General features: G+C 73.8%; 54 protein-coding genes, 1 pseudogene and 1 riboswitch (2 of these 56 cut by a window edge). Of the genes and pseudogenes, 34 read left to right on the forward strand and 21 right to left on the reverse strand.

Features of this window, described 5'->3' with window-relative positions:
- The 7 genes and pseudogenes from cobM to cobA all read left to right on the forward strand — a co-directional run.
- Nucleotides 1-222: the end of a precorrin-4 C(11)-methyltransferase gene (cobM, locus tag ABZV00_RS21390; protein ID WP_355608844.1), read on the forward strand. Its footprint begins 645 nt before the window's first position; only the last 222 of its 867 coding nucleotides appear in the window; its start codon lies beyond the left edge, outside the window; its stop codon occupies nt 220-222.
- On the forward strand, nt 219-1,370 hold the full coding sequence (locus ABZV00_RS21395) for a cobalt-precorrin-5B (C(1))-methyltransferase (protein WP_355608846.1): 1,152 nt from the start codon (nt 219-221) through the stop codon (nt 1,368-1,370). The genes cobM and ABZV00_RS21395 overlap by 4 nt, the downstream gene beginning before the upstream one ends.
- Nucleotides 1,361-2,590, forward strand: a pseudogene (cbiE, locus tag ABZV00_RS21400) (precorrin-6y C5,15-methyltransferase (decarboxylating) subunit CbiE); the annotation flags it as partial. The gene ABZV00_RS21395 and the pseudogene cbiE, both read left to right, overlap by 10 nt.
- Nucleotides 2,578-4,335 carry a precorrin-3B C(17)-methyltransferase gene (gene cobJ / locus ABZV00_RS21405; RefSeq protein ID WP_355608849.1) on the forward strand — a complete coding sequence of 586 codons (1,758 nt, stop codon included), beginning with the start codon at nt 2,578-2,580 and terminating at the stop codon, nt 4,333-4,335. The pseudogene cbiE and the gene cobJ, both read left to right, overlap by 13 nt.
- Nucleotides 4,323-4,520: a 4Fe-4S binding protein gene (locus ABZV00_RS21410; RefSeq protein WP_328416320.1), complete on the forward strand. Its 198-nt coding sequence runs from the start codon at nt 4,323-4,325 to the stop codon at nt 4,518-4,520. The genes cobJ and ABZV00_RS21410 overlap by 13 nt, the downstream gene beginning before the upstream one ends.
- A gap of 88 nt (nt 4,521-4,608) precedes the next feature.
- A complete protein-coding gene (locus ABZV00_RS21415) occupies nt 4,609-5,205 on the forward strand; it encodes a precorrin-8X methylmutase (protein WP_355608852.1) in 597 nt (198 codons plus the stop codon).
- Nucleotides 5,202-6,872 (forward strand): uroporphyrinogen-III C-methyltransferase, encoded by a 1,671-nt coding sequence (gene cobA / locus ABZV00_RS21420; RefSeq protein ID WP_355608854.1) that lies wholly within the window; start codon nt 5,202-5,204, stop codon nt 6,870-6,872. The genes ABZV00_RS21415 and cobA overlap by 4 nt, the downstream gene beginning before the upstream one ends.
- 3 nt (nt 6,873-6,875) lie before the next feature.
- Here cobA and ABZV00_RS21425 read toward each other — a convergent pair whose 3' ends face one another.
- The 6 genes from ABZV00_RS21425 to ABZV00_RS21450 form a co-directional block, all read right to left on the reverse strand.
- On the reverse strand, nt 6,876-9,032 hold the full coding sequence (locus tag ABZV00_RS21425; RefSeq protein WP_355608856.1) for an FtsX-like permease family protein: 2,157 nt from the start codon (nt 9,030-9,032) through the stop codon (nt 6,876-6,878).
- On the reverse strand, nt 9,029-9,709 hold the full coding sequence (locus ABZV00_RS21430) for an ABC transporter ATP-binding protein (protein WP_328416327.1): 681 nt from the start codon (nt 9,707-9,709) through the stop codon (nt 9,029-9,031). The genes ABZV00_RS21425 and ABZV00_RS21430 overlap by 4 nt, the downstream gene beginning before the upstream one ends.
- Nucleotides 9,706-10,230, reverse strand: a complete 525-nt coding sequence (locus ABZV00_RS21435) for a PadR family transcriptional regulator (protein ID WP_355608859.1) — start codon at nt 10,228-10,230, stop codon at nt 9,706-9,708. Before ABZV00_RS21435 ends, ABZV00_RS21430 begins: the two co-directional genes overlap by 4 nt.
- A 129-nt stretch (nt 10,231-10,359) precedes the next feature.
- The gene (gene crcB, locus ABZV00_RS21440; RefSeq protein ID WP_355608862.1) at nt 10,360-10,722 is read right to left on the reverse strand and encodes a fluoride efflux transporter CrcB; all 363 of its coding nucleotides are present in this window, start codon (nt 10,720-10,722) and stop codon (nt 10,360-10,362) included.
- Complete coding sequence (locus ABZV00_RS21445) at nt 10,719-11,204, reverse strand: CrcB family protein (RefSeq protein ID WP_355608865.1); 486 nt, start codon at nt 11,202-11,204, stop codon at nt 10,719-10,721. Before ABZV00_RS21445 ends, crcB begins: the two co-directional genes overlap by 4 nt.
- A 163-nt stretch (nt 11,205-11,367) precedes the next feature.
- Nucleotides 11,368-12,126, reverse strand: a complete 759-nt coding sequence (locus tag ABZV00_RS21450; protein WP_355608868.1) for a class I SAM-dependent methyltransferase — start codon at nt 12,124-12,126, stop codon at nt 11,368-11,370.
- 337 nt (nt 12,127-12,463) lie between these two features.
- On the opposite strand from ABZV00_RS21450, the gene paaK reads away from it, so the two are divergent.
- From paaK to ABZV00_RS21475, 5 genes are all read left to right on the forward strand, one after another.
- The gene (gene paaK, locus ABZV00_RS21455; protein WP_355608870.1) at nt 12,464-13,771 is read left to right on the forward strand and encodes a phenylacetate--CoA ligase PaaK; all 1,308 of its coding nucleotides are present in this window, start codon (nt 12,464-12,466) and stop codon (nt 13,769-13,771) included.
- Between the two features lie 31 nt (nt 13,772-13,802).
- Nucleotides 13,803-14,186: a hydroxyphenylacetyl-CoA thioesterase PaaI gene (gene paaI / locus ABZV00_RS21460; protein ID WP_355609000.1), complete on the forward strand. Its 384-nt coding sequence runs from the start codon at nt 13,803-13,805 to the stop codon at nt 14,184-14,186.
- A gap of 10 nt (nt 14,187-14,196) precedes the next feature.
- A complete protein-coding gene (locus tag ABZV00_RS21465) occupies nt 14,197-15,303 on the forward strand; it encodes a nucleotide disphospho-sugar-binding domain-containing protein (protein WP_355608873.1) in 1,107 nt (368 codons plus the stop codon).
- Nucleotides 15,304-15,358: 55 nt separating this feature from the next.
- Entirely contained in the window at nt 15,359-15,925 is a 567-nt protein-coding gene (locus ABZV00_RS21470) for a dienelactone hydrolase family protein (protein ID WP_355608875.1), read from the forward strand.
- Nucleotides 15,926-16,016: 91 nt separating this feature from the next.
- A complete protein-coding gene (locus tag ABZV00_RS21475) occupies nt 16,017-16,631 on the forward strand; it encodes a hypothetical protein (protein WP_355608878.1) in 615 nt (204 codons plus the stop codon).
- Between the two features lie 94 nt (nt 16,632-16,725).
- Here the strand turns inward: ABZV00_RS21475 and ABZV00_RS21480 are convergent, their stop codons facing one another.
- Nucleotides 16,726-19,188, reverse strand: coding sequence for an adenylate/guanylate cyclase domain-containing protein (locus tag ABZV00_RS21480; protein ID WP_355608881.1), 2,463 nt, complete (start codon nt 19,186-19,188; stop codon nt 16,726-16,728).
- A 193-nt stretch (nt 19,189-19,381) separates the two neighbouring features.
- Between ABZV00_RS21480 and ABZV00_RS21485 the strand changes: the two genes are divergently transcribed.
- The 5 genes from ABZV00_RS21485 to ABZV00_RS21505 all read left to right on the forward strand — a co-directional run bounded on the left by ABZV00_RS21485 (nt 19,382) and on the right by ABZV00_RS21505 (nt 27,848).
- Entirely contained in the window at nt 19,382-22,279 is a 2,898-nt protein-coding gene (locus ABZV00_RS21485) for an AAA family ATPase (RefSeq protein ID WP_355608883.1), read from the forward strand.
- 134 nt (nt 22,280-22,413) lie between these two features.
- Nucleotides 22,414-23,184: a DUF5995 family protein gene (locus ABZV00_RS21490; RefSeq protein WP_355608885.1), complete on the forward strand. Its 771-nt coding sequence runs from the start codon at nt 22,414-22,416 to the stop codon at nt 23,182-23,184.
- Between the two features lie 390 nt (nt 23,185-23,574).
- Nucleotides 23,575-23,964: a hypothetical protein gene (locus tag ABZV00_RS21495; protein WP_355608888.1), complete on the forward strand. Its 390-nt coding sequence runs from the start codon at nt 23,575-23,577 to the stop codon at nt 23,962-23,964.
- A 219-nt stretch (nt 23,965-24,183) separates the two neighbouring features.
- Complete coding sequence (locus ABZV00_RS21500; RefSeq protein WP_355609003.1) at nt 24,184-26,148, forward strand: amino acid transporter; 1,965 nt, start codon at nt 24,184-24,186, stop codon at nt 26,146-26,148.
- A 185-nt stretch (nt 26,149-26,333) separates the two neighbouring features.
- Nucleotides 26,334-27,848, forward strand: a complete 1,515-nt coding sequence (locus ABZV00_RS21505) for a hypothetical protein (RefSeq protein WP_355608890.1) — start codon at nt 26,334-26,336, stop codon at nt 27,846-27,848.
- A 117-nt stretch (nt 27,849-27,965) separates the two neighbouring features.
- Here the strand turns inward: ABZV00_RS21505 and ABZV00_RS21510 are convergent, their stop codons facing one another.
- A complete protein-coding gene (locus ABZV00_RS21510) occupies nt 27,966-28,925 on the reverse strand; it encodes a TIGR03557 family F420-dependent LLM class oxidoreductase (RefSeq protein ID WP_355608893.1) in 960 nt (319 codons plus the stop codon).
- 262 nt (nt 28,926-29,187) lie between these two features.
- Entirely contained in the window at nt 29,188-29,394 is a 207-nt protein-coding gene (locus ABZV00_RS21515; protein WP_252415601.1) for a hypothetical protein, read from the reverse strand.
- Nucleotides 29,395-29,640: 246 nt separating this feature from the next.
- Here ABZV00_RS21515 and ABZV00_RS21520 point away from each other — a divergent pair, with 246 nt between their 5' ends.
- Both ABZV00_RS21520 and ABZV00_RS21525 read left to right on the forward strand, forming a co-directional pair.
- Complete coding sequence (locus ABZV00_RS21520) at nt 29,641-30,468, forward strand: hypothetical protein (RefSeq protein ID WP_355608896.1); 828 nt, start codon at nt 29,641-29,643, stop codon at nt 30,466-30,468.
- Nucleotides 30,465-31,223, forward strand: a complete 759-nt coding sequence (locus tag ABZV00_RS21525) for an Asp/Glu racemase (protein WP_355608899.1) — start codon at nt 30,465-30,467, stop codon at nt 31,221-31,223. The genes ABZV00_RS21520 and ABZV00_RS21525 overlap by 4 nt, the downstream gene beginning before the upstream one ends.
- A 25-nt stretch (nt 31,224-31,248) precedes the next feature.
- On the opposite strand, the gene ABZV00_RS21530 is transcribed toward ABZV00_RS21525, so the two are convergent.
- The 5 genes from ABZV00_RS21530 to ABZV00_RS21550 form a co-directional block, all read right to left on the reverse strand.
- Nucleotides 31,249-32,442 (reverse strand): low temperature requirement protein A, encoded by a 1,194-nt coding sequence (locus tag ABZV00_RS21530; protein ID WP_355608902.1) that lies wholly within the window; start codon nt 32,440-32,442, stop codon nt 31,249-31,251.
- 221 nt (nt 32,443-32,663) lie between these two features.
- Nucleotides 32,664-33,599 carry a hypothetical protein gene (locus tag ABZV00_RS21535; RefSeq protein ID WP_355608904.1) on the reverse strand — a complete coding sequence of 312 codons (936 nt, stop codon included), beginning with the start codon at nt 33,597-33,599 and terminating at the stop codon, nt 32,664-32,666.
- A gap of 243 nt (nt 33,600-33,842) precedes the next feature.
- Complete coding sequence (locus ABZV00_RS21540; RefSeq protein ID WP_355608907.1) at nt 33,843-35,192, reverse strand: NAD(P)/FAD-dependent oxidoreductase; 1,350 nt, start codon at nt 35,190-35,192, stop codon at nt 33,843-33,845.
- A 13-nt stretch (nt 35,193-35,205) separates the two neighbouring features.
- On the reverse strand, nt 35,206-35,553 hold the full coding sequence (locus tag ABZV00_RS21545) for a TcmI family type II polyketide cyclase (RefSeq protein ID WP_355608910.1): 348 nt from the start codon (nt 35,551-35,553) through the stop codon (nt 35,206-35,208).
- Between the two features lie 95 nt (nt 35,554-35,648).
- Nucleotides 35,649-36,443, reverse strand: a complete 795-nt coding sequence (locus ABZV00_RS21550; protein WP_355608913.1) for a BTAD domain-containing putative transcriptional regulator — start codon at nt 36,441-36,443, stop codon at nt 35,649-35,651.
- A gap of 446 nt (nt 36,444-36,889) precedes the next feature.
- On the opposite strand from ABZV00_RS21550, the gene ABZV00_RS21555 reads away from it, so the two are divergent.
- The 10 genes from ABZV00_RS21555 to ABZV00_RS21600 all read left to right on the forward strand — a co-directional run bounded on the left by ABZV00_RS21555 (nt 36,890) and on the right by ABZV00_RS21600 (nt 45,715).
- The gene (locus ABZV00_RS21555; RefSeq protein ID WP_355608916.1) at nt 36,890-37,228 is read left to right on the forward strand and encodes a TcmI family type II polyketide cyclase; all 339 of its coding nucleotides are present in this window, start codon (nt 36,890-36,892) and stop codon (nt 37,226-37,228) included.
- The gene (locus tag ABZV00_RS21560) at nt 37,225-39,009 is read left to right on the forward strand and encodes an acetyl-CoA carboxylase carboxyltransferase subunit alpha (protein ID WP_355608918.1); all 1,785 of its coding nucleotides are present in this window, start codon (nt 37,225-37,227) and stop codon (nt 39,007-39,009) included. The genes ABZV00_RS21555 and ABZV00_RS21560 overlap by 4 nt, the downstream gene beginning before the upstream one ends.
- A gap of 17 nt (nt 39,010-39,026) precedes the next feature.
- Complete coding sequence (locus ABZV00_RS21565) at nt 39,027-39,695, forward strand: biotin/lipoyl-containing protein (RefSeq protein ID WP_355608921.1); 669 nt, start codon at nt 39,027-39,029, stop codon at nt 39,693-39,695.
- A gap of 20 nt (nt 39,696-39,715) precedes the next feature.
- Nucleotides 39,716-41,158, forward strand: coding sequence for an acetyl-CoA carboxylase biotin carboxylase subunit (locus ABZV00_RS21570; protein ID WP_355608924.1), 1,443 nt, complete (start codon nt 39,716-39,718; stop codon nt 41,156-41,158).
- Nucleotides 41,155-41,907, forward strand: a complete 753-nt coding sequence (locus ABZV00_RS21575; protein WP_355608927.1) for an SRPBCC family protein — start codon at nt 41,155-41,157, stop codon at nt 41,905-41,907. Before ABZV00_RS21570 ends, ABZV00_RS21575 begins: the two co-directional genes overlap by 4 nt.
- Complete coding sequence (locus ABZV00_RS21580) at nt 41,900-42,304, forward strand: cupin domain-containing protein (protein ID WP_328416379.1); 405 nt, start codon at nt 41,900-41,902, stop codon at nt 42,302-42,304. The genes ABZV00_RS21575 and ABZV00_RS21580 overlap by 8 nt, the downstream gene beginning before the upstream one ends.
- Nucleotides 42,305-42,359: 55 nt before the next feature.
- Nucleotides 42,360-43,637, forward strand: coding sequence for a beta-ketoacyl-[acyl-carrier-protein] synthase family protein (locus ABZV00_RS21585; protein WP_355608930.1), 1,278 nt, complete (start codon nt 42,360-42,362; stop codon nt 43,635-43,637).
- Nucleotides 43,634-44,881, forward strand: a complete 1,248-nt coding sequence (locus ABZV00_RS21590; RefSeq protein WP_355608933.1) for a beta-ketoacyl synthase N-terminal-like domain-containing protein — start codon at nt 43,634-43,636, stop codon at nt 44,879-44,881. Before ABZV00_RS21585 ends, ABZV00_RS21590 begins: the two co-directional genes overlap by 4 nt.
- Entirely contained in the window at nt 44,878-45,216 is a 339-nt protein-coding gene (locus tag ABZV00_RS21595; protein WP_355608936.1) for an antibiotic biosynthesis monooxygenase family protein, read from the forward strand. The genes ABZV00_RS21590 and ABZV00_RS21595 overlap by 4 nt, the downstream gene beginning before the upstream one ends.
- A 349-nt stretch (nt 45,217-45,565) precedes the next feature.
- Nucleotides 45,566-45,715 (forward strand): hypothetical protein, encoded by a 150-nt coding sequence (locus tag ABZV00_RS21600; protein WP_355609009.1) that lies wholly within the window; start codon nt 45,566-45,568, stop codon nt 45,713-45,715.
- 74 nt (nt 45,716-45,789) lie between these two features.
- On the opposite strand, the gene ABZV00_RS21605 is transcribed toward ABZV00_RS21600, so the two are convergent.
- The gene (locus ABZV00_RS21605; RefSeq protein ID WP_355608939.1) at nt 45,790-46,734 is read right to left on the reverse strand and encodes an exo-alpha-sialidase; all 945 of its coding nucleotides are present in this window, start codon (nt 46,732-46,734) and stop codon (nt 45,790-45,792) included.
- 268 nt (nt 46,735-47,002) lie between these two features.
- Between ABZV00_RS21605 and ABZV00_RS21610 the strand changes: the two genes are divergently transcribed.
- Nucleotides 47,003-47,602 carry a hypothetical protein gene (locus tag ABZV00_RS21610; protein WP_355608942.1) on the forward strand — a complete coding sequence of 200 codons (600 nt, stop codon included), beginning with the start codon at nt 47,003-47,005 and terminating at the stop codon, nt 47,600-47,602.
- Nucleotides 47,603-47,640: 38 nt separating this feature from the next.
- On the opposite strand, the gene ABZV00_RS21615 is transcribed toward ABZV00_RS21610, so the two are convergent.
- Genes ABZV00_RS21615 through ABZV00_RS21625 form a run of 3 tightly spaced genes read right to left on the reverse strand, consistent with a single transcriptional unit; the run spans nt 47,641 to nt 49,627 of the window.
- Nucleotides 47,641-48,270, reverse strand: a complete 630-nt coding sequence (locus ABZV00_RS21615; protein ID WP_355608944.1) for an HAD family hydrolase — start codon at nt 48,268-48,270, stop codon at nt 47,641-47,643.
- A gap of 9 nt (nt 48,271-48,279) precedes the next feature.
- On the reverse strand, nt 48,280-48,684 hold the full coding sequence (locus ABZV00_RS21620; protein WP_355608946.1) for an MmcQ/YjbR family DNA-binding protein: 405 nt from the start codon (nt 48,682-48,684) through the stop codon (nt 48,280-48,282).
- Between the two features lie 19 nt (nt 48,685-48,703).
- Nucleotides 48,704-49,627 (reverse strand): aminoglycoside phosphotransferase family protein, encoded by a 924-nt coding sequence (locus tag ABZV00_RS21625; protein WP_355608949.1) that lies wholly within the window; start codon nt 49,625-49,627, stop codon nt 48,704-48,706.
- A gap of 209 nt (nt 49,628-49,836) precedes the next feature.
- On the opposite strand from ABZV00_RS21625, the gene ABZV00_RS21630 reads away from it, so the two are divergent.
- The gene (locus ABZV00_RS21630) at nt 49,837-50,952 is read left to right on the forward strand and encodes an alpha-hydroxy acid oxidase (protein WP_355608952.1); all 1,116 of its coding nucleotides are present in this window, start codon (nt 49,837-49,839) and stop codon (nt 50,950-50,952) included.
- Nucleotides 50,953-51,059: 107 nt separating this feature from the next.
- On the forward strand, nt 51,060-51,320 hold the full coding sequence (locus tag ABZV00_RS21635; RefSeq protein WP_328416394.1) for a hypothetical protein: 261 nt from the start codon (nt 51,060-51,062) through the stop codon (nt 51,318-51,320).
- Between the two features lie 157 nt (nt 51,321-51,477).
- Here ABZV00_RS21635 and ABZV00_RS21640 read toward each other — a convergent pair whose 3' ends face one another.
- Both ABZV00_RS21640 and ABZV00_RS21645 read right to left on the reverse strand, forming a co-directional pair.
- Nucleotides 51,478-52,914: a glycine hydroxymethyltransferase gene (locus ABZV00_RS21640; RefSeq protein ID WP_355608954.1), complete on the reverse strand. Its 1,437-nt coding sequence runs from the start codon at nt 52,912-52,914 to the stop codon at nt 51,478-51,480.
- An 18-nt stretch (nt 52,915-52,932) separates the two neighbouring features.
- Nucleotides 52,933-53,023: riboswitch (ZMP/ZTP riboswitch) on the reverse strand.
- Nucleotides 53,024-53,084: 61 nt separating this feature from the next.
- Nucleotides 53,085-53,816 carry a histidine phosphatase family protein gene (locus tag ABZV00_RS21645; protein ID WP_355608957.1) on the reverse strand — a complete coding sequence of 244 codons (732 nt, stop codon included), beginning with the start codon at nt 53,814-53,816 and terminating at the stop codon, nt 53,085-53,087.
- A gap of 197 nt (nt 53,817-54,013) precedes the next feature.
- On the opposite strand from ABZV00_RS21645, the gene ABZV00_RS21650 reads away from it, so the two are divergent.
- Together ABZV00_RS21650 and ABZV00_RS21655 are read left to right on the forward strand one after the other, a co-directional pair.
- Nucleotides 54,014-54,340, forward strand: a complete 327-nt coding sequence (locus ABZV00_RS21650) for a hypothetical protein (protein ID WP_355608960.1) — start codon at nt 54,014-54,016, stop codon at nt 54,338-54,340.
- Nucleotides 54,341-54,362: 22 nt separating this feature from the next.
- A complete protein-coding gene (locus ABZV00_RS21655) occupies nt 54,363-55,334 on the forward strand; it encodes a DNA primase small subunit domain-containing protein (RefSeq protein ID WP_328416402.1) in 972 nt (323 codons plus the stop codon).
- A 28-nt stretch (nt 55,335-55,362) separates the two neighbouring features.
- Here ABZV00_RS21655 and ABZV00_RS21660 read toward each other — a convergent pair whose 3' ends face one another.
- Nucleotides 55,363-56,148: the 3' end of an acyltransferase family protein gene (locus ABZV00_RS21660; RefSeq protein WP_355608963.1), read on the reverse strand. 1,257 nt of this gene lie beyond the right edge of the window; only the last 786 of its 2,043 coding nucleotides appear in the window; its start codon lies beyond the right edge, outside the window; it ends in the stop codon at nt 55,363-55,365.

Genomic DNA, 56,148 nt, shown 5'->3' on the forward strand with positions numbered 1-56,148 from the left:
ACGGTCAAGCAGCACCGGCTGTGGAAGCACACGCTCTTTCTGGTCGGCCCGGCGTTGGCCGCCGAGGGCACCCGGTCGCACCTGTACCACCCCGGGCACTTCCACACCTTCCGTCGGGCCGAACCGGCCGCCCGCGCCGAACTCCGCCGCCAGGCGGGCGCCCGTACCGGCGGGGCGGTCCAGGATGGCGGCGAGCCGGCCACACCGGGCCACCCACTGTGACGTACGCCGAGCCGCCGCTGCGCGAGCCGGACCTGCCGCGGACCGCGAAGGTCCGGCCCACCGCGCTGCGCACCGGCTGGACCACCGGCGCCTGCGCGACGGCGGCGGCCAAGGCCGCGGTCACCGCGCTGGTCACCGGCGCGGCCCAGCCGGAGGTGGAGATCGGCCTGCCCGCCGGGCGGCGGGTGCGCTTCCCGGTGGCCCGCTGCGAGGTGACCGGCACCCCGCCGGCCCGGGCCGAGGCGGTGGTGGTCAAGGACGCCGGCGACGACCCGGACGTCACCCATGGCGCCGAGCTGACCGCCACCGTGGACTGGGCTGACGCACCCGGGCTGCTACTGGCCGGCGGCTCCGGCGTCGGCACGGTCACCAAGCCGGGTCTCGGGCTCGCGGTCGGCGGCCCGGCGATCAACGACACCCCACGCCGGATGATCAGCGAGGCGGTGGCCGAGGTGGTCGACCTCACCGAGGTCGGCGTCCGCGTGGTGATCAGCGTGCCCCGGGGCGAGATCTTGGCTCGCAAGACCACCAACCGGCGGCTCGGCATCCTCGGCGGCATCTCGATTCTCGGCACCACCGGGATCGTCCGACCCTTCTCCACCGCCTCCTGGCGGGCCAGCGTCGTGCAGGCCGTGCACGTGATGGCCGCGCAGGGCGAGCGGACCGTGGTGCTCTGCACCGGCGGGCGTACCGAACGGGCCGCCCGCGCGCTGCTGCCCGAACTGCCCGAGGTGTGCTTCGTCGAGGTCGGCGACTTCACCGGCGCCGCGGTCACCGCCGCCGTGGGCGACGCGATGACCGGGGTGGTCTTCGTCGGCATGGCCGGCAAGCTGGCCAAACTCGCCGCCGGCATCCTGATGACCCACTACACCCGCTCCAAAGTGGACCTCTCGCTGCTCGGCGCGGTGACCGCCGAGGCCGGCGGTGACCCGGCACTGGTCGACGAGGTGACCCAGGCGAACACCGGCCGGCACGCGTACGAGCTGTGGGAAGCCGCCGGGCTGCTCGCCCCGGCCGGCGACCTGCTCTGCCAGCGGGTCGGCCAGGTGCTGCAGCGCTTCGCCGGGCCGACGGTCACCGTGGACGTGGCGATGGTCGACTTCGCCGGCGCGCGGGTGGTCGCCTCGTCGGGCCGGTGGGACCGGTGACCCCGGTGACCGTGATCGGTCTGGACGCGGCCGGCGCCCCGCCGCACCCCGCGCTCGCGCCGGCGCTGGCCGCCGCCGCTCTGGTGGTCGGGGCCGCCCGGCACCTGGCGGCGGTGCCCGTACCGTCCGGCGCGGCCACCGTAGCCCTCGGCCCGCTCGCCCCGGCCGTGCGGCGACTGGCCGATGCCGTCGCCGCCGGGGTGCCGGCCGTGGTGCTGGCCAGCGGGGATCCCGGCCTGTTCGGCATCGTCCGGCGGCTGCGCGCGGCCGGGCTGCCGCTGCGGGTGGTGCCGGCGGTGTCCAGTGTGGCCGCCGCGTTCGCCCGCGCCGGACTGCCCTGGGACGGCGCTGCCGTCGTCACCGCGCACGGCCGTGACCCGCGACCGGCGCTGAACGCCTGCCGGGCGCTGCCGCTGGTCGCCGTGCTCACCGCGCCGGGTGCCGGCGCCGCCGAGCTGGGCGCCGCGCTGGCCGGCTGGTCGCGCCGCCTGGTGGTCGCCGAACACCTGGGCACCGACGCCGAACGAATCCGCGAGGTGACCCCCGAGCAGGCCGCCGCCGAGACGTTTTCCGACCCGCACGTGCTGCTCAGCCTCGCCACCACCGCCCCGGCCGACCTCGGCGGGATGCGGTGGGACAACCAGCCCGCCGCCACGCCGGGCGGCGGCTGGGCACTGCCGGAGACGCGGTACGCCCACCGCGACTCGATGATCACCAAGTCGGAGGTACGCGCCCTCGTCATCGCCCGGCTGCGCCCCCGGCTGGGCCGGCTGGTCTGGGACATCGGCGCGGGCAGCGGCTCGGTGGGCATCGAGTGTGCGCTGCTCGGCGCGGCCGTGCTCGCCGTCGAGCAGGACCCCCGGGCCGGCGAGACGATCCGGGCCAACGCCGCCGCGCACGCCGTCGACGTCCGGTTGGTCGTCGGGCGTGCCCCGACGGTGCTGGCCGGCCTGCCCGAGCCCGACGCGGTCTTCGTCGGTGGCGGCGGCGCCGACGTCCTCGCCGCCGTGGCGGCCCGCCGACCCGACCGGGTGGTGCTCACCCTGGCCGCCCTGGACCGGGTCGCGCCGGCCGTCGGCCTGCTGCGCACCGCCGGCTACACGGTCGAGGGCAGTCAGCTCTCCGCCGCCCGCCTCGCCGACCTGCCCGGCGGGTCGATCCGCCTCGCGGCCACCAACCCGGTGGTCGTCCTCACCGGGGAGCGCCCGTGCACAACCTGACCTCGCACACCCGGATCGGGCTGGTCGCGGCCACCGCCGCCGGCCAACGGCACGCCCAGACCGTCGCCACCGCCTGGCCACACGCCCGGCTGGTCGAGGGGGAGAGCGTCGCCGACGCGCTGCGTACCGCGTGGGGGCGGTGCGACGCCGTGGTCGCCTTCCTGGCCACCGGCGCGGTGGTGCGGATCCTCGCCCCGCTGCTCGGCGACAAGCGCACCGACCCGGCCGTGGTGGTCGTCGACGAGGCGGCCCGGCACGCGGTGGCGCTGCTGGGCGGGCACGCCGGTGGCGGCAACGACCTCGCCGAGCAGGTCGGCGCGCTGCTGGACGCCCGGCCGGTGGTCACCACCGCCACCGACGCGGTCGGGCTGCCGGGGCTGGACACCCTCGGCTGGCCGGTGCAGGGCGCCGTCGCCGCCGTGTCCCGGGCCATCCTGGACGGCGAGCCGGTCCGGCTGATCGCCGACGCCGCCTGGCCGCTGCCCGCCCTGCCACCGAACGTCCAACCACAGCCCGCCACCGCCGAGAGCGGCGAGGGCGGCACCGCCGACGCGGCGGATGACGGGTACCGGCTGCTGGTCACCGACCGGGTGGTGCCGCTTGACGAGCGGACCGCGGTGCTGCGCCCCCCGTCACTGGTCGCCGGGGTCGGCGCCAGCCGGGGCGTACCGGCCGCCGAAGTGGCGGAGCTGTTGCACCGGGTGCTGGCCGAGGCCGGCCTCAGCCCGGCCAGCCTGCGCTGCCTGGCCAGCGCCGACGTCAAGGCCGACGAGGCGGGCATCCGGAGCACCGCCGACGCGCTGGGCGTACCCCTGGTGACCTGGCCGGCGGCGCGGCTGGCGGCGGTTGAAGTGCCGCACCCCAGCGAGGTGGTCCGCGCCGCGGTCGGCACGCCGAGCGTGGCGGAGGCCGCCGCGCTGCTCGGCACTTCCGGCCGCCCGGGAGACGCCGCGCTGCTGGTGCCGAAGACCGCGACGGCGATGGCCACCGTGGCGGTGACCCGGCACGCGCCGCGTGGCCGGCTGGCCGTCGTCGGGCTCGGCCCCGGCGCCGCCGACCTGCGCACCCCGCGTGCGGTAGCCGAGCTGCGCCGGGCCGCCGTGGTGGTCGGCCTCGACCAGTACCTCGACCAGGTCCGCGACCTGCTCCGCCCGGGCACCCGCGTGCTGTCCAGCGGGCTCGGCGCGGAGGAGGCACGGGCCCGCGCCGCCGTCGCCGAGGCCGCCGCCGGCCACGCGGTCGCGCTGGTCGGGTCCGGCGACGCCGGGGTGTACGCGATGGCCAGCCCCGCCCTGGAGTACGCCGACGAGCGGATCGACGTGGTCGGCGTCCCCGGGGTGACCGCCGCACTGGCCGCCGGCGCGCTGCTCGGCGCCCCGCTCGGCCACGATCACGCCTACCTGAGCCTGTCGGACCTGCACACCCCATGGGAGGTCATCGAGCGGCGGGTGACCGCGGCGGCCGAGGGTGACTTCGTGACGCTGTTCTACAACCCGCGCAGCCGCAACCGGGACTGGCAGCTCGGCGCGGCGCTCACGATCCTCGGCAAACACCGCCCCCCGGACACGCCGGTCGGGGTGGTGCGCAACGCCAGCCGCCCCGGCGAACGCGTGCACCTGGCCACCCTGGCCACCCTCGACCCGGCCGTGGTCGACATGTACAGCGTCGTGGTCGTCGGCAGCAGCGACACCCGGCTGGTCGCCGGCCGCATGGTCACGCCCCGGGGGTACCGATGGCGATCGTGACCATCGGCGCGTGCCAGGGCTGCGGCGCCTGCCTGCTCACCTGCCCCACGCACGCGATCCGGCCGGTCGCCGGCGGTCTGACGGTCCGCGCCGACCGCTGCACCGGCTGCCTGGAGTGCCTGGAGATCTGCCCGGTGGACGCGATCCGCGTCGCCGATCCCGACGAACGTGGAGGAGTCCGATGAGTTCGACCGTGGTCAGCACCGCGCCCCCGGTTGGCTGGGGGAACCGGTTCGGTGTCGTCCGGTCGGCTGCCGGTGTGGGGGAGCGGCGGTGAGCCGGGTGGTGCACCCCATCGAGGCGGAGTCGTACCGCATCCTGCGCGACCGGGTCGACCTGTCCCACCTGCCGCCGCTGAGCCGGGCGGTGACCGAGCGGGTGGTGCACGCCAGCGCCGACCTGGCGTACGTCGACGAGCTGGTCTGCGACGAGCCGGCCCTGGAGTCGGGGCTGGCCGCGCTGCGCGCCGGCGTGCCGGTGGTCACCGACGTGGCGATGGTCGCCGCCGGCATCACCCGAGCCGGCCTGGAGCTGGTCTGCCCGGTCGCCGAGCCGGCCGCTGCCGAGCTGGGCCGGACGGCCGGGATCACCCGCTCGGCGGCGGCCGTGCGGATCGCACTCGACCGGGTCGGGCCCGGCGCGGTCTGGGTGGTCGGCTGCGCGCCCACCGCACTGGTCGAACTGCTCATCCTGGACGCCGCGCCGGCGCTGGTCGTCGGCCTGCCGGTCGGGTTCGTGGGGGCAGCCGAGTCCAAGGCCGCGCTGCGGGCCAGCGGCCTGCCCGGGGTGTCCAACGTGGGGGAGAAGGGCGGTTCGGCGGTCGCCGCCGCCGCCCTCAACGCCCTGCTCTATGTCGAGGAGATGCCATGACCGGGTTGGTCATCGTCGGGCACGGCACGCGCAGCGTGGCCGGGGTCGACCAGTTCGCCGCGTTGGTCGAGCGGGTCCGTCGGCGCGGCGTCGTCGGTGATGTGGAGGGCGGCTTCATCGAGCTGTCCCGCCCGCCGCTGACCGACGCGGTCGGCGCGCTCGTCGCGCGCGGACACCGGGCGTTGGTGGCGCTGCCGCTGGTGCTCACCGCCGCCGGGCACGGCAAGGGCGACATCCCCGCCGCGATGGGACGCGAGCAGGAGCGTCATCCCGGGCTGAGCTACCGCTACGGCCGTCCGCTCGGGCCGCACCCGCTGCTGCACGACGCCCTCGAACAGCGGATCGACGCGGCGCTGGCCGGAGCGGATCGGGCCGGCACGGCGCTGACTGGTGCGGACCGGGCCGACACGTGGGTCGCGCTGATCGGCCGGGGTTCCACCGATCCGGACGCCAACGCCGAGGTGGCCAAGGTGGCCCGGCTGCTCTGGGAGGGGCGTGGCTACGCCGGCGTGGAGCCAGGGTTCATCTCGCTGGCCGAGCCGTCGGTGCCGGGGGTGCTGGACCGGCTGCGTCGGCTCGGCGCGCGGCGGATCGTGGTCGCGCCGTACTTCCTGTTCGCCGGGGTGCTGCCGGCCCGGATCGTCGCCCAGTCCGCGGAGTTCGCCGCCGCTCACCCCGAGCTGGACGTGCGGGTCGCCGACCTGATCGGCGACTGCGACGCGCTGGCCGACCTGGTGCTGGAGCGGTACACCGAGGCGCTGGGCGGAGACATCCGGATGAACTGTGACACCTGCGCGTACCGGGTACTGATGCCCGGCTTCGCCGACAAGGTGGGCCGCCCGCAACGCCCGCACGACCACCCCGACGACCCGGTCGGCGGCCACCACCACCACGGGCACGGGCACGGGCACGGGCACGACCAGCACGACCACGGATCGGTCGCGGTGGTTGGCGGCGGCCCGGGACCCGACGACCTGATCACGGTACGCGGCAAGGCGCTGCTCGACGCGGCGGACGTGGTGGTGGTCGACCGCCTGGCCCCGCAGGGGCTGCTCGCCGGGCTGCGCCCCGACGTGCTGGTCGTCGACGCCGCCAAGGTGCCCCGTGGACCGTCGATGGACCAGGAGGCGATCAACGCGGCTCTGGTGACGCACGCCCGCGCCGGCCGGCGGGTGGTCCGGCTCAAGGGCGGCGACCCGTACGTGTTCGGTCGCGGCCACGAGGAGGTGCAGGCCTGCGCGGCGGCCGGCGTGCCGGTGACCGTCGTCCCCGGGGTGAGCAGCGCGTTCGCCGCGGCGGCGCTGGCCGGTGTGCCGGTGACCCATCGCGGGGTCGCGCACGACGTCACGGTGGTCTCCGGGCATCTGCCGCCCGGGCACCCCGATTCGCTGGTGGACTGGGCGGCGCTGGGCCGGGCCCGCGGCACGCTGGTGCTGCTGATGGCGGTGGACACCATCGCCAAGATCGCCGCCGCGCTGGTCGAACACGGCCGTGCCCCGGACACGTCGGTGCTCGCCGTGCAGGACGCCGGCCAGCCTGACCAGCGTGCGGTGCCGGCCCGACTCGACGAGATCGGCGCTGTCGCCGCCCGGGAGGGCATCGGCCCGCCCGCCGTCTTCGTCCTCGGCCCGGTGGTCGACGTCGCGACCACCGGGCCGACGGCCTGACGACTATTCGCTGCGGGCGGTCTCCGGTCCGGTGATGCGTTCCAGCAGCGGCAGGGTGGAGGCGATGACGCCGAGGCAGGTGGCCAACCCGACGACGACGATCACGTAGAAGCGCGGCTCGGGCACGATGAGCGTGTAGTCCATCTGGGCCCGAAGGAACAGGTGGGCAGCGAGGAGGCCCATCCCGATGGCCACTGCGGCGACGGCGAGCATCGGTACGGCGCTTTCCAGCGCGACCACCCTGCGCAGGACCTGTACCGGTGCGCCGCTGAGGCGCAGCAGGCTGAACGGGCGCCTGCGCTCGGTGAGACCGCCGATCACACTGACCGCGAGGCTGCAACCGGCGAGCGCGAGGCTGGCGATGATGATGACGTTGGCCAGTTGTTCCCAGCCGCGCAGCGTGTTGGCAAAGCCCGACTCGAAGTCGCCGGGCACGTTCGGTGCCACCCGGAAGGTCGGGAAGGCGGCCTCGAGGACGGTGCGCGAGCGCTCGACGGCGGCGGCGGAACCGTCCGTGCCGACGACGATCGACAGCACCGGCAGCCTCTGGAGATCGCCGAGCGGGACCGACGCGGTCTGCCAGACCCTCGTGGGCGACGCCGATTCCCGGAAGGGGATGAAGCCCATCGCGACCTCGGCGACGCCTGCGCCGTCGGCGCACCGGCCGTACGCGCTCGGGAGGTCGGTGCACGCGATCAGCCCGGGCTCGCTGGCGCTCAGCCTGTCCGGGTTCTCGCGTACCGTGGCCGCGAACCGTACGCCGCTGGTCGAACGCAGTTCGGAGAACAGCGCGTCGGGCACCGATGGTGCCTCCCTGCCGAAGTCCATGGACACGGTGCCCGCCTCGGTCGAGCCGATCGGCGCCGGCCCGCGGTTGGCGACGATCGTGGTGATCACGCCGACGGCCACGCTCGTGACGAAGAGCGCGACCATGATGCCGCTGATCGCCCGGAAGCCGGCCTTCGGGTTGTCGGCGAGGCGTCGCGCGGCGATGAGAGTGGCGGGGCGGCCGGCGTACCGGGCCATGACCCGGGCGCCGACCATCGTCAACCACGGGCCGGCGAGGACCAGGCCGGCCATGATGAGCAGCAGGCCGGGCAGGAACACCGCGGTCTGGCCGTCGGAGGTCTCGGGCCGGTAGCCGATGGCGAAGAACAGCACAGCGACGCCGAAGAGGATCGGGATCAGCCGGTATGCACGCGGTGCGCGTGGGGTGACCCGACGGGTGACGCCGAGCGGCGAGATTCGCACGCGGCGCAGCGAGACCTGGGCTGCCACCGCCGCGCCGGCCGGGACGCCGAGCGCCACGAGCAGCACGTCCAGCACGCCCAGCGACATGTCGCTGGGAAAGAACGGCATGCCGGTGAACGGGATGCCCGCCATCGGGCCGCGCAACGCGTAGAACAGCACGAAGCCGAGGGCGGTGCCGGCGACGGCCGCGGCGGTCGCCTCCACCGCGGCGACCATCGAGATCTGTTTCGGTGTCGCGCCGACCAGGCGCATCGCGGCGAAGCGCTGCTCCCGGCGGGCTGCGCTGAGCCGGGTGGCGGTGCCGATGAAGATCAGCACCGGAAACAGCAGCCCACCGGCGATCACGCCCAGGATGAGGTTCACCGTCGTCTCGGGGATTGCGGGAGTGTCGCCGACGCTGGTGACCTGCCTGGCGAGGGGCAGCCCGGCGACCTCGTCCTGGGTGCCACCCATGATGACGAGCAGGGTGTCCGGTGAGGTCAGTGCGGCCGGGCCGACGGTGCCGAGGTCACGTCCCGGGTAGCGGTCGTCCAGTTGGTCGGCCGGCTGAGCGGCCAGCAGTTCGCGCAACGCGGGCGAGACGTAGTACTCCCCGGGGCCAGGGGTGGCAGGGATGCCGAGCGGGGTGGGCGCACTGTGTCCGCTGGCTGCCACGTCGATTCGGATGATCTGCTTGCCGTGGAAGTAGTCCTCCCGGGTCGACCACCACAGGGGATCGACGTCGCCGCCCGTCGAGGCGCTGGGATACACCGATGCGGACCGGGTGAGCTGCGCATTGACGGCGTTGACCCCGGCCAGGGTGGTCAGCAGCAGTCCGCTGCCGACCGCGACGGCGGCGGCGATGAGGGCCAGGCGGGTGAGCGCCTCGCGGCCGCCGGCCACGGCGAGGCGGAGCCCGAAGCCGATCATGAGGCGATCCTGTCCGGCGCGTTCACGCGCCCGTCGCGGACCATGACCTCACGGTCGGCGTACGCGGCGATCCTGGGCTCGTGGGTGACCAGGATGACCGTGGTGCCCTGCTCGCGGGCGGCGCTGACCAGCAGGTCCATGACCTGCTCGCCGGTGAGCGAGTCGAGCGCGCCGGTCGGCTCGTCGGCGAAGAGCACCTGCGGCTCGGCGACCAGGCCGCGGGCGAGGGCGACGCGTTGCGCCTGCCCACCGGACAGCTCACCCGACCGCCGCTGCTCCAGGCCGTCCAGGCCGAGGCGCTCGAACCAGGTGTGCGCCCTGCGCAGCGCCTGCGTCCGGCGCACGCCGCTGAGCAGCAGCGGCAGGGCGACGTTCTCCACGGCGGTCAGCTCGGGGACGAGCTGGCCGAACTGGAACACGAAGCCGAAGCGGTCCCGGCGCAGGCTGCTGCGCTCGGTCTCGGCCATGGCGTCGACCCGGGCACCGTCGAAGAGGATCTCGCCGGAGTCGGGCACGAGGATGCCGGCCAGGCAGTGCAACAGGGTGGACTTGCCCGAGCCGCTGGGCCCCATGACGGCGAGGATCTCGCCCGCGTCCACGGCGACGCTGGCGCCGCGCAGTGCGGGGGTCTGACCGAAGGAGAACTCCACGTTGCGTGCTTCGATCACGACGCTCACGGCCGCACCTCCTTCTTCAGGGCGTCCAGTCGGGCGCCGGTCATCTCGATCCACCGGAGGTCCGCCTCCAAGTGGTACAGGCCGTGGTCGGCGAGCAGCGCGTCGACCAGGTTGCCGGTGCGCTTGACCTCGGTGAGCTCGCGCATCCGCCGCAGGTGCGCGCTGCGCTGCGTGTCGAGGTATTCGTCGGCCGGACGATCCAGCATCAGCGCGAGCACGACCTTCGCGAAGAGCACGGTCTGCAGGTGTGGCTCCGGCTCGACCGGCTGGGTCAGCCACTGCTCGACCTCGGTCGCGCCGACGTCGGTGATGATGTAGCGCTTGCGGTCGGGGCCCGAGCCGGGGGCGACGTCGCTGATCACCACCTTCCCGTCCCGGGCCAGGCGGCTGAGGGTGGAGTAGACCTGGCCGAATGGCAGCGGTTTGCCCCGCCCGAAGAAGGCGTCGTAGTCGCGCTTCAGGTCGTAGCCGTGGCTGGGCTCCCGTTCGAGGAGGCCGAGAAGTGTCAGTGGCACGCTCATGCCAGGACAATACACCGGGGGTATACCTCGCGTATATATCCTCGGTATCTTGTGAGCGGCCAGCCGATCAGGGCGTGGGCGCTGACGGGTGTCGGGGTGGGGCGGGGTTTCCCGCGCGTCTCCGCGCGGTCAGCCGGTCAGGGCGCGGGCCAGGGCGTAGCCGGCGGTGACCGCGGCGAGCCCGGCGGCGACGCTGGTCAGCACGTTGGCCAGCGCGAGGAGCCGTTTGCCGGTCTGGGCCAGGCGCAGCGTCTCATAGCTGAAGGTGGAGTAGGTGGTCAGCGCGCCGCAGAACCCGGTGCCGAGCAGCGCGCTGACCGCCGGGCCGGCCGGCAGCCCGACGAGCACGCCGAGCAGCAGCGACCCGACCACATTGACGGTCAGCGTGCCCCAGGGGAACGCCGAGTCGTGCCGGGACTGCACGGCCCGGTCGGTGAGGTAGCGCAGCGGTGCGCCGACGGCCGCGCCCAGGGCGATGAGCAGCACCGTCATCGGCTGACCCGCTGTGCTCGGCGACGCAGCAACCCGGCGGTGGCGGCGTCGCCCAGCCCGACCGCGACCAGTGCCCCGACCACGGTCGCGGCCAGGTAGGCCAGCGCGGTGCCCGGAGAACCCGCGACCAGCGCCTGCTGGATGTCCACCGCGTACGTGGAGAACGTGGTGAACCCGCCGAGCACCCCGACCCCGAGGAACGGGCGGACCAGCGGACGCCCACCGCCGAGGTGCGCGAGTGCCGCCATCAGCACGCCGATCAGCAGGCAGCCGGACAGGTTGACGCCGAACGTCGCCCACGGGAAGTCGGTCGGCGCGTGGGGGGCGGCGTGTTGCAGGCCGGCCCGGGCCAGCGCGCCGAGCACCCCGCCGGCCGCGACCGCAGCGAGAACCGTGGCTGGACGGGTGCTCAGCTCGTCGCGGTCGGCGGGGACGCGAAGGTCGACGTCCGGGTCGGTACGCGGCTCGAATGATCCGGACACGGGCCCTCCCACCAGCACGGGTGTCACTGGCAGGGACCGTTGGCGTGGTGTCGCGGTTTCCCCGGCGCGAGCCGGGGCGGCGGGCCCCACCGCCGGGGAGCCCGGTGGCTCCGGCGCCAGCATATCGCCGGACGAGCCGCGTGTTCGCGCTCCCGGCCGGCTGTCAGCGAACCGCCCCCACGACGGCGTCGGGGCCGCCCCGCCACACCGTGCCGACCTCGGTGAACCCGGCCGTGGTGAGCGCGGCCAGGTGCCAGGAGACCGGCGGGTTCCACTCCGGGCTGTGCCCGGTCGGGTAGATGGCGTGCCGCTGGGTGACCAGTGGACCGAGCACCGGGTCGGCGCCGGCCCGCTCCCACCACTCCGACCAGGAGGGGACCGCACCGGCGGCGTACCGGGCGGCGCGCCGGTCCCGCGCCCGGTCGAGCAGCCGCTTGGTCAACTCGGGCAGGGAGTCGTCGGGCATGTGGTCGGCGTTGACGAAGATCCCGCCCGGTCGCAGCATGTCGCGGATCTCGCCGTAGAGCGCACCGAGCCGGTCGGCCGGCAGCCAGTGCAGCGCGGTGGCGGTGAGCACGCCGTCGTACTCCTGATGGGGGAGCGCGGAGCGCCACTCGGGGGCACCGAGGTCGGCGGTGACGATGGTGGCGCGATCCGTCAGTGAGGCGCCGGCGATGGCCAGCAGCGCCGGGTCGAGGTCCACCAGGGTCACCTCGGCGGTGGGGAAGCGCGCCAGCACTCGCAGCGAGATGGTGCCGGTGCCGCCGGCCAGGTCAAGCAGGCGCGGCGGTCGGCCGTCGAGGACCGCGTCGACGGCGTCGAGCATGGCGGTGAACCGGTGTTCCCGGTCCGGCAGGTACGCCTCCTGCTGGCGGTCCCAGCTCTCCTGCCACGCCGACGCATTCGTGATGTAAGGAGTCATGGCGATCAGGCTAGTTACGACTCAACGTGTCTGTCCAGACCTTGTTGCACATAACTTGCAATTGCTAGACAATGGCAACGCGATGATCGCAGTGGCGCCGGGTCGGGTCATCCGCCCGCCCCCGGCGCCACCTTCGCGAGCGGCGCGGCAGGGGTCGCGCTCGCTGGCGGACGCGTCGGCCCAGGCGGAGGCCACCCCGAGCTGGCGCCCCCGGTCGACGCGCTGCCGCGACTACCAAGCGCCCAGCCCTGCTCCGGGGGCGGCGGTGGTGAGCCCTCCGGGCCGGGCGTACGGTACCGGCAGCCGTGCCGGGACCGTCGTTCGAAGGAGGCAGGCGATGCAGGACCGCACCCCTCGTCGCGAGGAGTTGGAGCCCATCGAGCGGGCCGGCGTCGACGAGCTGCGAGCCCTGCAACACGAGCGGCTGCGCTGGTCGTTGCGGCACGCGTACGACAACGTGCCGCACTACCGCCGGGCGTTCGACGAGGCCGGCGTGCACCCCGACGACTGCCGGGACCTCGCAGACCTGGCCCGCTTCCCGTTCACCGGCAAGGCGGAGCTGCGGGAGAACTACCCGTTCGGCATGTTCGCCGTACCCCGGGAACGGGTCGCCCGGCTGCACGCCTCCTCCGGCACCACCGGCCGGCCGACGGTGGTCGGCTACACCCGCGACGACCTGCGGACCTGGGCCCGGCTGATGGCCCGGTCGATCCGCGCCTCCGGCGGCCGTCCCGGTGATCGGGTGCACGTGGCGTACGGCTACGGGCTGTTCACCGGCGGACTCGGCGCGCACTACGGCGCCGAGGAACTGGGCTGCACGGTCATCCCGGTCTCCGGCGGTATGACCGAACGACAGGTCATGCTGATCCGCGACTTCGAACCCGAGGTCATCATGGTCACGCCCAGCTACATGCTGGCCATCGTGGACGAGATGCAGCGCCAGGGCGTCGACCCGCGGGCCACCTCGCTGCGGGTGGGCATCTTCGGCGCGGAACCGTGGACCGAGGACATGCGCCGCGAGATGGAGGACCGGCTGGACATCCACGCGGTCGACATCTACGGGCTCTCCGAGGTGATGGGGCCGGGCGTGGCCACCGAGTGCGTCGAGACCAAGGACGGTCTGCACCTCTGGGAGGACCACTTCTACCCGGAGATCATCGACCCGCTGACCGGCGCGGTGCTGCCTGACGGCGAGCAGGGCGAGCTGGTGCTCACCTCGCTGACCAAGGAGGCGATGCCGGTCGTCCGCTACCGCACCCGGGACCTGACCCGGCTGCTGCCCGGCACCGCCCGCCCGATGCGCCGGATCGAGAAGATCACCGGCCGGACGGACGACATGATGATCGTGCGCGGGGTGAACATCTTCCCCACCCAGATCGAGGAGCTGATCCTGCGCACCCCGCAGCTGTCGCCGCACTTCCAGTGCGTGCTCGACCGGCAGGGCCGGCTGGACACCCTGACGGTGCGGGTGGAGCGGCGGGCCGGAGTCGGCGTGGACGCCGCCGAGCGGGCCGGCGTGACCCTCGTCGAGCTGGTGAAGAACACCATCGGGGTGAGCGTGGCGGTCGACGTGCTCGCGCCGGACGGCGTGGAGCGCTCGGTGGGCAAGATGCGGCGCATCGTCGACCAGCGCCGGGCAAGCTGAGGTGACCGAACAGCGCAATCCGGCGTACGACATGTTCGACGCCGACGCGGCCTCGCGTGGCCTCGGCATCGAGCTGGTCGAGGCTGGCGACGGTGCGGCGGTGGCCCGGATGCGGGTGACCGAGCGGATGCTCAACGGCCACGCGATCGCCCACGGTGGGTTCGTCTTCCTGCTCGCCGACACCGCCTTCGCGCTGGCCTGCAACAGCCGTGGCCCGGTCACCGTCGCCGCTGGCGGCGAGATCACCTTCGTCCGGCCGGCCGGTGCCGGTGACCTGCTCACCGCCCGTGCCACCGAGCGCACCCGGTACGGCCGCAGCGGCATCTACGACGTCACCGTCACCCGGGACGACGGCGCGGTGGTCGCGGAGTTCCGGGGGCGCAGCCGGACCCCGGCGTCGCTTCCGTCGACATAGGATCCCGGCCATGCGCGTGTTGGTGGTGTCCGCGCCGCTGGTCGGCCACGTCTTCCCGCTGGTGCCGCTCGCCGTGGCGTTGCGTGACGCCGGCCACGACGTGCTGCTGGCCACCGGTGGCGGTGGGATTGCCGCCGCCGGGGCTGGCCTGTCGGTGCACGACGTCGCGCCGGGCTTCGACTTCGGTCGGATCGCGCTGCGGGTCTTTCCCCGCCATCCGCTGATCGCCCGGGCCGAGCTGGCCGGCACCGCCGGCACCCGGGGCGCCGGCCTGCTCTTCGGCGCGCTCAACGACCAGCTCACCGACCCGGTCGTCGAGCTGGCCACCGAGTGGCGGCCGGACCTGGTGGTGTACGAGCCGTTCGCGGTGGCCGGCGCGGTGGCCGCCGCCCGGCTGGGTGTGCCGGCCATCCGGCAGGAGAACGCCCTCTTCGACGGGCGCGACCTGGTCCAGGCCACCTCAGCCCGGCTCGGCCCCGCGCTGCGCCGGCACGGCCTGAGCGAGCTGCCGCCACCGGCCGCCGCCCTCGCCGTGGCACCGCCGAGCGTGGCGACGCAGGAGGGCTGGCCGATGCGGTACACCTCCTACGTGGGCGGCGGCGAGCTGCCGCCCTGGCTGCGGGAACCTGGTGAACGACCCCGGATCCTGGTCACCCGCAGCACCCTGACCGGCCCCGGCGACAAGGGGCCGATGCCCGCTGTGGTGGCGGCCGCCGCCCAGGTGGATGCCGAGTTCGTGCTGGTCCGGCCGGACCAGCGGTCGGCCCGTACGCTGCCCGACAACGTTCGGACGGTGGACTGGATCCCGCTCGACGAGGCGTTGCCGGCGAGCGCGGCGCTGGTCCACCACGGCGGGGCGGGCAGCGTCTTCGGCGCCCTCGCCGCCGGCCTGCCCCAGATGGCCACGGTCGGCCCGGGAGACCGCCGGCACAACGCCGAGCTGGTGGCCCGCTGCGGCGCCGGCCTGGCGCTGCGTCCTCGCGACATCACCCCGGAGACGCTGACCCGGCTGCTCACCGACGACCGCCTGCGGACCGCCGCCGGGCAGGTCAGCCGGGAGATCGCCGCCATGCCGCCGCCGTCCGACCTGGTGGCCAGGCTGGCCGCGCTGGTCTGACGGCCGGCCCGCGTGGCCACACCGGATCGACGCCCAGCTGGGGCAGGATGGCCAGATGCGACACGTCGTGCTGTTCCACTCCGTGTACGGGCTGCGGCCCGCCGTGCGCGCCGCCGCGGACCGGCTGCGCGCCGCCGGACACCGGGTCGTCACCCCCGACCTGTACGGCGTTCCGGCCACCGACACCGTCGAGGAGGGCTTCGCGCTGCTCGACAAGATCGGCCAGGACGTGGTGCTCGACCGGGCTCGGGCGGCGCTGCGGGAACTGCCGGCGGAGGCGGTGCTCGCCGGCTTCTCGATGGGTGCCGGCGTGGCCGGGGCGCTGCTGGCCGAGCGTCCCGACAGCGCCGGTCTGCTCCTGCTGCACGGCACCGGTGGGGCGCCGGAGTCGGTCCGGCCCGGCCTGCCGGTGCAACTGCACCTCGCCGACCCGGACCCGTACGACACGCCGGACGAGGTCGACGAGTGGCAGCGGGCGATGACCGAGGCCGGCACCGACCTGACGGTCTTCCGCTATCCGGGCGTGGGGCACCTGTTCACCGATCCGGACGTCGCCGAGTACGCCCCGGAGGCCGACGCGGCGACCTGGCCACGGGTGCTGTCCTTCCTCGCCGCCCCTTGAGGGCCGGGCCTGTCCGGGCCCAACGAGTGTCGATGGTTGCGGCACTTTTCTAGCGTGAGGACAGACTCCCGTTCTCGAAGGGCACGTAGCCGTGAATGAGACAGTCCTCAGTGTCGTCGGTCTGGTGCTGGTCGCGGTATCGCTCGGCTTCTCCGCACTGCAGACCCGGGAGGTCGCGAGACAGAGCCGCATCAACAACGGGATCGGGTCGGCCGCCGCCCTCGTGGAGGTCAACAACCTCATTCGCGCCTGGCACGAACGGCTGCTCCACGACCCGTCGGCACGCCCGTACTTCTTCGACGGGAAGCCCGCCACGGCGGACGACGTGGAGCGGCCGAAGGTGTTGACCCTCGCGGAACTGCTCGGCGACGTACTTGAGTGCAACCTGCAGATGGCCTCGCTCCTACCCGCCTTCAACTTCGCTCATTCGTGGCACCACTGGCCCGCGCAGATGTTGCGGCAGAGCCCGGTTCTCGTCGAGGTGGTGGAGCGCTACCCCGACTGGTGGCCGACGCTCCACCTCCTGCAACAGGAGATCCGTGAGTCCAACGGCGAACCACTGACCCACCCGCTCGTCCCCGGGCGCACATCCCGTTGGTCGGTCGCCTCGCTCCGACGTCCACAGAGACGTCTGCCTCAGGCACGCGGAAGCCAAGCGGACGCTCCGACGGTGACCCCCACTGCACCCTCGGCCCCGCAGCAATAGCCTCGCCGCCTGGACCGGCGCCTACCCTGCAACTGCCGTAGGGGTTCGGTAGATCTCCGTACCTCGCCCACCAGCCGCATCCGCCGACGGACCGTCAGGCGGACGCGGCCAGGCCGTCTGGCCAGCGGATCAACGGCGGGCGGGGTACGGCGTGCGCCGCGCCGGGCGGAGCACCGACGACGGCCAGCGCGCCGTGGCCGGGCAGGGGGCGTCGCCCGGCTGACCCCGGCCCGGTGGGTGCCGCGCGGACCGATGCCGGCGAAGCGTCGGCGCATGCACCGGTCGGCGACGCCGGTGCGGCTACGGGCGGATGACCCCCGGAGAGGATCGCCACGGGCGCGCCGAGCCGGGAGGCCGCGCGGTTGACGGCGAGCGCAGAGGAACGCGTCGACGGCATGTCGCCCGCCGACGCGACGGCGCGGAGCCGGCGGACGGCCGCCGGACGGCCGATCCCGGAACTCGGCACGGGCGGCGGGGCCGCCGCCGTCGGGGTGGGGAGGTGTCGGCGCAGCGCCGCAGGCTGGACGGACCCGCGCGGCCGCGCCGCGGGCTGGATTGACCCACTCGGTCGCGCCGCGGCCAGCTCAGCGAAGACGGCGTCGAGGCGGCGGGCCTGGGAGCGGACGGCGTCGAGGCGCACGACCTCGGCGCGCGCGGTGGCAGCGCCGACACGCTCGGAACCAACGGCGGCAGACCTGGCGCCGACGACGGGGTGGCCGGCAGGCCGGTCGGCGGCGGGGCTTGCCTCCCGCCGGAGGACGTCCGGGTCGACGGCGTCGAGGTGGCTGGTGTCGAGGTGACTGGCGTCGAGTTGGACAGCGTCGAGGCGGGCGGCGTCGGCGGCCCGGTGGGCGAAGACGGCGCGCAACGCGCGGGGCAGTCGCTCGGCGGCGACCCGGCGCAGCGCGGGCGCCGCGAACGCGTACCCGCTGGCGCGGCGGGGGAACAGCAGCCCGGCGGCGACGAGCGCGCGCAGAACGGGAGCGGACCGCCCGGGGGTCCAGCCGAGCACCCGGTCCAGCGCCGCGTCGGAGATCACGCCGTCGAGCGTGCCGGCGGCCATCAGCACCGCCCGGCGCTCGCCGTCGAGCCGGTCCAGCTCCGCGCCGACGGCCCGGCGCACCGCCTCCGGCAGCGGGAGCGCCGCCGGGTCCGCACCATCCCCGATGGATGCCACGTACGCGGCCGCGTGCCCGGGCCGGCCGCCCACCAGCGGAAGCAGCCGGTCGACCAGGTCCACCGGCTGCCCGGCGCGGGTCAACAGCTGACGCAGCAGTCGCCCGGACTGCACTGCGGCCAGCGGCCGGATCGTCATCCGCCGGGCGGGGCCGGGCCGGGTGTCGGCCCACTGGGGCTGGTGCAGGGTGACCACGGCCAGCGGCACCCGTCGCGCGGTGGCCGCGGTGAACAGTGCGTGCAGGAAGCGGCTCACCGCGGGCGCGGCCCGGTCCAGGTCGTCCACGGCGACGAACAGCGGCCGGTGGGCGGCCAGGCGCAGCAGGGCGTCCCGGCAGATCGCCGCCCCGGCCAGCGCTGCGGCCGAGCCGTCCGGTGCGGTCAGCAGCCGCTCCAGCGCCGGCACCGCCGCCGCGACCCGGGCCGGCGGGAGCAGCGGCGTCAGGGCATTGGCCAGCCGGTCGCGGACCATCGCCGGGCCGTCACCGTGGCGGATCCCGGCGAAATCGCGGAGCAGCTCCGCGACCGGCGCCAGCACCTGGTCGGGGTACGGCTGGCAGGTCGCCACGCACCAGCGCACCGCCACTCCGTCCACCGTGGTCAGCGAACGGGTCAGTTCGTGCAGCAGTCGGCTGCGGCCGCTGCCGGTCGGGCCGACCAGGGACACCCAGCGCGGGTTCTGCTCGCGGACTGCCCGGCTCAGCTGGTCCCGGAGGGTGGCCAGCTCGCGGCGGCGGCCGATCAGCGGGCCGTCGTGCCGGTCGGCGCTGGGTCGTACGGGGCCGACGGCGTGCCAGACCGGCATCGGCGGCACCCGACCGGAGACCGGCACCGGCGCCAGTTGGCGCTGGGCGATCAGGCCGGCGGTGGCCCGGGCGGTGGTCGCGCAGAGCGCGACGGCGCCGGGTGGCGCGTACTCCTGCAGGCGGGCAGCCGTGGTGATCACCGCGCCGCTGGCCACGCCGTGGCCGCCGCTGACGGCGCCGCCCAGGTCGACCACCACCTCGCCGGTGGCCACACCGACCCGCACCCGCAGCTTGATGTCCCCGACCATCTGCCGACGGTCCAGCGCGGCCTGGATCTCCAGTCCGGCGCGGACCGCGCGGTACGCGTCGAAGCCGTCGGAGTGCCGCGCGCCGAAGAGCGCCATGACCGCGTCGCCGACGTACTTCTCGACCACCCCGTGCCAGCGGTGCAGCACAGCGCCGACGGTGTCGAAGTAGGCCCGTTGCAGCGCCCGGACGTCCTCCGGGTCCAGCCGGTCGACCAGCGCGGTGGAGCCGACGATGTCGGCGAAGAGCACGGTTACCGTGCGTCTCTCCTCCGGCACCGGCCAGTGTGGGTGGGCGGTCCGCTGCATGTCGACGACGGTGCTGCTCATGGGTATCGCACCGGCCTTTCCCCAGCTGATGGTTGACGACCTTCGGAGATTGGCATTCCTGGGCCGACAGGGGATCGGCAGAACGACGTATGTCGGCCCACCGCAACCTTTAGTCGCAATGTCGACGCGAGGAGTACCACAAGCGGGAGATGGCCGTAGAACGGTTCGGGGGCGTGTGATTAGGCTGCGTGCCATGGCCAGCGATGTGGACACCGCACCGCTCGTGGGCCGAGCCGAGCTGGTGCAGACGGTTCGGACCGCGCTGCTCGGTGACGTCTCGCACGGGCAGACCGCCGCCGTCTTCCTGACCGGTGAGAGTGGCGTGGGTAAGACCCGGCTGCTCGGCGAGATCGGCGCCCAACTGCGTGACCAGGGCGCACTGGTGCTCACCGGCAGTTGTCTGGACATCGGCGACGCCTCCCCGCTGCACCCGCTGTTGCAGGCGTTGCGGCGCTTCGACGCTGATTTGTCCGCCTCGCAGGCCCGCACCTCCTCGGCGGTCCGTGGGCTGTTGCAGATGTTCGCCGACGAGACCGCCGGCCCGGACGGCGCGGGTGCGCTGCTGGAGCGGGTCTCCCGCGGGCTGCACCTGATCGCCGAGGGACGGCCGCTGGTGCTGATCCTGGACGACCTGCAGTGGGTCGACCGGAGCACCCGGCAGCTGCTGCTGTACCTGCTGGCCGGGCTCGGCGACCTCCAGCTCTCGGTACTGGCCGCGGTGCGTGCCGAGTCGTTGCAGGGCGCACACCCGCTGCGCCGGGTGCTCACCGAGCTGCGCCGGTTGCGGACGGTGCGGGTGCTCGACCTGGCCCCGCTGGACCGGGCGGGCACCGAACGGCTCGCCGCCGCGGTGGTCGGCCGGACCTTGTCCGCCGACGCGGCCGACCAGGTGTGGCAGCGCAGCGGCGGCAACCCCTTCGTCATCGAGGAGTTGGCCCGCGACCTGCGCGACGGCCGGGACGGGCTGTCCGAGACGCTGCGCGAGATCTTCCTCGCCCGGGTCGACGCGCTGCCCCAGCACGCACACGCGGTGGTGCACGCGGTGGCCACCGGCGTCGAGCCGGTGCAGCACTGGATGCTGGCCCAGGTGCTCCGGCTGCCGGAGGAGGAGCTGATCGAGGCCGCCCGCGCCGCGGTGGCGCACCGGCTGCTGGTCGGCGCCGACGACGGCTACCGGCTGCGACACCGGCTCGTCGCCGAGGTGCTGGCACACGAGCTGCTGCCGGCCGAGCGCTCCGGGCTGCACCGCCGCTACGCCGAGGCGTTGACCGCGGCACCGGGCGAGCTGCACCAGGCCCGGTTGGCGCACCACTGGCGGCTGGCCGGTGAGCCGGCCCGGGCGTTGCCGGCGGCGGTGGCCGCCGCGCAGGAGGCCGAGCGGCTGCACGGCTACGCCGAGGCGCACCGGCACTGGTCGGTCGCGTTGCAGCTGGCCGGTGACCCGGGCTCGCTGGCGGTGGACCGGGTCGAGCTGCTCGGGCACGCCGCCGAGTCGGCCCACCACTGTGGGGAGCACGCCCGCGCGCTGGCCCTGCTGGAGGAGCTGGCCACGGTGCAGGGTGGCGAGCCGACCTGCGCGCTGCACATCCGCCGGGCCCGCTACCTGGCTGCCGCTGGGCGCTCGGCGCTGGCCGAGGAGGAGTACCAGCGGGCGTTGGTGGCGGCGGACTGCTCGCCACGTGACCGGGCCACCGCCGCCGCGCACCTGGCCGAGCTGCTGCTGCACCTGGGCCGGTACGCCGACGCAGGCCAGCGGGCCCGGGAGGCGCTGGAGTTGGCCGCCACGGTGGAGGGTTCCGCCACCGAGGTGGTGCTGGCCAGTGCGGCGCTCGGCTTCAGTGACGCCTATCTGGAGGACCCGGACGCCGGGCTCGCGGTGATGCGCCAGGCCCTCGACACCGCCGAGCGCGCCGGTAAGCCGGAGGATGTGGCCTGCGCGTACCTGCACCTGGCGGAGCTGCTGACCGGGCCGCTGAACATCCTCGAAGAGGGGGTGGTGGTGGCCCGGCGGGGCGCCGAGCGGGTGGCCGAGCTGGGGCTGGGCCGCACCTGGGAGACCCGGCTGCTGGCCATCGCCACCAACGGCCTGTTCCGCGTGGGCCAGTGGGCCGAGGCGGAGAAGGTGGTCGCCGCCGCGTTGCGGCACCGCCCGTCCGGCGCGGACGCCGTCGAGCTGCTCCTGGCCCGGTGCCGGCTCTCGGTGGGCTACGGCGACATCGAGGCCGCCGGCCGGGACCTCGACGCGGTGGCCACCGTGCTCGCCGGCGGTGGTGCGCGGCACGTCATCCCGCTGCTCACCCTGCGCGCCGGGCTGGCCATGTGGGAGGGCCGGCACGACGTGGCGCGGCAGGCGGTGCAGCGCGGCCTGACCGAGAGTCGCTCCGACGACGTGACGATCCTCTCCGCGCTGGTCTGGCACGGCCTGCGCGCGGAGGCGGAGGCGCACGCCAGCCGCACCGTCGCGGTGGACCCGACGGCGGTGCGCCGGCTGCGGGAGACCGCCGAACGGGTGGCCCGCAAGAGCGCGTCCGCGGCCCGACCGGTGCGCTCGGTGGTGGACGGCTTCCTGGCGCTCTGCGCCGCCGAGGTGAGCCGCCTCGACGGCAGCGATCCGGAGCTGTGGGCCAACTCGGTCGCCGAGTGGGACCGTCGCAACCACCCCTACCCGGCGGCGTACTCGCGGCTGCGGCAGGCCGAGGCGCTGCTGGCCCGGCGCAGCCGGGTGGCCACCGCCGGCAAGCTGCTGCGCGAGGCGTACGGGGTGGCGCAGGGGTTGGGTGCGGTGCCTTTGACCTCGGAGATCCGGGAGCTGGCCGGGCGAGCCCGGGTGCCGCTGGAGGAGCGCGAGGCCACCAACGGCACGCCGGGTACGGCGGCCGAGCCGGTCGACGACGAGCTGGCGGCGCTCACCGTGCGGGAGCGCGAGGTGCTCTCCCTGGTCGCCGAGGGGTTGACCAACAAGGAGATCGGGCAGCGGCTGTTCATCAGCGAGCGGACCATCGGCGTGCACGTGTCGCACATCTTCGACAAGCTCCAGGTCCGCACCCGCGTCCAGGCCAGCGCGATCCAGTTGCGCAACCGGCGCGGCTGACCGACCGGTCCGTCAGCCGGCGCCTGTGCGCGCCGGGATACGTCGTTCTACTGATCCGACGGGCGGGTGTCGGCTGAAAGGCTGAGCACCGTCGACGGCGGCACGGGGGTGCTGCGGACCACCATGGAGGAGAGATGACCGAACCGGTCTGGGGGCCCGTGCACCGGGACATCGTCGACCTGCTCGCCGACCACCCCGCGGATGTGCCGGCCGTGGTCGATCACCTCACCAAGCTCCAGGACATGCTGGTGCGGCTGCCTCCGCTGGAGGAGAGTTGCCCGCTGGCCGACTTCAACAAGCTGTACCTGACCATCACCAGCAGCGTGCTGGACGGGCTGTACGACGACCGCTTCGTCGACCCGGCATTCCTCTCCCGGCTGGACGTCGAGTTCGCGGCGCGGTATTTCGACGCGCTGCGACTGTGGACCGACTCCAGCCCGGGCACCCCGAAGGCCTGGTCGTGCCTGTTCGAGCGGATGCGTGGGCCGGATGCGCGCCCGCTGCCCTCGGCGGCCGCCGGGGTCAACGCGCACATCAACTTCGACCTGCCGTTCGCGCTGGTGACCACGTTCGACCACCTGGAGTCGGAGCCGGTCGACGGCAGCGACCAGCACCACGACTACCTCGAGATCAACAACATCTTCGCGGACAAGATCCCCGGCCTGCGCCGGGGTTACCTGGAGCGGTGGCAGCTGCTCATCGACATGCTCAACGGTGACATCGACGACTGGTACCAGGGGGAGCTGGTCGAGTACACCCGCGATGTCGCCTGGCGCAACGCGCAGAAGATCTGGCGGTGCCGGCACGATCCGGACGCCCGCGAGTGTGAGCGCACGCGGTTGGACGACAATGCCGCGGCGCTCGGTCGGCTGCTGCTCTCGCCCCTGGGGGCGTTCCTGCAGTAGCCGGGACGGGGGGTTCCCGCGCTCCGCCCCAGGGGGGGTGGGCGGAGCGCGGGGACGCATCCCTCCCGCCAGCTCCACGTGGCCGGTCCGAGAACTCGGTCGGCCCCGAGGGGACAGCCGGTCGACCCGGGGGGTGCCGACCGGCTGACACCGGCGGCCGGCCCGGGGGCGGGCCGGCCGCCGGTGGGGGAGAGGCGGCGGGGAGGGACGGCGGGAGATCCGGCGGGACGAGGGGTGTCGCCGGGCAAGTTCCGGGTACGCCCGCGCCATGACCGTCCTGGCCCGGCGCCGGCCCGCCGCCCGACCTCGGCCCGCGCGGCCCGGCCCACTGCGGCCGGGCGGCCCGGTGCCTCGACCCGCCATCCGGCCCGGTGCGGGATGACCGGCCCCGTGACGCGGTTCCCGTTCCGCTTCGACCCGGTGTTCCGCCCCGCCCTGGCGCTGTTGGGCGTCCGGCCGGCAACCGCCTGGGTCACCGTCAGCGACCGGGAACTGCTGATCCGGTACGGGCCGTGGCAGTTGCGGACCGATCGGGACAACGTGACCGGCGTCGAGGTGAGCGGCCCGTACCGGTGGTGGCGGGTGATCGGCCCGCACGTGTCGCTGGCCGACCGCGGTGTGAGCTTCGGCAGCACCGCGGCAGGCGGGGTCTGCCTGCGCTTCGGCGTACCGGTGCCGGCCCTGGCGCCCGGGGGGTGGCTCCGGCACCCGGCGGCCACGGTGACCGTCGCCGACCCGCCCGCCCTGGCGCGACTGTTCGTCGGCCCGGACCTGCCCTGAGCAGGCCGTCTGCCTGCCCGGTTCCACCGGCCGGGCCACCACGTACCGCCTACGGTCGGATCAGGACCTGCGAGGGTGGGACGGGCGATGGCTGACGAGCACCGGGCGAAACCACGACGCGGCAGCGGACGTCGCCACCCGCCCACCGGGCCGGACCCGGCGCTGCGCGCCGCCCGCGACCCGGCCCGCGCGCACCCGGGCGGCCGGCAGGGTGTCGTGATGCCCGAACGGGTGGCCGGCCCGGTCCGGCCGGCGCCGCCGGCGAGCCCGCTGCGCCGGTGGTTCTTCCAGCACCAGGTGCAGCCGCCGGGCCCGGAGGCGACCGAGGCGCAGAGTCGGGCGCACTCCTGGTGGCAGGTGATGTGCCTGACCGGCGTGGACTACTTCTCCACCCTGTCGTACCTGCCGGGCATCGCGGCGGTGGCGGCCGGCGCGCTCTCCCCGCTCGCGACCCTGCTGATCGTCGCCCTCACCCTGTTCGGAATGCTGCCGATGTACCGGCGGGTGGCCCAGGAGAGCCCGCACGGGCAGGGCTCGGTCGCGATGCTGGAGCGGCTGCTGCCGTTCTGGCGAGGCAAGATCTTCGTGCTCGTGCTGCTGGGCTTCGTGGCCACCTCCTGGATCATCACGATCACCCTCTCCTCGGCTGACGCGACCGTGCACCTGCTGGAAAATCCGTTGCTGCCGGACACCCTGCACAGCCCCTACGTTCCGGTCATGGTCACGGTGGTGCTGCTGCTCATCCTCGGCGGGGTGTTCCTGCTCGGCTTCCGCGAGGCCGTGGTGGTGGCCATCCCGCTGGTCGCGGTCTTCCTGCTGCTCAACGCGGTGATCGTGGTGGTCGCTGTGGCCCGGATCGTCGCCGACCCGGGCATCGTGTCGGACTGGACCGCCGCGCTGACCGCGGAGGGCGGCGGGTTGGGCAACGTGCTGCTCACCGCCGTGATGGCCTTCCCTCTGCTGGTGCTGGGGCTGTCCGGGTTCGAGACCGGCGTCAGCATGATGCCGCTCGTGGCAGCCGACGGGCTGGACCCGCAGGCCCGGCTGGCTGCCCGGATCCGCAACACCCGTCGGCTACTCACCACCGCCGCGTTGATCATGTCGGTCTACCTGATCTCGACCACCTTCGTGACCACGGCGCTCATCCCGGCCGAGGAGTTCCGGCCGGGCGGCGCCGCGAACGGCCGGGCGCTGGCCTTCCTGGCGCACCGCTACCTGGGTGAGGTCTTCGGCACCGTCTACGACGTGAGCAGCGTGTTCATCCTCTGGTTCGCCGGCGCCTCGGCGATGGCCGGCCTGATCAACATCGTGCCCCGCTACCTGCCCTCCTACGGCATGGCCCCGGAGTGGGCGCGGGCGGTGCGCCCGGTGGTCATCGTCTACACCCTGGTCAGCGTCGCCATCACGATCGCGTTCCGGGCCGACGTCAACGCCCAGGCCGGGGCGTACGCCACCGGGATCCTGGCGATGATGGTCTCCGGCGCGGTGGCAGTGACCATCTCCGCGGCCCGCCGTCGCCGGCGCTCGGCCGCCGTCGGCTTCACCGTGCTGACCCTGGTGCTGCTGTACGCGCTGCTGGAGAACGTCATCGAGCAGCCGGACGGAATCACCATCTCCGCGCTGTTCATTCTCGGCATCATCGTGGTCTCGCTGATCTCCCGGGTCACCCGGACCACCGAGCTGCGCGCCGAGCGGATCGAGTTCGACGAGCCGGCCCGCCGGTTCCTCGCCGAGTCGCTGGCCCACGACGGGCAGCTGCACCTGATCGCGAACAAGCGGCAGAGCGGGTCGGTGAAGGAGTACACGATCAAGGAGCGTGCGCAGCGCGGGATGAACCCGGTGCCCGGCGCCGCCGACGTGCTGTTCCTCGAGATCGACGTGGTCGACCCGTCGGAGTTCAGGCACGTGCTGCGGGTGCACGGGGTCGAGGTCGGCGGGTTCCGGGTGCTGCGGGCCAGCAGCCCTGCCGTGCCCAACGCGATCGCCGCGATCCTGCTGGCCCTGCGCGACGCCACCGGGGTCCGGCCGCACGGGCACTTCGAGTGGTCGGAGGGGAGCCCGATCGCGCACCTGCTGCGTTACCTCATCCTCGGCCGGGGAGACACTCCGCCCGTGGTGCGGGAGATCATCCGCCGCACCGAGCCGGACCCGCTGCGCCGGCCCGGTATCCACGTCGGCGGCTGACGGTGGTGACCGTCCCGTACACCGTTTGACGACTTTGAAGGTGAATGGCAGAACTATTCACGTTCACACCTCTCTGTCCGTATTGCGGACTTATCGTGACCTTTGGTGGCTGGCGGCACGTCGAGCCCCCCGCGCCCGGATCGGCGCGCGGTCACGTTCACGCAGGCAGGAAGGTAGGCACCCTGATGTCCACTTATCGTGGAGGAGATCGCCCGGCCCGACCCAGGCGGCGGTCCCGATGGTTCTTAGCCGGCGGGCTCCTGGCCGGGAGCCTGGTGGTGGGAGTGGCCGGCGTCGCCGCCGCCGCCGACCGCGACCTCTCCATCTCGGGCCTGGGCAGGTTGACGGCCACCGAGGCGCCGGGTGAAGACGACCGGGAGGCCGCCGACCCAACTGCCCCGGAGCGCGGCGGGGGCCGCGGCGGCGAGCCGGGCCAGCCGAACACGCCGGGCGCCGGCAAGCGCGGCGTCGTGTCGGTTCCGTGCGACGCGGCGAAGCTGGTGGCGGCGCTGGTGGCAGCCAACGCCGAGGGTGGCGCGGAGCTGCGGCTCGCGCCCAAGTGCCGGTACATCCTCACCGACGCGTTCCAGGAGAAGGACCAGTACGACGGTGGGATCCGCGACGCGCGGGAGGCGGCCGACGCCGCGGAGACCCCCGGTGACGCGGACGCGCCGCCGCACAACCCGGCCGACGACACCGCTGGTCTGCCGGTGATCTACCAGCCCATCACCATTGACGGCGCCGGCGCCACCATCGCCCGCGACGCCCAGGCCGCGGCGTTCCGCTTCTTCACCGTCCGCGACGGTGGCGAGCTGACTCTGCGCGACGTGGAGCTGCACAACGGCCGCTCGGCCATCGAGGGCGGCAGCGTGCACGTGGTGCACGGCGCCACGGCCGTGGTGGAGCGGGTCACCGTCACCCAGAGCACCTCGCTGTCCCCGGAGGGCGGCGGCGGTGGGATCTTCAACGACGGCAACATGGTGGTCACCGACTCCACCTTCATCGGCAACAGCGCCGCCGGCGCCGCGGGCAAGGGCGGGGGCCTGCTCAACGGCGGCGTACTGACGCTGAAGCGCTCCGAGTTCCACCACAACAGCGCCAACGCCTACGGCGGAGGGCTTGGCAACTACCGGGGCGCGGCCGACGTGGAGAGCACCACCTTCGCGGAGAACAGCGCCGGCCAGGGTGGCGGGCTGGCCAGCTTCTCGGCCCGGACCAAGGTCTACGAGACCGAGCTGCTGAACAACACCGCCCAGGTCGGCGGCGGTGCCGCGAACTCCGACGCGGTGCTGGTGATGCGCAAGATGACCATCCGCGGCAACACCTCCACCGTCAACGGCGGTGGCATCTCCACCGTGCAGGGCCTGCTGCCGCTCGACGACAGCGTGGTCGACGGCAACACCACCCACGGCATCGGCGCCGGCATCTACGCCGCCAAGTCGAACCTGCTGGTTCGCGGCAGCGACGTCACCGGTAACGAGGCGGTCGGCGCGACGTCCAAGGGCGGCGGCATCTTTGCCACCGCGGGCTCGGTAGCGATCTACACCAGCAAGGTCACCGGGAACGCGGCCACGGTGAAGCCGAGCGGCATCTTCGCCGAGCACGCCGGGGCCAGGATCGACGACGAGAGCGTGGTCGTCGAGAACGAGCCGACCAACTGCGAGGGCAGCGCGGTACCGATTGCGCACTGCTTCCGCTGAGCGGCGACCCGCGCAGCCATCCGGAGCGCGGCCGGCCGCCCGGACGATCACGACGATCGTCCGGGCGGCCGGTGTCGTCACGGCTCGCGGCGGCTGTCGTTCACGGCTGGCGGCGACTCAACCCAGCGCGCGCAGCCGACCGGACAGCTCTCCGGCGAAGAAGTCGAGGAAACCATCCGGGTCGGGCCCGGCGTTCTGCAGCACGATGTGGTCGAAGCCCGCCTCGACGTACGACCGGACCTTGGCCACGTGCGGCTCCGGGTCGGGTCCGACGGCGAAGAGCTCGCGGATGTGCTTCTCCTCGACGTACGAGCTGGCCGCGTCGAAGTTGACCGGGTTGGGCAGCTCGCTCATCACCTTCCAGCCGGTGACCATCCACCGGCTGGTCTGCAACACCGCCTGCACCGCCTGCTGCTCGTCGCTGGCCCAGGCCAACGGCGCCTCGGCGTAGCGCGGGCCCGCTCCGCCGGCGCGCCGGTAGTGCTCGACGATCGACGTCTCCGGTTCGGTGGCGAACAGCCCGTCACCCAGCTCGGCGGCGAGCCGGGCCGACGCTTCGCCGCTGGCCGCCACCGCGATCACCGGCGGTGTGTCCGGCAGGTCGAAGAGCCGGGCGTCCTCCAGGTGCAGGTGCCGGCCCTCGTACGACTGGTAGCCGCCCTGCCAGAGCAGCCGGATGATCTCCAGCGCCTCGCGCAGCCGTTCGTGCCGGCCCTGCACGCTCGGGAAGCCCTGCCCGACCACGTGTTCGTTGAGCCGCTCGCCGGCGCCCACGCCGAGGGTGAACCGCCCGTCGGAGATCAGCGCCATGGTCGCCGCGGCCTGCGCGATGATCGCCGGGTGGTAGCGCACGGTCGGGCAGGTGACGCCGGTGGCCAGGCGCAAGTTCCTGGTCTTCGCCGCGATCGCGCCGAGCACGCTCCAGGTGAACGACGAGTGGCCCTGGACGTCCAGCCAGGGGTGGAAGTGGTCGCTCATCTCCACGAAGTCGAAACCGACCTGCTCCGCCCGGACGGCCTGCCGGATGATCTCCTGCGGCCCGTAGCCCTCCGAGGCCAGCTTGTAGCCGATCTGCATGCCATGCTCCCGATTCGGTCCGGTTCCGTCCGGCGACTGACGCCGGAGCGGTTCCCGGCCTCGGGACCGACAAACGCGGGGACGGCCAGCTAGCCAGCCTCCTAGGACGCCTTAGGCGATGTGCGGTGCCTCCGACGGCCGCGTGGACCCCGGCGGGGGACGGACGGTCGGCGGAGCCTCCGACGCGCCCGCGTTCCGCTGCGGCATGGTCCGGACAGCGAACGGCCCGCGCCCCGGACGGGCGCGGGCCGGCGTCTGCGTCCTACTTGGACGGCTCGGGCAGCTTGCAGTCGACCTTGGGGTTGGCGCCGATGTAGTTCAGTGGCCCGGCCACGATGGTGACCAGGATGGTGCCGGCTTCGGCGCAGTTGGTGTCGTCACCGCTGTAGTAGCCCCGCTGGCCGCCGGCGATCGCGCCGATGATCAGCCAGATCACGACGATGACTCCGAGTATCGAGGTGCCGCGCATCGCTGCCTCCTGAAGGAATGTGGTGGGTCGAGGTGCAGGCGTTGTACCCAATCCGGTCTCGCGGCTAACGGCCCGCGACAACCACCGGGATCGTCCGTCCGGCCGATGGCGTCCGCCGTCGGTCCGGCCCGGGCATCGGCCGCCCGCATCGGGTAGTGCGGGCCGGCTATCGGATCGACGACCAACCCGGCCGCCGTACGCGTCGCCGGACGTAGAACTGCCTCACGGCCCCGCCGAGGAGGACTCATGGACGCGCCGACACCGCTCCTGTACATCGACCGCCCCGAGGACGTCGCGGCTGCGGCCCGCGCGTTGGCCGGCGGCGCGGTTGTCGCGGCGGCGTTCGCCAACTTCTACGTCATCGTCACCCGCCCGGACGCGGCCACCGTGCGCCGGGTCAACCTGGCCAAGGGCCGACCGATCCACCAGGTCGGCAGCATCACCACCGCGGTCGGCCGGATCCCGGCGATGTTCGACTGGTCCCGGATCTCGCCCCGGCTGCCGGTCGGCCGGGTGCGGGCGCTGATGGACGCCCTCTACGGCGCCGGTCCGTTCGGCTTCCGTGGCCCCGCGGCGGACCGGCTGCCCGAGCATCTCACCCAGGTCGACCGAGGGCTGCGCACCACCCAGGTGATCGCGCCCGGGCTGACCTGCCCGTCCAACGCCTTCTTCGAGCGGGCGCTCGCCGAGACCGGGTCGGACCACCTCTACATCACCTCGGCGAACCGGTCCCGGCACCTCACCGGCGCGGCGGAGGAACCGGCGCACTGGAAGGCCGGAGGTCTCGCCGCCGACTTCGCCCACCTCGACGACCTGGTGGTGCTCGCCCATCGGGACGAGGCGGCGGCCCGCGCCGCCTACCCGGGCTACCTCACCACCTCGGTCACCCTGCTCTCCTTCCACGCGCCGGAAGGAGAGCTGGAGGAACCGGCGGTGCTCACCGTGGACCGGCACGGCTCCCTGCACCTGGACGACGTGCGCCGAGCCGCCGCGCCGCTCGGGCTCCAGGTGCGCCTCGGCGGCGCCGCCGGGCAGCGCCTGCAGGTCCGGGGGTACGCCGGGGCGCTGGTGTGAGCGGCTATCGGATCGGGCTGGTGGTGCCCAGCTCGAACACCACCATGGAGACCGAGATCCCGGCGATGCTGCGACGGCGCGAGACCGTCGACCCGACTGTCCACTTCACCACCCATGCCAGCAGGGTCCGGCTGCGGCAGGTGACGCCCGACGAGCTGGCCCGGATGAACCGTTCCGCCCTCCGGTGCGCCGCCGAGCTGGCCGACGCCCGTTGCGACGTGCTCGCGTACGCCTGCCTGGTGGCGGTGATGTGCGAGGGCAGCGGCGCGCACGAGCGGGCCGAGCGGCGGTTGGGCCGCGCGGCCGGCCGGGCCGGTCACGAGATGCCGGTGGTGACCAGCGCGGGCGCGCTGGTCGCCGGGCTGCGTGCGTTGGGCGCCCGCCGGGTGGCGCTGATCGCGCCGTACCTGCCGCCGCTGACCGCGACCGTCGCCGGCTACCTCGCCGCGCACGGTGTGCGGGTGATGGAGGCGGTGAGTCTCAGCGAGCCGGACAACGTCGCGGTGGGTCGGATCCCGGCACAGCGCCTGGTGGAGCTGGCCGACCGGCTGGACGTGACCGACGTGGACGCGGTGGTCCTCTCCGCCTGCGTCCAGCTGCCGTCGCTGGCGGCGGTACCGCAGGTGGAGGCCCGCCTCGGCCGCCCGGTGCTCACCGCGGCCACCGCCACCGTGCACCAACTGCTCACCGGCCTGGGCGTCGAGCCGTACGTGCCGGACGCGGGTCGGCTGCTGGCCGGGGCGGCGGTGCGCTGACCGGACCGCCCGGCGACCGGGTGGTTCAGTGCGGTGGGGCGGGGGCCTCCGGCGGCTTGCCGCGGCTGCGCCGAAAGTCCGCGTACGCCACGCCCGCCAGCACCAGCAGGGCACCGAGGGAGGCGAAGACCGGTGGCAGGAAGAGCGCCGCGGGCGCGATGGTCAGCAGCGCCAGCAGCCCGCCGGGGCGGGACAGCGACACCCGGCTGAACACCTCGTACTCGAACGCGGCCCGGCCACCCAGGAACAGCGCCGGGCCGCCCAGGATCACCGCCAGCCAGGCCGGCGGCGTCCGCTGGGTCGGCTCGTGCAGCACCAGGTGGAATCCGGTGGCCGTGGTCGCCACCCCGGCGACCATCAGCAGGTGGGTGTACGGGGCGGTGAACAGGAACTTGCTCGGCTCCTTGGACGCCTTGATGGCCACCGGCAGCAGCTCGCCGGACTTGTGCACGTAGATCCGCCAGAGCACCAGGGTGGTCAGGAACGCCACCGCGAACGCCCCGATGTTCTCCACCTCGGAGTGTGCCAGGCTGAACATGGTGCCGATGGTCAGGATGGCGTCGCCGAGGGCGATGATGAAGAACTGCTGGTAGCGCTCGGAGAGATGCTCCGCGGTGACGCTGCGCTGCTTCTCCGGCACGACCCCGAGGCCGGGCACCGGGTACGCGAGCCGGAAACCGCCGTAGTCGATGGCGAGCGCGAGGGCCCAGCAGGCGATCCGGGCGTCGTCGCTGACGTACCCGCCGATGATCCAGGGGATCGCCGACACGGCGAACCAGACGAAGATCCGCGCCGCCCGGCGCTGGGTCTGCGGTTCCCTGCGCACGAGGGGCATCAGGAACAGCCCGCGGCCGAGGTGGATCGCCACGTAGGTGGCGGCGAAGACCAGCCCCCGGGCGCCGAACGCCTCCGGGATCGCGGTGGTCATCAGCAGCGCGCCGAACATCACCGCGGTGATCAGCAGCTTGATCTCGTTGCGTTGCGGGTCGTACATGTCGGTGACCAGGGTGGTGATGGCCCAGGTCCACCAGACGGCGGCCAGCAGGATCAGCGCTTCTGCGGCCCGGTGCCAGTCGAGGTCCTCGACCATGCCCCGGGAGATCAGTGCGAGCGCGACCACGTAGACCAGGTCGAAGAAGAGTTCCAGCAGCGTCACCCGGCGTGGGCCCACCGGGTCGCGCAGCGGAGGGCCGGCCCCAGAGTCCGGCGCGACGTGCACGGGCGGCTCCTGCGGTGCCGGTCGAATCGGCGGGGCATCCGCCTGCCTCGACCGACGGTAGCGAGCAGCCGACGACGCTACCTCCCGGTTGTCCGGTCTTCCCTCGACCGAGGGTGATCGACTCGGGCCTCGGCGGTCGACGCGCGGTCGTTCCGCCCGAACGGCCGAGCCCCCGGCCCGCCGCCCCGCAGGACGGCTCGCCGGGGGCCCGGTTCTCGTCGTCAGCCGCGGGCGTCGCCCGGCAGGACGGCGGCCATCTCGTCACCGGCACCGGCCAGCACCCGGGCCTGCTGCGGCCAGCTGGCCAACCCGGGGGCGGCACGCAGGCCGGCAGCCCGGATCAGGTCGCGCAGCGCCGGCTCGTCCAGCTCGCCGAGCTGGCCGTAGGTGCGTACGCCGGCGGCCTGCAACGCGGCAGCCATCTTCGGCCCGACCCCCTGGATCCGGCGGAAGTCGTCCGCCGGGCCCTCCGAGCCGGTGTCCGCACCGTTCGGCGCGGTGGCGGCGATCGGCCGGACCGGCGGCGTGGCCCGCACCGGCTCCGCGTCGACGTCCGCCGGCTCACTGGCCGCCGTCGTCTCCACCGGGGTCGTGTCGGCCGGTGTCGTGTCGGCCGGCGTGGCCTCGACCTCGGTCGTGGTGGCCTCGATCGGCGTGGCCTCGGCCTGCGGCGCGTCCGTGGGCGTGACGTCATCCGCCGGCTGGCGGGGGCTGATCACGGCCGCCGGGGCGGGCTGCTCCTCGACCGCGACCGGCGCGGGTTCCGGGTCCGCGGCGGGCTCGGGCCGGAGGTCCTCCGCATCGGACCGCTCGGTGGCGGAGAAGGCCGGCGGGGCGTCGGTCAACGCCATGTCGGCCGGGTCGACGGTGCTCGGGGCGCCTGCCGGGGCGGGATCGTCCGGCGTGGTCACCGCGGCCGGTGCGCTGACCGTGTCCACCGGGACCGGTTCGTCGGCGACCGCGGCCGGCGCCGGGTCGACGGTCGCTGCCGGCCGGGCCTGGTCGGTGGTGGCCGCCGGTGCCGGCGTGGCGACCATGGCCAGGCCAGCGACAGGATCTCCGTCCACGATCGACGGACCCTGCCCGCTGACCCGTACGCCCTGCCGACCGCGCAGCAACCATCCAGCGGCCAGACCCAGCAGCAGTGCCAGTATCACTATCAGCGAGTGTCCGATAGACCACGCCACGGCGAATCTCCCTATCACGTCGTCAGAAAAGTCACGAGAAAAACTCGCCGCAGCTTTGCACACGCGCGTTTACGCCGACAGGGAGGATCGGTCGGGTGCGGTGCGGGTGGGACGGTCGCCGCACCGGGTGCCGGATGGGTGACGCAGCGTTGCGCCGGGTACGACGAAATCCGGGCCCGGCGTGGGGACGCCGGACCCGGATCGGCAGGGGGATCAGTCCTGGTCGCCCTCGTAGGTGTGGAAGTCGTCGACGAACCGGCGGCGCAGTCGGGGTACCCGGCTGGTCACCCCGAAGTAGCCACGTGCGCCGAGCAGCGCGAGCCGACCCACCATCGGCCGGTACATCCGGTCGTCGCCGCTGGTGCCGCTGCGGTTCAGCGATTCGGTGACCCGGGCGAAGCCGTACGGGACCATCGCGGCCTCGTAGTCGGCGACCGCCTGCAGCAGAGTCTTGTCGCCGGCGACGGCGTGGGTGAGCTGCTGACAGAGCAGGCGGGCGTCGCGCAGCGCGGTGTTCGCGCCCACTCCGCGACCGGGTGTCATGGTGTGGATGGCGTCGCCGAGCAGGGTGACCGTGCTGCTCTTCCAGGGTGGCACCGGCTCGGACGTGGTCACCTTGATCGGTAGGGCGCTGTCCGGCTCACCGCGGGTCAACAGCTCCCGCAGGTGTGGATGCCAGTTCGGGGTGAGGTCCAGGGCGACCCGTACGAGGTCCTCGCCGCGGCGTTGCATGACGTCGGCCGGGAACCGGCGGGCGGCGCTCCAGATGATCAGGTTGATGTTGTCGGTGGTGGTGTCGTGGGACAGGCCCGGCCATTGGCGCAGCAGGGCGCCGTCGGCGTCACCGACGCCGGGTTTGATCGCTCGCTCGGCGTCCCACTTGAACTCCATCATGTGCAGGACGCCCATCGTCCCGCCGGTGCCGAAGATCAGTGAGATGCCCTGGCGGACCCGCTCCGGGACGAGGTCGCGGGTGCGCGCGGTCAGCGGGATCCGGGTGGCGATGTTGATGGTGCCGGCGTCGCGGGTGACCGCGTGTGGCAGGTACTGGCGGCGTACCGCCGAGTGCGTGCCGTCCGCGGCCACCAGCAGGTCGCCGGTGGCGCTGGTGCCGTCGGCGAAGTACGCGGTGACCGTGCCGTCGTCGCGTTGCTCGTACCGGACGAAGGTCCGGTCGAAGTGCACGACGTCGTCCAGGCCGGTGAGCAGCACCTGGCGCAGCACCATCCGGGCCACCGAGTGCTCGGTGTGCACCGGGTCGGCGTCCGGTCGCAGCTCGAACGAGGCGGTCTGGCGCAGCCCTTGGGTGACCACGTTGAAGTAGCGCGGTGGTCGGGCGCAGGTGGCCAGGAACGTGGCGAACAGCTCCGGCGGAAGGCATTCCCGCAGCGCCCGGCTACCGGTCGGGCCGATGCCCACCCGGTAGCCGAGCAACCCCTCGGCGCGGTGGCGGTGCCGCTCGTAGACGGCGACGCTGATCCCGGCGCGGCGCAGCCCGTGTGCCAGGCACAGCCCGCCGGTGCCGGCGCCGATGATCAGGACGTGCGGTGCCGGGGTGGACACGTCGCCCGTCCGCTCAGCCGGCCGGGTGCGCGGCGGGCGCCTCGGCCGCGTCCCACCGGTAGAAGCAGCCGGCGATCGCGTCCCGGGGGGAGCGCCAGGTCGGCAGGTACGGCGAGGTGTGCGCGGAGAGCCGCTCGTTGACCTGCTGGAAGAGCGGGTGGTTGCGGGTGGCGGCCAGCGCGTCCGGGTCGACGTCCGAGGTCTCCATCAGGTGTACGTACACGTCGTGCAGGCAGTACAGGGACCGGTGTGTGACACCGGTCAGACCGGGCAGTTCGCTGGCGTCGGACTCGGCGAAGATCTGCGCCACCCGCCCCTCCGCGCCCGGGATGATTCGGCTGACGACCAGTAGACGACTCATGGGACCCCCTTTCCGCCGGTGGCTTCCCCGACCCTCGGGTCGACGGCCACGTGCTCCAAGGTGCCCACCGTGCCGCAGCGACTGTCACGTCACCGTCACGTACGCCGGCCGACCGGTGACGGCCGGCCGGCGGCCTCCCGGCTGGCCTCGCGGATCGGGGCGAGCGTGTCGTCGAGCAGGGCGCTCATCGCGGGGCTGGGCTCCAGGCGCAGCTCCCGGCGCAGCAGGTCGCGGTAGACGTAGAAGGCGTGTACGGCCTCGAAGGCGTTGCCCTCGGCGAGGTGGATGCGGACCACCAGCCGGTGCGGCGTCTCGCGCAGCGGCTCGGCGGCCATCGCCTCCAGCGCGGCTTCCAGCGCGTCACCGTGCCGCCCCGCGACCAGGTGCTGCCCGGCCAGCTGCTCCAGCATGTGCAGGCGCAGTTGGCGCAGCCGCTCCCGGTCCAGCAGTACCCAGTCGTCGTACCAGCCGGGCAGCAGGTCGTGCCGGCCGGCGGCGAGAGCTCCGGCGGCGGTACGCGGCTCGTCGCCGTCCCGGACCCGGGCCGCCGTGCCGACCAGTTCGTCCACGTCGAGTCGGACCGCCGGGCCCAGCCGCACGGTGTCACCGGCCACGGTCAGCGGGCAGCAGGGGTCCTGCCGCAGCCGCCAGAGCGCCGTGCGCAGCGACGACAGCGCCCGTTCCTCCGACGCGTCGGGCCAGAGCAGCCCGGCGAGCTGGCTGCGGGTGGCGCCGGGGCGCAGCCCGATCAGCGCGATGACCCGTTGCAGCCCGCGCGGCACCACGATCGGCGCCGCGCCACGCAGCAGCCGGAAACCGCCGAGCAGATGCAGCGAGACGCCGGCCTCGGGAGGGTGTCCGGCGGTCGGCACGGACGGATCAGCGGCCACGGCGGCACCCCCTGCGGAACGCTCGTCCCGACTGTCTCCTGTGTCCCGGATCGGCTGCCCGTGACGCCACTGTCGACCCCAACGGTGGGGCACGACCATGGCTGTCGGGGCGCGGCCGCGCCCGCTCGAGCCGCCGGGCTGACCACGGTGAAGATTATCAATAGGGTCACGGTGAGTCAACGGAAGTGTGGACCTTCTGCCGGTGATCGGCCAACCGTGAGATCGGTTCTGAACTGCTAAAACATCCGCGCGAGTCCTTCGTCGCAGAGCTTCCCGGCGCATAGCTGATACACAGGTTGCGTCAACGCAGCGTCACCAGCCAGCGTCGCAGAACGGCCCGCCACGGTGACGCCGCCGTGACGTGGACTGCCGCATCGTGTCGGGAGTCGTCCAGCGGTCCGGGGCCACCCGCCGCCGGCCCGGACGCCGTGGGGGGAGGCCCAGCCATGGACCGATCGCTGATCGTCGCGAAGGTGGTCCCGACCGCCGAGGAGCGGGTCGCCGAGATCTTCGCCGAGTCGGACGCGACGGAGCTGCCGCGTCTGGTCGGCGTCCGGCACCGATCGCTGTACCGCCTGCACGATCTCTACGTGCACCTGCTCGAGACCGAGCAGCCGGCGCAGGGCGCGGTGGAGGCCGCCCGTGGCCATCCCGAGTTCGTCCGGGTCAGCGACCGGCTGCGGCCGTACGTCTCGCCGTACCTGCCGACCTGGCGGTCGCCGCGCGACGCGATGGCGCACTGCTTCTACCGGTTCGACGCCGTGGACGCCGGGCGGCGGTCGTGACCGCCACCGCGCCCCGCGAGGAGCAGCTCTGGTCCCGCTGCGCGGGCTGCGCGAGCCTGCTGTACCGCAAACGCCTGCGGCGCAACCTGGACGTCTGCCCGGAGTGCGGCGCGCACGCCCGGCTCGGCGCCCCGGAACGCCTACGCCAGCTCGTGGACCCGGGCTCGCTGCGCCTGCTGCCCGACCGACTGCCGGAAGCGGATCCGATCGACTTCGTCGACGTGCTGCCGTACCCGCACCGGCTCACCGCAGCCCGGGCCAGTACCGGGCTGGCCGAGGCGGTCGTCTGCGCCACCGCCACCATCGGCGGGCACCCGGCCGTGCTGGCGGTGATGGACTTCCGATTTCTCGGCGGGAGCCTGGGATGCGCGGTGGGGGAACTGATAACCCGGGCCGCCGAACGGGCGCTGGACGACCGCAGCCCGCTCATCCTGGTCACCGCCTCCGGCGGGGCACGGATGCAGGAGGGCGCACTGTCGCTGATGCAGATGGCCACGGTCAGCCAGGCCATCGCCGCGCTGCGCGAGGCGGGTCTGCTCACCGTCAGCGTGCTCACCGACCCGACCTACGGCGGGGTGGCGGCGTCGTTCGCCACCAACACCGACCTGGTGCTCGCCGAGAGCGGCGCCCGGATGGGCTTCGCCGGGCCCCGGGTGATCCGCCAGGTCACCGGGCGGGCGTTGCCGGAGGGTTTCCAGACCGCCGACTTCCTGCTGCGGCACGGTCAGATCGACATGGTGGTGCAGCGCCGGTCGCTGCGCGGGCGGTTGACGGCGCTGCTCGCCGCGACCCGTACCGGCCGCCCGGCGCGCCCGCCCGTACCCCGGCAGGAGCCGGCGCCGGGCCATGAGCGCCTGGCCGACGACGGCTCGACGGTGGCGCCCGCGACGATCCCGCCGGTCGGCGAGGGTCGAGGCGCGTCCGCCGGCACACCTACGGCCAGCGCCGACCCGGTGCCGACGGCACGCGACCCCTGGGACACCGTGCGGGTGGCCCGCAACCCCGGTCGACCCACCACTCTGGACTACCTCGACTCCGTCTTCGACGGGTTCGTGGAGTTGCACGGCGACCGGCTCGGCGGGGACTGCCCGGCGGTCGTCGGCGGCGTGGCCCGGCTGGATGGCCGGCACGTGATGGTGATCGGCCACCAGAAAGGGCACACGACCGCCGAGCTGGTGGCCCGCAACTTCGGCATGGCCAGCCCGGCCGGGCACCGCAAGGCGCTGCGGCTGATGCGCCTCGCCGCCCGGCTCGGCCTGCCGGTGGTGACCCTCGTCGACACCCCCGGAGCGGACCCGGGGGTGGGCGCCGAGGAGCAGGGCCAGGCGGCGGCCATCGCGGAGAACATCCTCACCCTGACCGTGCTGCCCACCCCGGTGCTGGCCGTGATCACCGGCGAGGGCGGTAGTGGTGGCGCGCTGGCGCTCGCGGTCGCCGACCGGGTGCTGATGCTCCAGCACGCCGTCTACTCGGTGATCAGCCCGGAGGGCTGCGCCGCCATCCTCTGGCCCGACCGGTCCGCGGCGCCGCAGGCGGCCCGCGCGCTGCGGTTGACCGCGCCCGACCTGCACCGGCTCGGGGTGGTCGACGAGATCGTGCCGGAGCCGGCGGCGGCCGCGCACGACGACCCCGCGGAGACCGCCCGGCGGTTGCGCGCCGCGTTGCTGGCCAATCTGCTGCCACTGCTGGACGTACCGCCCGCGATGCTGGTCCGTCTCCGCCGACAGCGGTTCCGGCGGTTCGGCGCGACGCGTACCGGTGCCCGGGCGGGTGCCCGGTGACCGCCGGGGACCGGGCGGTGTCGACTGTCCAGGCGCCCGGCGATGACGCGCTGTCCGCCGCCGGGACGCCCGGGGTCGACCGTCGGTCCGCCGGGCACGACGGCGCGTCTCTGCACCCCGAACCGGGCAACGGGCACGGCGGGGTCCGGCTCGACGCCGACCGTCCACCGGACGGCAGCCGGCCCGACGACGCCGGGGCGGGCGGCGAGGAGGTGCTGGCCGGGCTGCGCCGGCAGGCGCGCCAACTGGTCGCCGAGCTGAGCGGGCCGGTGCACCGGATCCGGCTGCGCAACGGGCCGGCGGTGCTGGAGGTCGAGTGGCACCCTGGCGATCCGGCGCGGCCGGACGTACCCCCGGCTCCGCCGCCGGTCGAGGCGGCGACCGTGCCGCCGGACGCGACGGTGCCCGGCCCGCCGGCGGCGGTGATCCGGCCGCCGGTGCCCGGGCGCGCCGCGGTCCGGGCGCCCATTGTCGGCACCTTCTACCGGGCGCCGGAGCCCGGCGTGGCGCCGTTCGTCGCCGTGGGCGACCTGGTCCGCCCGGGTCAGCCGATCGCCATCGTCGAGGCGATGAAGCTGATGAACGAGGTGGCCGCCGACCGTGCCGGTCGGGTGGTCGCGATCCTCGTCGAGGACGGCCAGCCGGTGGAGTACGACCAGCCGCTGGTCGAGCTGGATTCGGCCTGATGGCGCGGGTGGGGTGACCGATGTTCGAGACCGTGCTGATCGCCAACCGCGGCGAGATCGCGCTGCGGGTGCTGCGGGCCTGCCGGGAGCTCGGCGTCCGGACGGCGGTGGTCTACTCCGCCGCGGACGCCGACTCGGCGGCGGTCCGCCTCGCCGACCAGGCCGTCCGGATCGGGCCCGCGTCGAGCCGCCGCAGCTATCTCAACGCCGCCGCCATCGTGGAGGCGGCGCGGCAGGTGGGCGCGCAGGCCGTGCACCCCGGCTACGGATTCCTCTCCGAGGACGCCGATTTCGCCGAGATCTGCGCCGACAACGGGCTGATCTTCATCGGCCCGCCGCCGGCGGTGATGGCCGCGCTGGCCGACAAGTCCTCGGCCCGGGCCCTGATGAGCCGGGCGGGCCTGCCGCTGCCGCAGGGCAGTGTCCAGCCGGTGCCGACCGCCGCCGCCGCGGCCGAGGTGGCCGATGCCATCGGCTACCCGGTGATCGTGAAGGCCGCCGCCGGTGGCGGCGGCCGGGGGATGACCGTGGTGCGCACGCCGGGCGAACTGCCCCGGGCGTACACCCGCACCCGGGCCGCCGCGCAGGCCGCCTTCGGCGACGACCGGGTGTACGTCGAGCGGTACCTCACCGAGGCGCGGCACGTGGAGGTGCAGGTGCTCTGCGACGGGCACGGCAACGGGGTGCACCTGGGCACCAGGGACTGCTCGGTGCAGCGCCGGCACCAGAAGCTGGTCGAGGAGGCGCCCGCGCCGGCGCTACCCGCCGGCACCCTCGACACCATCGCGGAGACCGCGTTGCGCGGCGCGCTGGAGGTCGGCTTCGTCGGCGCCGGCACGCTGGAGTTCCTGGTCGACGCGGAGGAACGGTTCCACTTTCTGGAGATCAACTGTCGGATTCAGGTGGAGCACCCGGTCACCGAGATGGTCACCGGGATCGACCTGGTGCACGAGCAGCTGCACATCGCCGCCGGGGTGCCGCTGCGCTGGCGCCAGGAGGAGATCCGGCTGCACGGCGTCGCGGTGGAGTGCCGGGTCAACACCGAGGACCCCGAGCGCGGCTTCGCCCCGACCCCCGGCCGGCTGGAACGGTTCGTGCCGCCCGGCGGCCCGTTCACCCGGGTGGACACCCACGCCAGCGCCGGCTACGTGGTCGGCCCCTGGTACGACTCGCTGCTGGCCAAGGTGGTGGTGTGGGCGCCCGACCGGGAGTTGGCGCTCAACCGGCTGGAGCGCGCCCTGGAGGAGTTCGACATCGCCGGGCCGGGCGTGCGAACCACCATCCCGTTCGTCCGGCGGGTGCTCGACGACGCCGCATTCCGCAAGGGCCGGTACACCACCGGCCTGGTCGACCGCCTGCTCGCCGCGTCCGGCCCGGCGCCCGCGCAGCGGCCGGCGGCCACCCCCGCACCGCGCACCGCGCCCGCCGCGGAGCCCGACGTATCCCACAGGAGGACCCGATGACCGTCACCCATGGTCGCCCGTTGACCGCCGAGATCACCGACATCCTGGTGGCGCACTGCGGGCTGGACGCCGACGCCGCGGCCCGGGCGCCTGCCGCGTCACTGGAGGAGCTGGGCATGGACTCGCTCGCCCTGCTGGAACTCTCCGCCGTCGTCGCCGACCGATGGCAGGTGAGCATCCCCGAGCAGGCCGGCCAGCTGAGCATCCCGGCGGTGGCCGACCTGGTCGCCCGCCGCGCCGACCCGCCCGGGCACACCGAGAACGGCACGCTCATCGACGCGCCGCTGGCACTGGTCTGGGAGATCACCAACGACGTGTCGAACTGGACCGAGCTGTTCACCGAGTACGCCGTGGTGGAGATCCTGCACCGCGACGGGCACACCGTCCGGTTCCGGCTGACCATGCACCCCGACGAGAACGGGGTGGCCTGGAGCTGGGTCAGTGAACGCACGGCCGACCCGGTGAGCCGGCAGGTTCGGGCGCACCGGGTGGAGACCGGGCCGTTCGAGTACATGCGCATCCACTGGCGCTACACCGAGGAGGCCGGCGGCACGCGGATGACCTGGGTGCAGGACTTCGCCATGAAGCCGACCGCGCCGGTCGACAACGCCGCCATGACCGAGCGGATCAACACCAACAGCGTCATCCAGCTCACGGTGATCAAGGACCGGGTGGAGCGGATCGCCCGGGAACGCGCCGACCAGGGGCGCCCGGCCGGCAACGAGCCGACGGAGGCCGACGATGAGTGACCTGAGCACCCGGCCGATCGCCGCCCGCGACGTACCCGCCGACCGGCGGCGCGGCGGTGAGCTGCGGGTGCTGCTCGGCCCCCGCACCGTCGGCAGCACCTCCGGCTTCCTCGGGGTGGCCGCGCTCGCGCCGGGGGAGCAGATCGCCGAGCACTACCACCCGTACAGCGAGGAGTTCCTGTACGTGGCGCGCGGTGCGATCACCGTCGACCTGGACGACCAGCCGATGCTGTTGGCCGCCGGCGAGGCGCTGTTCGTGCCGATCAACGTGCGGCACCGGCTGCGCAACACCGGCGTCGAACCGGCCGAGGTGGTCTTCCACCTGGGTCCGCTGGCACCCCGGCCCGAGTTGGGGCACGTCGACACCGAGCTAGTCGAGCAGCGAGGCGGGTCGTGAGCGCGAGGAGTGAGCCGGGGTTGCGAGCCCCGCAGTCGCGAACCGAGGTGGCGTCGTGAGCGGGCGCCGCACGGTGGTGACCGGAATCGGGGTGGTCGCCCCCGGCGGCGCCAGCCGGGACCGCTTCTGGAAGACCATCACCGAGGGGCGGACCGCCACCCGGCGAATCAGCTTCTTCGACCCGTCGGCGTTCCGCTCGCAGATCGCCGCCGAGTGCGACTTCGACCCGGTGGCTGCCGGGCTCACCGAGGCCGAGCGGCGCCGGGCCGACCGGTACGTGCAGTTCGCGCTGGCCTGCTCCGCCGAGGCGATCGCCGACGCCGGGCTGGTGCTCACCGACGCCGAGCGGGACCGGGCCGGGGTGGTGCTCGGCACCGCCGTGGGCGGCACGATGGCCCTGGAGCAGGAGTACGTGACGGTCAGCGAGCACGGCCGGCGCTGGCTGGTCGACGCGGCGCGCGGCGGCCCGTACCTCTACCAGGCCCTGGTGCCCAGCAGCCTGGCTGCCGACGTGGCGTGTCGGCACGGGCTGCACGGCCCGGCGCAGGTGGTCTCCACCGGCTGCACCTCCGGCATCGACGCCATCGGCTACGCCCACCAGATGATCGTGGACGGTGAGGCCGACGTGGTGCTGGCCGGCGCGGCCGACTCGCCGATCTCGCCGGTCACCGTCGCCTCGTTCGACGCGATCAAGGCGACCAGCCCGGACAATGACGACCCGGCGCACGCCTCCCGCCCGTTCGACGCCGACCGGCACGGGTTCGTGCTGGCCGAGGGTGCTGCGGTGCTGGTGCTCGAGGAGGCCGGGCACGCCCGGCGGCGGGGCGCGCACGTCTACTGCGAGGTGGCCGGCTACGCCAGCCGCAGCAACGGCTACCACATGACCGGGCTGCGCCCGGACGGGCTGGAGATGGGGCTGGCCGTCACCGACGCGCTCAAGCAGGGACGGATCGCCCCCGACCAGGTCTCCTACATCAGCGCGCACGGCTCGGGCACCCGACAGAACGACCGGCACGAGACGGCCGCGTTCAAGCGGGCGCTGGGCCAGGCCGCATACCGGGTGCCGATCAGCTCGATCAAGTCGATGGTCGGGCACTCGCTCGGCGCGATCGGGTCGATCGAGATGGCCGCGTGCGCGCTGGCCATCGAGTTCGGCGTGGTGCCGCCGACGGCCAACTGGACCACCCGGGACCCGGAGTGCGACCTGGACTACGTGCCGAACGAGGCGCGGGAGGTCCCGGTGGACGTGGCCCTGTCGGTGGGCAGCGGCTTCGGCGGTTTCCAGTCGGCGATGGTGTTCCGCCGGCTGCCCGGGGCGGTGGCGGCCCGGTGACGGCCCGGGCGGTGGTGACCGGCATCGGCGTCGTCGCGCCCAGCGGCGTCGGCGTGGACGCGCACTGGCGGACCGTGCTCGCCGGCACCCGGCGGACCGGGCCGATCACCCTGTTCGACCCGGCCGGCTACCCGACCCGCCTCGGCGGGGAAGTACCCGGTTTCACCGCCGACGGGTACGCCGACAGCCGGCAGTTGGTGCAGACCGACCGGTGGACGCATCTCGGCTTCGCCGCCACCCGGCTGGCGCTGGCCGACGCCGGCCTGCCCGAACGGGCCCCCGACCCGTACGGCTACGCGGTGACCCTGGCCAGCTCCTCCGGCGGAAACCTGTTCGGCCAACGGGAGCTGCAACGGCTCTGGGGCGGTTCGTCCCGCACCGTCGGGGCGTACCAGTCGATCGCCTGGTTCTACGCGGCCAGCGTCGGGCAACTCTCCATCCACCACCAGTTCAAGGGCCCGAGTGGGGTGCTGGTCGCGGAGGCGGCCGGCGGGCTGGACAGTCTGGCGCACGCCGCCCGCGCGGTGCGCCGGGGCACCCCGGTGGTGATCGCCGGGGCCACCGAGTGCCCGCTGAGCCCGTACGCGCTGGCCTGTCAACTGCGCTCCGGGCTGCTCAGCGACGTGGCCGACCCGGAGCGGGCGTACCGGCCGTTCGACGCCGCGGCCAGCGGCTACCTGCCGGCCGAGGGTGGTGCGGTGTTCGTGGTGGAGGAGTTGGGGCATGCGCTGTCGCGGGGCGCCCGGATCTACGGCGAGGTCAGCGGCTGGGGCGCCACCCACGACGCCGCGCACACCACGGCGGACAGCGCCGGCGACCCGGCCCAGTACGCCCGCGCGATGCGGCTGGCCTTGGACCGGGCCGGCGTCGCGGCGGCCGGGATCGACGTGGTGCTGCCCGACGCCCTCGGCGTGCCCCGCTACGACCGCAGCGAGGCCGAGGCGCTGCGCGCCGTCTTCGCCGACCGGTTGCCTCCGGTGACCACGCAGAAGTCGTTGACCGGGCGGGCGTACCAGGGCGGCTCGGCGTTGGACGTGGCCACCGCGTTGCTCGCCTTCGCGCACGACACGCTGCCCGCGTCCGCCGGCCCGGACGAGGTGGCCGATGGATGCGAGCTGGACTTCCTGCGCGAGCACCGCCGGCCACGCAGCCGGCTCGCGCTGGTCTGCGCACGGGGCTTCGACGGGTTCAACAGCGCGCTGGTCCTGCGCGGGGCCGCGCCGGTGAGGGGAGAGACAGCATGAGCGAGCAGCGGGCCCGGGTGGTCTTTCTGGTGCGGGTGCCCCAGGCGCGCACCGAGCGGTTCCTCGCCGCGTACGAGGCGGTCCGGCATCTGGTCGCCGGCGGGGTGCCGGGGCATCTGGTCGACCAGGTCTGCCGCTCGTCGACGGACCCGGAGCAGTGGCTGATCACCAGCGAGTGGGCGAGCCTGGCCGACTTCGAGAGTTGGGAGCGCAGCCCCGAGCACCGGGACCTGGTGCGCCCGATGCGGGAGTGCTTCACCGACGCCCGCTCGCTGCGCTTCCACATCCACGCCCAGACCCCCACCCCCGCCCTGGCTCCAGCGCCGCCGGGATGATCGCGCTCGATCCGTGACCGAGGCGGCCTCGCCTTCGGGCGAGGACACCCCTGTCCTCACCGAGCACGGTGCGGGCGGGCTCCTTGTCGGGTCGCGCAGCGTCTGCCCTCTGCGTCAACTGGCGGTGACGCTCTGTCGGCATATGCGGACCGATCCTGCCCGTCGAACGGGCTGTCGGCAATCCGGCCAGCCGCCAAACTGATCTAGCCATTTGCATCTGGCAATGCATCCGGTGGGCGTCGTAAGGTTCCCACCAGCACCCCGACAGGCGTACGTGACGGGCCCTCTTGATGCTGGGCGGTGATCGGCAGTGGCGGCAGAGGATCCAACGGCGACAGGCCCCGGATGGGTGGACGACGTTCTGTTCACCGGTCATCCACTGCCCACCTGGCGCGCCGGGGCGCAGGCGATTCCGCACCTGCTCGACCAGTTGCCCCGCACCACCACCGGCAAGCTGGTCCGCTCGCCTGACGCGCTGCCCTCGGCGGCCACGCCGTGACCGGCCCGCTGCGCCAGGTCGACGTCGACCCGCGCCCGGCCGGCCGGCGGGCGAGGGCCTGGCCGGGCGGTCGCTCAGCCGGTCAGGCTGACCTCGGCCAGGTAGATGCAGGTCCGCTCCTCGTGGGAGGAGTAGTAGCTGACCCACAGCAGGTCGTCGTGCCAGACCAGGCCGGGGTAGCTGGTGTCGCCGCCGGAGGGCAGCGAGACCAGTTCGATCAGCTCGCCCCGCTCCGGGTCCACGGCACAGACCGCGGTGCGCACCTCGCCGTCGAGCAGGCGTAGCCCAGCTAGCAGCCGCCCGTCGGGCAGCCGGAGCAGCGTCGGCCCGCCCACCTGGACACCCAGGTCGGTCCAGCTCCAGTCCCGGTACGGCGGCCGGGCCCGGCCGAGCTGCGCGGTGGCGGCGTCACCAACACCGTCGCGGCGCAGTAGGCAGATGGCGGTGCCGTCCGGGTCGAAGACCAGCCCCGACTCGTTGGGGTAGCCGCCCTCGAACAGCGTCGGCACCCACGGTTGAAGGTCGAGGCCGTCGGTGCTGCGGTAGAGCCGGGCGAACCGCGGCTCACGGGTGGCGTAGCCGACGCCGTACATCGCGCCGTCGTGCCAGGCCGCCCGCCACACCCAGACGCCCGATTCGCCGACGGGGAGGGGATCGCCCCAGGCGTGCCCGTCCGTGGAGAGCCAGGTCACCGTCTGGAACGTCTTGGTGGTCTCCCCGGTGGCGACCGCCGCCAGCAGTTGCAGCCGCCCGTCGGGTCGCAGGACGAAGCGCGGGTCGCGCAGGTCGGTGCCGGCCTGGCGGACGACCGTCGCGGACGTCCACGACCGCCCGTCGATGGAGGTCAGCACCCGGATCACGCCGTCGTCGGAGAGGTGGGTCCGCGCCTCGCGGAAGGCGCAGAACCAGCTCCCGGCGTACCGGACCAGGTCGGTGAACGCGCTGTGCGGCGCGCTGTCGCCAATCCGGTGGATGGCGGTGACCTCGGCAGCGGTGCGGCGGGTGGGTGACGACGTCATGCGCGGCGGCCTCCTGGCGCTGGGGGAGCGGGACGTCCCGGGTGCCGGCCAGTGCCCGGTTCCGCTCGGCGGGTGCCGGCCCGTACTCCCGACCCGGTGCCCCCACCCGGGTTCGGGCGCGGTGACGACGGCCGACGCTAGCCGCCCCTGCCGACGCCCGCGCGGCCACGAGACGAACGTACGACGAACACCCGGACGGGCCTGGCCGGTGCTGTCGGATTGGTGTCGCCCGCGCGGCCGCGTCGGCGCGCTGGGGTGGGGTGGAGGCATGTTCAGTTCGTTTCTCCAGTCCCTGGCGACCAAACTGGTCGAGGAGATCGTCAAGCGGCTCGTCGAGTGGCTCGCGCCGAAGGCGCTGCGGGTCGTGCCGCATCCCGCCTCGCCGAACTGCCCGCGCTGCGGCGGGTACGGCGTGGCCCGGTGGGCGCCCGGTGGGGTGCGGGTGCTCTTCGTGCTGTCCCTGCTGGTCTTCACGTGGGGCTTCGCGGGCCTGCTGCTCGGCGTGCCGGCGGTGGTGTTCACAGTGGTCGGTGTGGTGTTGTCGGACGGCTTCGGCGCGCTGCTGCCCGCCCTCCTCGCGCTGCTGGGCCTGCCGTTCTCCGCCACCGTGATGATCGCGGGCGCGTTCGGGCTGGCCTACTACCAGAGCTACCCGCCGAAGCGGTGCAACCGTTGCCATGGCAGCTGGCCGCAGCGCGAGCGCGACGAATACCTGCGGGCGACCCGGCCGGTGTTCACCTGCGGTTGCGGTCAGCGGCTACGGGTGCCCCGGGCCGCCGGGGCGCGGCTGCGCTGCCCACGCTGCGGCACCGAACACGCCACTCCGACTCCCCGGCCGGCCGCTGACCCGACCCCGGCCGGCCGCTGACGCGACCCCGGCCGACCGCTGACGCGACCGCCGGTCGCTCAGGCGAGGAGCGCGCGGAGGTCGCGGGGGTGGGCCACGGTCAGGTCGGCGGGCGCGTGCGGGTCGTACTGGTGGCCCCAGCGCGCCGCCACCGCCAGCGCACCGGCGTCCCGGGCGGCCCGCAGGTCGAGGGGTGAGTCGCCGACGTAGGCACTCCGCTGCGGGGCGACTCCGAGGCGCCGGCAGGCCAGGACGACCCCGTCGGGAGCCGGCTTCGGCCGGGTCACCTCGTCGCCGCCGATGATGACCCGGAAGTGGCCGGCCAACCCCACCCGCTCCAGCAGGATGCGGGCGGCCCGGTGACTGGCGCCGGTGAACAGCCCGAGCGGCGCCGGACCGGCCAGGCCCGCCAGCAGCTCGGGCACACCGTCGTAGCTGGCGACCTGCTCGGCGACAGCGGCCAGCTCCGCGTGGTACCGCTCGACGTCCGTCTCGGTGGCGGGCCGGCCGAGCAGCGCGGTGAGCAGGGCCGACGGCGCGCCGAGCGGGTAACCGGCGATGATCTCCTCGTCGGTGTGCTGCCGCCCGCCGCCAGCGAGGATGGCGGCCCGGTACGCGGCCGGCACCGCGGCGTGTGAGGCGATCAGCGTGCCGTCCATGTCGAAGACGATCGCGTCCACCTGCTCCACCCGCCGAGCCTAGCCGTCGGTTGGCTCCTGCTGGGCTCGGTGGGCAGCGGCGAGGCGTTTCGGGGCGCGGGCGTACCACCCCTCGGTGATCACCTCGGTCAGCTCGGGCAGGCCGATCCGGTCGAGCCGGACCAGCACGGCCGGGTAGCCGTCGAAGTGCGGGGTGGTGAGGTAGACCGACGGGTCGTCGGCGAGCAGGGCCTCCTTGACGCCGAGGTCGGGCACCCGTACGCCGAGGATCGGCCCGTCGGGCGCGGCCGTGCCGAGGGCGGCGAGGTCGGCTCCGCGCAGTGGTCGTTCCCAGACGAACTGCTTGTCCCGCACCCGCCAGGCGGGCAGCCCGTCGTACGAGGCCCGTTCGGTGGTCTCGGGCAGTGCGAGTGCGATCCGGCGGACGTCCTCCCAGCTGGCCATGTCCACACGGTACGGGGATTCAGGGGGCCACGGCGTGCTCGGCGAGCAGTTGACCGAGCACGTGGCGGGCCTCGGCGGCCTTCGCCGGCTCCGGATTGTCCAGGGTGATCAACGCCTTCCACAGCGCCCAACCGCGCCCGCGAGCCCAGGTGGCCTCGTCGACGCCGAGCGCGTCGCGGAAGGCGGCCCGGCTGGCGCCGTACAGCAGTGTCCAGGCGATCACGGTGTCGCAGGCGGAATCGCCGACGCCGCAGCAGCCGAAGTCGATGACGGCGGCGAGCCGGCCGTCGCGGACCAGCAGGTTGCCGGACGCGACGTCGCCGTGGAACCAGACCGGCGGCCCGGCCCAGGTGGCGTCGAGGGCGGCCTGCCAGATGCCGGTGACCGCGTCGACGGGCAACCGGTCGCGGTGCGCCTCGATCGCCGCCCGGGTCTCCGCGTCGTAGGTGGACAGCGGGCCACCCCGCCAGGCGCTGTGCCGGCCGGCCGCCGGCCCGCCGGTGGCGTCGATGTCCCGCAGCGCGCGCAGGAAGCCGGCGAGATCGGTGGCGAACCGGGTCAGGTCGCCGATCCGCTCGACCTGGGCGGTCCGCCCGTCGATCCACCGGTAGACCGACCACGGGTACGGGTAGCCGGCGCCGGCACGGCCGTGGGCCAGCGGGGCGGGCACCTCCAGCGGCAGCCGTGGGCCGAGCACCGGCAGCCAGCGCTGTTCCTTGGCGACCTGGAGGGCGTACCCCTCGCCGCTGGGCAGCCGCACGGTCATCGCGTCGCCCAGGTGGAAGGTGCGGTTGTCCCAGCCGCCGACCTCGACCGGGTGGACCGGCAGCTCCGCCCAGTGCGGGAACTGCTCGGCCACCAGGCGGCGGACCAGTGCCACGTCGATCCGGGCCGCCACCGGGTGGTTGGTGTCCGGTACGTCGGGGAGGGGTTCTGCGCTCATCCGTCCGAGCCTGCGGGGGTCGGCCGGGGCACGCAACCGGTTTGCGCCGGGCAGGGGGTGGTGGCGGGCGTGGGTTGCGAAGCCCATCATCGACAGCGGCTAGGATTCTCAACCATCGTCCGGGCGGACGCCGTGAGCGGACGGTCCGGGCAGCCACACGATGGGTTCCATGTCGAGCCCGAAGAGACGGCATGTCACGGGGGTAGGGGATGGCTGAGCCGGTGCTGACCGACCTGCAGGCCGAGGCGCCGGCGGTGTCGCTCGACGAGTACGCCGAGCGGGCCCGCGCGGTGCTGCCGCCGGACGTGTGGGACTACGTCGCCGGCGGCAGTGCGGCCGAGGTGACCTTGAACGCCAACCGGTCCGCCCTGGACCGGGTCGCGGTGCTGCCCCGGATGCTGCGCGGGGTGAGCACGGCCAACCTGAGCACCCAACTGCTGGGCCGCCCGTACGCGATGCCCGTCGGGGTGGCGCCGATGGCCTACCAGCGGCTGGTGCACCCCGACGGGGAGCTGGCCCTCGCGGCGGCGGCCGCCGCGGCCGGGGTGCCGTATCTGGCCAGCACGCTGGGCAGTACGCCGATCGAGCAGGTCGCCGGCACGGGCGCCGAGGTCTGGTTCCAGCTCTACTGGCTGCGTGAGCGGGCCCTGGTCCGCGACCTGCTGGACCAGGTGGTCGCGGCGGGTTGCCGGGCGCTGGTGGTCACCGTGGACGTCCCGGTGCTCGGCCGGCGCCCCCGGGACCTGCGCAACGCGTTCCGGCTGCCCGCCGAGGTGTTCGCCGCGAACCTGCCCGACGGGCGGGACGCCCTGGCGCACGCCGGCGCTCCCGGGATGTCCGCGATCGCCGCGCACACCGACGCGTCGTTCGCGCCGGCGCTGCGCTGGGCGGACCTCGCCTGGCTGCGCGAGCACGTCGACCTGCCGCTCGTGGTCAAGGGGGTGCTGGACCCTCGGGACGCGGTCGAGGCGGTACGGACCGGTGCGGACGCGGTGGTCGTCTCCAACCACGGGGGCCGGCAGCTGGACGGGGCGCCGGCCAGCGTCACCATGCTGCCGGAGGTGGTCGACGCGGTCGGCGACCGCTGCCAGGTGCTGCTTGACAGCGGCATCCGCGGTGGCACCGATGTGCTGCGGGCGCTCGCGTTGGGCGCCGCCGGGGTGCTGGTCGGCCGGCCGCTGCTCTGGGCGCTGGCCGCCGGCGGCCAGCCCGCTGCGCGGGACGCGCTGGCGCTGCTCGCCGCCGAGTTGCGCGACGCGTTGACCCTGGCCGGCTGCCCCGACACCGCGGCGGCCGGCGAGCTACGCACGGTCGCGGTGAGGTGACCACTGGCCACCGAGCCGGTCGACCCGCTCGGTGTGTTGACACACCGCGTTCACCAGATGGCAATGCGCGACGACCCGCCTGCCGCCGTCCTGGGTGGACGGTCATAATGGGCCGCATGGTTGCCTGGGAGTACGCCTTGCTCGTCCGCCGCTATCAGGGACAGGGCCGCAATTTTCACGTCTCGTTCATCTGGTACGGCCCGGACGGGTCACGCAAGGACATCACCGCCTACGGCGACACCGCCATCGCGCACCTCAACCGCGCCGGCCGGGAAGGCTGGGAGCTGGTCTCCGCCGCCGAGGACGTGAACAACGTCCAGGGCAGCACCGAGGTGCACCGCTACCACCTCAAGCGCCCCCTGGCCTGAGGCGCGCCCGCCCGCATTGCCGGGCACCCCCAAGCGCGATACCTCTGAGTCATATCGATGACTCAGAGGTATCGCACTCGTCCGAACGAGCGCCACCGACGGCGTCACCCACGGTGATCCCGGCGGCCCGGCGCGCCGGCGCCGGCCAGCCTGAGCGTCAGGCCAGGTCGATGGCAGGGTAGAGCGGGAACGGGGTCAGCAGGTCGGTGGCCTGGCGGGCGATCTTGTCGGCCAGGGCGGGGTCGAGGGCGTACTTGGCCTTCGAGGGGGTGCCGTCGGCGTTGGCGCCGGCCGTGGTCTGGGTGAGCACGGTGTGCATCAGCTCCGCGGTCTGGTCCATCTCGGCGGTGCCCAGCCCCCGGGTGGTCAGCGCCGGGGTGCCGATCCGGATGCCCGAGGTGTACCAGGCCCCGTTCGGGTCCTGCGGGACCGAGTTGCGGTTGGTGACGATGCCCGAATCCAGCAGAGCCTGCTCGGCCTGCCGGCCGGTGAGCCCGTAGCCGGACACGTCGATCAGCACCAGGTGGTTGTCGGTGCCGCCGGTGACGAGCTTCGCGCCCCGGCGCAGCAGCCCCTCCGCGAGGGCCTGCGAGTTGTCCACGATCCGCTGGGCGTAGTCGGCGAAGTCGGGGCGGCGGGCCTCGGCCAGCGCGACCGCCTTGGCGGCCATCACGTGCGGCAGCGGACCACCGAGCACCATCGGGCAGCCCCGGTCCACCTGGTCGGCCAGCTCCGGCTGGCAGAGCACCATGCCGCCGCGCGGGCCGCGCAGCGACTTGTGGGTGGTGGTGGTGACGATGTGCGCGTGTGGCACCGGGTCGAAGTCGCCGGTGAAGACCTTGCCCGCCACCAGGCCGGCGAAGTGCGCCATGTCGACCATGAACGTGGCGCCGACCGAGTCGGCGATCTCCCGCAGGATCCGGAAGTTCACCTTCCGGGGGTACGCGGAGTAGCCACCGACCAGGATCAGCGGCTTGAACTCGCGGGCCGCCTCGGCCAACCGGTCGTAGTCGATCAGACCGGTCGCCGGGTCGGTGCCGTAGCTGCGCTGGTCGAACATCTTGCCGGAGATGTTCGGCCGGAAGCCGTGGGTGAGGTGGCCGCCGGCGTCCAGCGACATGCCGAGCATCCGCTGGTTGCCCAACTCGCGGCGCAGCGCGAACCAGTCGGCCTCGGTCAGGTCGTTGACCTGCCGTACCTGCGCCTTCTTCAGCGCGGGGGACTCCACCCGGTCGGCCAGCACCGCCCAGAACGCCACCAGGTTGGCGTCGATGCCCGAGTGCGGCTGCACGTACGCGTGCGCGGCGCCGAACAGCTCACGGGCGTGCTCGGCGGCGAGCGCCTCGACGGTGTCGACGTTCTGGCAGCCGGCGTAGAAGCGACGCCCGACCGTGCCCTCGGCGTACTTGTCGCTGAACCAGTTGCCCATCGCCAGCAGGGTCGCCGGGGAGGCGTAGTTCTCGCTGGCGATGAGCTTGAGAGACTCCCGCTGATCGGTCAGCTCGGCGCCGATGGCGTCGGCCACCCGCGGCTCGACGGCCCGGATCACCTCAAGGGCACTCCGGAATGCGGTGGACTCGGCGTTGCGCGACATACGACCTCCTACAGGCGTGCGGAAGGCCCAGGCGCTCGGCAAAACGTCCTCTTGACGGGGCCGCTCCCCGATGGTTCTCCATCCCCACGCGCCAGTAACGGCCCGGGCAGATCCTACCGGGTCGGCCCGGAGCAACCCGGCCGACCTCCGCGGTCAGAATCACCTTCACCTCAGACCGGCTCGGCATGGACCTCGTCCTCCCTGGTCGGCTCGGCGCCCTGCTGACGCAGGTGGCCGACCTCGTTGAACCCGCCCAGGATCAGCCGGCCCTGCCCGTCGTCGAACCAGTCAGTGATCGAGCAGTTGGCGATCACGCACTCCCGGGTCAGCGCCATCAGCTCCGGCTCGGTCAGCCCCTCCACCAGGTAGCGCAGCAGGAAGACCAGCGCGTCGTGGCCGAACAGCAGCACCCGCTTGCCCGCGTGGTCCCGGCGCAGGTCGCCGAGGAGCGTCCGCAGCCGCAGCGCCACATCGGTCCACGACTCTCCGCCGGGCGGCCGGTAGTAGAACTTGCCGAGCCGGACCCGCCGCTCGGCCTCGTCCGGAAACCGCCGCTGCATCCCGTGAGCGGTCAGGCCGTCGAGGATGCCCAGCTCACGGTCGCGCAGCCGTTCGTCGCGGCTCACCGGCACCTCCGTGCCGTGCAGCGCCAGCTCGGCGGTGGAGACCGCCCGCAGGTACGGCGAGACCACCGCCACGTCCGGGCGCCGGTCCGGCGGCAGCCCGGCGAGCCAGCGGCCGGTGGCCCGGGCCTGCTCCTCGCCGATGGGGGAGAGCGGCACGTCCGCGTCCCGATGGGTGAGCCCGATCAATTCTTCGCCCGACGCCTCGGCCCGGGTCGCCGCCACGTTCGCGGTGCTCTCCCCGTGCCGGATGATCCAGAGCGTCGCCAGTTCCGCCATGTCGGCCCCCTACCCGAGCACCGCCGGGGTAACCGTGCCGGATCGTCGCTGTGCCGGTCCGCCCGCCGGATCCGATCGGCGCTGACCGCTGCTCAGGTGATGCGTCCGGTTCGGGACAGCGGCCCGACGGTTCGATGGGGAACAATGTCCGACCGGGGGCGGTCGGGCCGCCCCGGGACGAAGGGGTGGGGTTGGCGATGACGGTCGTCCGGGGTCTGCGGGAAGCGCTGCTGCTGTTCGTCATCGCCGCGGTTCTGGTCGCGGTCGCGACGGCGGTCTGGGTCGCGGTCGACGGTGGCGACTTCACCGGCCGGCTGGGGATCGCGTTGATGGTGGTGGGCGCGCTGTTCGGGGTGACCGGCGACCTGACGCTGAGCCGCATCGGCATGCTAGGCCCCCGTGCCACGTTCGGGATCGCACCGGAGCGCGAGGAGGCCGGCGGCGGACGGGTGCTCACCGGCGTCGGCATCTTCCTCTTCGTCGGGCTGCCGCTGATCCTGGTCGGCGTCCTGCTGATCACGTGACCGCCGTCGTACCCTCAGGGGCGTGGCCACGGTGGCGGAGGAGATTCAGGTGGGAGAGCGGCTGGTCCGCGTCTCCAGCCCCGACAAGCCGTACTTCCCGGAACGCGGGCTGACCAAGCTGGACGTGGTCCGCTACTTCCTGGCGGTGGGTGACGGCATCCTGCGCGCACTGCGGGACCGGCCCACCATGCTGGAACGCTGGCCGCGCGGCGTCTTCGAGGGCGCGACCATCGCCACCCGGCAGACCAACCGGGGCGACGCGTTCTACCAGAAGCGGCTGCCGGCGGGCGCACCCGAGTGGGTGCGGACCGCGCACATCACCTTCCCCAGCGGCCGCACCGCAGACGAGGTCGCCCCGAGCGAGCTGGCCGTGGTGATCTGGGCGGCCAACCTGGGCACCCTGCGTTTCCACCCGTGGCCGGTCAGCGCCGGCGACGTGGAACGCCCCGACCAGCTGCGCATCGACCTCGACCCGATGCCCGGCGTCGGCTTCGAGCAGGTGGTGCCGGTCGCCCGGGAGGTGCGGGCGTTCCTCGCCGAGCTGGGCCTGACCGGCTACCCGAAGACCACCGGCGGGCGGGGCCTGCACGTCTACCTGTCGATCGAGCCGCGGTGGAGCTTCGGCGACTGCCGCCGGGCGGTGCTCGCGCTGGGCCGGGAGATGCAGCGCCGGCTGCCCGAGCTGGTCACCACCACCTGGTGGCGCGAGCAGCGGGACCGGCCGGTCTTCGTCGACTACAACCAGATGTCGCGGGACCACACGATGGCCTCGGCGTACTCGATCCGGCCGACGCCCAGGGCGCTGGTGTCGGCGCCGCTGGACTGGGCGGAGCTGGAGGACGCCAGGCCGGAGGACTTCGACGTGCTGTCCGTGCCGGCCCGGTTCGCCGAGCGGGGCGACCCGCACGCCGGCCTGGACGGCGACCGGCACTCGCTGGAGCCGCTGCTGGAGCTGGCCGACCGGGAAGGGCTGGAGGCGCCACCGGAGCGCTGATCACCCGCCCTCGGGCCTGTCGAACGGCTCAGAGTTCGGCGATCGCGGGCTTGAGCGCGGTGCCCAGTCGGGGTGCGAGGGTCGATGAGTACGTGGCGGTCAGGTGGTGCGCGTCGCGCCAGACGAGGACGCCTCCGATGACCGGCGCGCAGCGGTTCGCGGGGCAGATCCAGTCGTTCAGGTCGATCAGGCGGACGCCGGTGAGCCCTTTCGCTGCCTCTTCCTGGGCGGGACCACCCCCGAGGCGGAGCGCAGCGGCCCGGGGTGTGGCGCACCTCGTCAGGCGTTTCAGGTTCTCGGACACGCATTCGGCGATGTCCTTCAGATGGAGCGGGGTGTCCCGCAGCACCACCACCGGAAGCTTTTCCGCGATCAGGCTGCTCCACGTCTTGCGCAGCTCGCGGGCCATCGCGGACTGGCTCCTCGACTCCGGCTCGCCCCTGACCGGATACACGGAGTGAGTGGTGATCAGGATGTCGGGGCGGTCCGCGCCGAGTAGTTCCGCCCGTACCCTCCTGTTCCACTCGGTGCACGACGCGTAGGGCCGGTCGTCCAGGGAGATCTCGGCCGTCAGGAACGGGCAGCCGGACTTGGTGTAGGTGGCGAGGCGCCAGCCGTTCGTCTCCGCCGCTCCCCGCAGGGCAGGAATCCAGTGGTCCGCATGGGAGTCGCCGACGAGTGCGACCCTGGTCGTCGAATCCGGTTTCCCGTGGACGCAGGCCTTCGGGGTCGAGGAAACCACGTCCACATGGCAGCTCGCGTTCTTCAGCGACGCGTCTTGTTTCGCCGCCAGCGGGTCGGGGGTGATCGAGGC

This window comes from Micromonospora sp. NPDC005173, from assembly GCF_040608515.1.
Lineage (GTDB): Bacteria > Actinomycetota > Actinomycetes > Mycobacteriales > Micromonosporaceae > Micromonospora.

Bases quoted from the DNA above. Each gene is read 5' to 3' on its own strand.
- ABZV00_RS21410 (WP_328416320.1), top strand. From the start codon at position 4,323: ATGGCGATCGTGACCATCGGCGCGTGCCAGGGCTGCGGCGCCTGCCTG.
- cobA (WP_355608854.1), top strand. From the start codon at position 5,202: ATGACCGGGTTGGTCATCGTCGGGCACGGCACGCGCAGCGTGGCCGGG.
- ABZV00_RS21425 (WP_355608856.1), bottom strand. From the start codon at position 9,032: ATGATCGGCTTCGGGCTCCGCCTCGCCGTGGCCGGCGGCCGCGAGGCG.
- ABZV00_RS21435 (WP_355608859.1), bottom strand. From the start codon at position 10,230: ATGAGCGTGCCACTGACACTTCTCGGCCTCCTCGAACGGGAGCCCAGC.
- crcB (WP_355608862.1), bottom strand. From the start codon at position 10,722: ATGACGGTGCTGCTCATCGCCCTGGGCGCGGCCGTCGGCGCACCGCTG.
- ABZV00_RS21450 (WP_355608868.1), bottom strand. From the start codon at position 12,126: ATGACTCCTTACATCACGAATGCGTCGGCGTGGCAGGAGAGCTGGGAC.
- paaK (WP_355608870.1), top strand. From the start codon at position 12,464: ATGCAGGACCGCACCCCTCGTCGCGAGGAGTTGGAGCCCATCGAGCGG.
- paaI (WP_355609000.1), top strand. From the start codon at position 13,803: ATGTTCGACGCCGACGCGGCCTCGCGTGGCCTCGGCATCGAGCTGGTC.
- ABZV00_RS21465 (WP_355608873.1), top strand. From the start codon at position 14,197: ATGCGCGTGTTGGTGGTGTCCGCGCCGCTGGTCGGCCACGTCTTCCCG.
- ABZV00_RS21470 (WP_355608875.1), top strand. From the start codon at position 15,359: ATGCGACACGTCGTGCTGTTCCACTCCGTGTACGGGCTGCGGCCCGCC.
- ABZV00_RS21480 (WP_355608881.1), bottom strand. From the start codon at position 19,188: ATGAGCAGCACCGTCGTCGACATGCAGCGGACCGCCCACCCACACTGG.
- ABZV00_RS21485 (WP_355608883.1), top strand. From the start codon at position 19,382: ATGGCCAGCGATGTGGACACCGCACCGCTCGTGGGCCGAGCCGAGCTG.
- ABZV00_RS21490 (WP_355608885.1), top strand. From the start codon at position 22,414: ATGACCGAACCGGTCTGGGGGCCCGTGCACCGGGACATCGTCGACCTG.
- ABZV00_RS21500 (WP_355609003.1), top strand. From the start codon at position 24,184: ATGCCCGAACGGGTGGCCGGCCCGGTCCGGCCGGCGCCGCCGGCGAGC.
- ABZV00_RS21505 (WP_355608890.1), top strand. From the start codon at position 26,334: ATGTCCACTTATCGTGGAGGAGATCGCCCGGCCCGACCCAGGCGGCGG.
- ABZV00_RS21510 (WP_355608893.1), bottom strand. From the start codon at position 28,925: ATGCAGATCGGCTACAAGCTGGCCTCGGAGGGCTACGGGCCGCAGGAG.
- ABZV00_RS21515 (WP_252415601.1), bottom strand. From the start codon at position 29,394: ATGCGCGGCACCTCGATACTCGGAGTCATCGTCGTGATCTGGCTGATC.
- ABZV00_RS21520 (WP_355608896.1), top strand. From the start codon at position 29,641: ATGGACGCGCCGACACCGCTCCTGTACATCGACCGCCCCGAGGACGTC.
- ABZV00_RS21545 (WP_355608910.1), bottom strand. From the start codon at position 35,553: ATGAGTCGTCTACTGGTCGTCAGCCGAATCATCCCGGGCGCGGAGGGG.
- ABZV00_RS21555 (WP_355608916.1), top strand. From the start codon at position 36,890: ATGGACCGATCGCTGATCGTCGCGAAGGTGGTCCCGACCGCCGAGGAG.
- ABZV00_RS21570 (WP_355608924.1), top strand. From the start codon at position 39,716: ATGTTCGAGACCGTGCTGATCGCCAACCGCGGCGAGATCGCGCTGCGG.
- ABZV00_RS21575 (WP_355608927.1), top strand. From the start codon at position 41,155: ATGACCGTCACCCATGGTCGCCCGTTGACCGCCGAGATCACCGACATC.
- ABZV00_RS21580 (WP_328416379.1), top strand. From the start codon at position 41,900: ATGAGTGACCTGAGCACCCGGCCGATCGCCGCCCGCGACGTACCCGCC.
- ABZV00_RS21595 (WP_355608936.1), top strand. From the start codon at position 44,878: ATGAGCGAGCAGCGGGCCCGGGTGGTCTTTCTGGTGCGGGTGCCCCAG.
- ABZV00_RS21605 (WP_355608939.1), bottom strand. From the start codon at position 46,734: ATGACGTCGTCACCCACCCGCCGCACCGCTGCCGAGGTCACCGCCATC.
- ABZV00_RS21610 (WP_355608942.1), top strand. From the start codon at position 47,003: ATGTTCAGTTCGTTTCTCCAGTCCCTGGCGACCAAACTGGTCGAGGAG.
- ABZV00_RS21620 (WP_355608946.1), bottom strand. From the start codon at position 48,684: ATGGCCAGCTGGGAGGACGTCCGCCGGATCGCACTCGCACTGCCCGAG.
- ABZV00_RS21625 (WP_355608949.1), bottom strand. From the start codon at position 49,627: ATGAGCGCAGAACCCCTCCCCGACGTACCGGACACCAACCACCCGGTG.
- ABZV00_RS21630 (WP_355608952.1), top strand. From the start codon at position 49,837: ATGGCTGAGCCGGTGCTGACCGACCTGCAGGCCGAGGCGCCGGCGGTG.
- ABZV00_RS21635 (WP_328416394.1), top strand. From the start codon at position 51,060: ATGGGCCGCATGGTTGCCTGGGAGTACGCCTTGCTCGTCCGCCGCTAT.
- ABZV00_RS21640 (WP_355608954.1), bottom strand. From the start codon at position 52,914: ATGTCGCGCAACGCCGAGTCCACCGCATTCCGGAGTGCCCTTGAGGTG.
- ABZV00_RS21645 (WP_355608957.1), bottom strand. From the start codon at position 53,816: ATGGCGGAACTGGCGACGCTCTGGATCATCCGGCACGGGGAGAGCACC.
- ABZV00_RS21650 (WP_355608960.1), top strand. From the start codon at position 54,014: ATGACGGTCGTCCGGGGTCTGCGGGAAGCGCTGCTGCTGTTCGTCATC.